General features: G+C 72.4%; 38 protein-coding genes (2 of these 38 cut by a window edge). 10 read left to right on the top strand and 28 right to left on the bottom strand.

What is annotated here, in order from left to right; translation table 11 throughout:
• The 3 genes in view from ACFYTT_RS01435 to ACFYTT_RS01425 are tightly spaced (each overlapping or abutting the next) and all read right to left on the bottom strand, a layout consistent with a single transcriptional unit that may run on beyond the window.
• A protein-coding gene (locus ACFYTT_RS01435) for a 2-amino-5-chlorophenol 1,6-dioxygenase subunit alpha (RefSeq protein ID WP_357214820.1) crosses the window boundary here: on the bottom strand, nt 1–618 show its 5' portion. The gene continues 222 nt to the left of window position 1, outside the view; only the first 618 of its 840 coding nucleotides appear in the window; the start codon lies at nt 616–618; its stop codon lies beyond the left edge, outside the window.
• A complete protein-coding gene (locus tag ACFYTT_RS01430; RefSeq protein ID WP_131054367.1) occupies nt 611–1,591 on the bottom strand; it encodes a tRNA U-34 5-methylaminomethyl-2-thiouridine biosynthesis protein in 981 nt (326 codons plus the stop codon). Before ACFYTT_RS01430 ends, ACFYTT_RS01435 begins: the two co-directional genes overlap by 8 nt.
• Nucleotides 1,588–3,606, bottom strand: coding sequence for a hydantoinase B/oxoprolinase family protein (locus ACFYTT_RS01425; protein WP_387257008.1), 2,019 nt, complete (start codon nt 3,604–3,606; stop codon nt 1,588–1,590). Before ACFYTT_RS01425 ends, ACFYTT_RS01430 begins: the two co-directional genes overlap by 4 nt.
• 168 nt (nt 3,607–3,774) lie before the next feature.
• Between ACFYTT_RS01425 and ACFYTT_RS01420 the strand changes: the two genes are divergently transcribed.
• On the top strand, nt 3,775–4,599 hold the full coding sequence (locus ACFYTT_RS01420; protein ID WP_254876815.1) for an IclR family transcriptional regulator: 825 nt from the start codon (nt 3,775–3,777) through the stop codon (nt 4,597–4,599).
• 5 nt (nt 4,600–4,604) lie between these two features.
• Here the strand turns inward: ACFYTT_RS01420 and ACFYTT_RS01415 are convergent, their stop codons facing one another.
• The 8 genes from ACFYTT_RS01415 to ACFYTT_RS01380 form a co-directional block, all read right to left on the bottom strand.
• Nucleotides 4,605–6,224 carry a thiamine pyrophosphate-binding protein gene (locus ACFYTT_RS01415; protein ID WP_387257007.1) on the bottom strand — a complete coding sequence of 540 codons (1,620 nt, stop codon included), beginning with the start codon at nt 6,222–6,224 and terminating at the stop codon, nt 4,605–4,607.
• Entirely contained in the window at nt 6,221–6,970 is a 750-nt protein-coding gene (locus tag ACFYTT_RS01410; protein ID WP_131054371.1) for an enoyl-CoA hydratase/isomerase family protein, read from the bottom strand. The genes ACFYTT_RS01415 and ACFYTT_RS01410 overlap by 4 nt, the downstream gene beginning before the upstream one ends.
• Nucleotides 6,967–8,325 (bottom strand): adenylosuccinate lyase, encoded by a 1,359-nt coding sequence (purB, locus tag ACFYTT_RS01405; RefSeq protein WP_176093613.1) that lies wholly within the window; start codon nt 8,323–8,325, stop codon nt 6,967–6,969. The genes ACFYTT_RS01410 and purB overlap by 4 nt, the downstream gene beginning before the upstream one ends.
• Nucleotides 8,325–9,875 (bottom strand): class I adenylate-forming enzyme family protein, encoded by a 1,551-nt coding sequence (locus ACFYTT_RS01400; RefSeq protein WP_387257004.1) that lies wholly within the window; start codon nt 9,873–9,875, stop codon nt 8,325–8,327. The genes purB and ACFYTT_RS01400 overlap by 1 nt, the downstream gene beginning before the upstream one ends.
• A gap of 4 nt (nt 9,876–9,879) precedes the next feature.
• The gene (locus ACFYTT_RS01395) at nt 9,880–11,889 is read right to left on the bottom strand and encodes a hydantoinase/oxoprolinase family protein (RefSeq protein WP_131054826.1); all 2,010 of its coding nucleotides are present in this window, start codon (nt 11,887–11,889) and stop codon (nt 9,880–9,882) included.
• A gap of 73 nt (nt 11,890–11,962) precedes the next feature.
• Nucleotides 11,963–12,793 (bottom strand): ABC transporter permease, encoded by an 831-nt coding sequence (locus ACFYTT_RS01390; RefSeq protein WP_176093616.1) that lies wholly within the window; start codon nt 12,791–12,793, stop codon nt 11,963–11,965.
• Nucleotides 12,790–13,614 (bottom strand): ABC transporter ATP-binding protein, encoded by an 825-nt coding sequence (locus ACFYTT_RS01385; RefSeq protein ID WP_236145888.1) that lies wholly within the window; start codon nt 13,612–13,614, stop codon nt 12,790–12,792. The genes ACFYTT_RS01390 and ACFYTT_RS01385 overlap by 4 nt, the downstream gene beginning before the upstream one ends.
• Before the next feature lie 17 nt (nt 13,615–13,631).
• Nucleotides 13,632–14,588, bottom strand: coding sequence for an ABC transporter substrate-binding protein (locus ACFYTT_RS01380; protein WP_176093617.1), 957 nt, complete (start codon nt 14,586–14,588; stop codon nt 13,632–13,634).
• Between the two features lie 274 nt (nt 14,589–14,862).
• Here ACFYTT_RS01380 and ACFYTT_RS01375 point away from each other — a divergent pair, with 274 nt between their 5' ends.
• The 3 genes from ACFYTT_RS01375 (at nt 14,863) to crcB (ending at nt 16,798) form a co-directional block, all read left to right on the top strand.
• Nucleotides 14,863–15,684 (top strand): MaoC/PaaZ C-terminal domain-containing protein, encoded by an 822-nt coding sequence (locus ACFYTT_RS01375; RefSeq protein ID WP_387257000.1) that lies wholly within the window; start codon nt 14,863–14,865, stop codon nt 15,682–15,684.
• Between the two features lie 227 nt (nt 15,685–15,911).
• Nucleotides 15,912–16,427 carry a CrcB family protein gene (locus tag ACFYTT_RS01370; protein WP_176093619.1) on the top strand — a complete coding sequence of 172 codons (516 nt, stop codon included), beginning with the start codon at nt 15,912–15,914 and terminating at the stop codon, nt 16,425–16,427.
• Complete coding sequence (gene crcB / locus ACFYTT_RS01365; protein ID WP_387256997.1) at nt 16,424–16,798, top strand: fluoride efflux transporter CrcB; 375 nt, start codon at nt 16,424–16,426, stop codon at nt 16,796–16,798. Before ACFYTT_RS01370 ends, crcB begins: the two co-directional genes overlap by 4 nt.
• 57 nt (nt 16,799–16,855) lie before the next feature.
• Here crcB and ACFYTT_RS01360 read toward each other — a convergent pair whose 3' ends face one another.
• Nucleotides 16,856–18,430, bottom strand: coding sequence for a DUF4139 domain-containing protein (locus tag ACFYTT_RS01360; protein WP_387256994.1), 1,575 nt, complete (start codon nt 18,428–18,430; stop codon nt 16,856–16,858).
• 453 nt (nt 18,431–18,883) lie between these two features.
• Here ACFYTT_RS01360 and ACFYTT_RS01355 point away from each other — a divergent pair, with 453 nt between their 5' ends.
• The 3 genes from ACFYTT_RS01355 (at nt 18,884) to ACFYTT_RS01345 (ending at nt 24,163) form a co-directional block, all read left to right on the top strand.
• Nucleotides 18,884–21,307 carry a non-reducing end alpha-L-arabinofuranosidase family hydrolase gene (locus ACFYTT_RS01355; RefSeq protein ID WP_387256992.1) on the top strand — a complete coding sequence of 808 codons (2,424 nt, stop codon included), beginning with the start codon at nt 18,884–18,886 and terminating at the stop codon, nt 21,305–21,307.
• A 236-nt stretch (nt 21,308–21,543) separates the two neighbouring features.
• Nucleotides 21,544–22,809, top strand: coding sequence for a ricin-type beta-trefoil lectin domain protein (locus tag ACFYTT_RS01350; RefSeq protein WP_254876803.1), 1,266 nt, complete (start codon nt 21,544–21,546; stop codon nt 22,807–22,809).
• 148 nt (nt 22,810–22,957) lie between these two features.
• On the top strand, nt 22,958–24,163 hold the full coding sequence (locus ACFYTT_RS01345) for a DUF2786 domain-containing protein (protein WP_387256988.1): 1,206 nt from the start codon (nt 22,958–22,960) through the stop codon (nt 24,161–24,163).
• Nucleotides 24,164–24,310: 147 nt separating this feature from the next.
• Here ACFYTT_RS01345 and ACFYTT_RS01340 read toward each other — a convergent pair whose 3' ends face one another.
• Together ACFYTT_RS01340 and ACFYTT_RS01335 are read right to left on the bottom strand one after the other, a co-directional pair.
• Nucleotides 24,311–25,525: a S8 family peptidase gene (locus ACFYTT_RS01340; RefSeq protein WP_357216147.1), complete on the bottom strand. Its 1,215-nt coding sequence runs from the start codon at nt 25,523–25,525 to the stop codon at nt 24,311–24,313.
• 207 nt (nt 25,526–25,732) lie between these two features.
• Nucleotides 25,733–26,221, bottom strand: a complete 489-nt coding sequence (locus tag ACFYTT_RS01335) for a MerR family transcriptional regulator (protein WP_357216144.1) — start codon at nt 26,219–26,221, stop codon at nt 25,733–25,735.
• A 128-nt stretch (nt 26,222–26,349) separates the two neighbouring features.
• Between ACFYTT_RS01335 and ACFYTT_RS01330 the strand changes: the two genes are divergently transcribed.
• Nucleotides 26,350–27,075 carry an SDR family oxidoreductase gene (locus tag ACFYTT_RS01330; RefSeq protein ID WP_131053558.1) on the top strand — a complete coding sequence of 242 codons (726 nt, stop codon included), beginning with the start codon at nt 26,350–26,352 and terminating at the stop codon, nt 27,073–27,075.
• A 15-nt stretch (nt 27,076–27,090) separates the two neighbouring features.
• On the opposite strand, the gene ACFYTT_RS01325 is transcribed toward ACFYTT_RS01330, so the two are convergent.
• Nucleotides 27,091–28,005, bottom strand: a complete 915-nt coding sequence (locus ACFYTT_RS01325) for an NADP-dependent oxidoreductase (protein WP_201272389.1) — start codon at nt 28,003–28,005, stop codon at nt 27,091–27,093.
• Nucleotides 28,006–28,105: 100 nt separating this feature from the next.
• On the opposite strand from ACFYTT_RS01325, the gene ACFYTT_RS01320 reads away from it, so the two are divergent.
• Nucleotides 28,106–29,029 (top strand): AraC family transcriptional regulator, encoded by a 924-nt coding sequence (locus ACFYTT_RS01320; RefSeq protein WP_131053556.1) that lies wholly within the window; start codon nt 28,106–28,108, stop codon nt 29,027–29,029.
• Nucleotides 29,030–29,183: 154 nt separating this feature from the next.
• Here ACFYTT_RS01320 and ACFYTT_RS01315 read toward each other — a convergent pair whose 3' ends face one another.
• The 4 genes from ACFYTT_RS01315 to ACFYTT_RS01300 form a co-directional block, all read right to left on the bottom strand.
• Nucleotides 29,184–30,425: a VWA-like domain-containing protein gene (locus ACFYTT_RS01315; protein WP_131053555.1), complete on the bottom strand. Its 1,242-nt coding sequence runs from the start codon at nt 30,423–30,425 to the stop codon at nt 29,184–29,186.
• On the bottom strand, nt 30,422–31,666 hold the full coding sequence (locus ACFYTT_RS01310; protein ID WP_131053554.1) for a MoxR family ATPase: 1,245 nt from the start codon (nt 31,664–31,666) through the stop codon (nt 30,422–30,424). Before ACFYTT_RS01310 ends, ACFYTT_RS01315 begins: the two co-directional genes overlap by 4 nt.
• A 61-nt stretch (nt 31,667–31,727) precedes the next feature.
• Nucleotides 31,728–33,128, bottom strand: coding sequence for a hypothetical protein (locus tag ACFYTT_RS01305; protein WP_131053553.1), 1,401 nt, complete (start codon nt 33,126–33,128; stop codon nt 31,728–31,730).
• A gap of 367 nt (nt 33,129–33,495) precedes the next feature.
• A complete protein-coding gene (locus tag ACFYTT_RS01300; protein WP_131053552.1) occupies nt 33,496–34,197 on the bottom strand; it encodes a CPBP family intramembrane glutamic endopeptidase in 702 nt (233 codons plus the stop codon).
• A 233-nt stretch (nt 34,198–34,430) separates the two neighbouring features.
• Between ACFYTT_RS01300 and ACFYTT_RS01295 the strand changes: the two genes are divergently transcribed.
• On the top strand, nt 34,431–36,107 hold the full coding sequence (locus ACFYTT_RS01295; protein WP_131053551.1) for a ricin-type beta-trefoil lectin domain protein: 1,677 nt from the start codon (nt 34,431–34,433) through the stop codon (nt 36,105–36,107).
• 3 nt (nt 36,108–36,110) lie between these two features.
• Here the strand turns inward: ACFYTT_RS01295 and ACFYTT_RS01290 are convergent, their stop codons facing one another.
• The 9 genes from ACFYTT_RS01290 to ACFYTT_RS01250 form a co-directional block, all read right to left on the bottom strand.
• Entirely contained in the window at nt 36,111–36,938 is an 828-nt protein-coding gene (locus ACFYTT_RS01290; protein ID WP_387256980.1) for a zf-HC2 domain-containing protein, read from the bottom strand.
• A gap of 44 nt (nt 36,939–36,982) precedes the next feature.
• A complete protein-coding gene (locus ACFYTT_RS01285; RefSeq protein ID WP_236145703.1) occupies nt 36,983–37,546 on the bottom strand; it encodes a sigma-70 family RNA polymerase sigma factor in 564 nt (187 codons plus the stop codon).
• Between the two features lie 146 nt (nt 37,547–37,692).
• A complete protein-coding gene (locus ACFYTT_RS01280; RefSeq protein WP_387256977.1) occupies nt 37,693–41,007 on the bottom strand; it encodes a right-handed parallel beta-helix repeat-containing protein in 3,315 nt (1,104 codons plus the stop codon).
• Nucleotides 41,004–43,142: a hypothetical protein gene (locus ACFYTT_RS01275; protein WP_387256974.1), complete on the bottom strand. Its 2,139-nt coding sequence runs from the start codon at nt 43,140–43,142 to the stop codon at nt 41,004–41,006. Before ACFYTT_RS01275 ends, ACFYTT_RS01280 begins: the two co-directional genes overlap by 4 nt.
• A 75-nt stretch (nt 43,143–43,217) precedes the next feature.
• Nucleotides 43,218–44,252, bottom strand: coding sequence for a hypothetical protein (locus tag ACFYTT_RS01270; protein ID WP_387256972.1), 1,035 nt, complete (start codon nt 44,250–44,252; stop codon nt 43,218–43,220).
• Nucleotides 44,249–56,041, bottom strand: coding sequence for a toxin glutamine deamidase domain-containing protein (locus tag ACFYTT_RS01265; RefSeq protein WP_387256969.1), 11,793 nt, complete (start codon nt 56,039–56,041; stop codon nt 44,249–44,251). Before ACFYTT_RS01265 ends, ACFYTT_RS01270 begins: the two co-directional genes overlap by 4 nt.
• A 29-nt stretch (nt 56,042–56,070) precedes the next feature.
• Nucleotides 56,071–56,406 (bottom strand): hypothetical protein, encoded by a 336-nt coding sequence (locus ACFYTT_RS01260; RefSeq protein WP_131053789.1) that lies wholly within the window; start codon nt 56,404–56,406, stop codon nt 56,071–56,073.
• Nucleotides 56,403–56,873, bottom strand: a complete 471-nt coding sequence (locus ACFYTT_RS01255; protein WP_131053790.1) for a YbaB/EbfC family nucleoid-associated protein — start codon at nt 56,871–56,873, stop codon at nt 56,403–56,405. Before ACFYTT_RS01255 ends, ACFYTT_RS01260 begins: the two co-directional genes overlap by 4 nt.
• A gap of 14 nt (nt 56,874–56,887) precedes the next feature.
• Nucleotides 56,888–57,671 carry the 3' portion of a hypothetical protein gene (locus ACFYTT_RS01250; protein ID WP_387256965.1) on the bottom strand. 1,577 nt of this gene lie beyond the right edge of the window, so only the last 784 of its 2,361 coding nucleotides appear in the window; the start codon falls outside the window, past its right edge; it ends in the stop codon at nt 56,888–56,890.

Genomic DNA, 57,671 nt, shown 5'->3' with positions numbered 1-57,671 from the left:
CCACTGCTCGTGGGCGGGTGCGCCGATGCGGTCCTGGTCGGGTTCGATCCACTCCTGGATGAGCCCGGAGGACATCCCGGTCACCACGACGACGGCGGCGCGCAGTCCGGCGTCACGGGCGGCGGTGGCGCCGGCGCGTCCGACGGCGGCGAGGGTGTCGGCGTCGGCGTAGAGGTTGCAGGAGACCTGCGCCCACCGCAGCTTCCGCTCGGGGTCGAGCAGTGCGGAGGTGACGATGGTGCCGGTGTCGATCGGGAATCCGTCGTAGCGGGTCCGTCGGGCCTGGAGTCCGTCGGACTGGACCCGGGCGGCCCAGCGTTCCGTGAAGTCGACGTCGAAGCGGAGGTCGTAGTCGAGCAGGCCGTAGTCGTAGGCGTACCAGTTCTCGTCGACGTGCTGGCCGCGCGGGTTGGGGTCGCACTGGAACTGGTGGCCCAGGACGGTGAACCACTGGGTGGAGAGCAGCAGCACCACGTCGGGTTCGAGTCGGCGTAGCCGGGCGCCCACGTCGCGGGCGGCGTCGGCCAGTGCCGACCAGCTCGGTGCGGCGTGTCCGGCGAGCAGGTGCGGCATGCCGGGCAGCAGTGCGCCGGCGACGATTCCGGTCCGGTCAGCCATGGTGGTTCCCCTCGGGCACCCACTCGACGACCGCGTTGCCGGTGCCGATGATCGTGCCGTAGCCGAGTACGTCGCCGGCGACCTTGGGCCAGCCCATCGCGGCGAGCATCCAGGTGAGGCTGCCGGCCTTCGTCTCGCTGGCGGTGGCCTCGATGTGTTCGGGGATGAGTTCGCGCAGCGGTGCGGTCGGTCCGCGCCGGATCGCTTCGAGCAGTTTCATGTCCCACCGGTACTGGTGGTTGTTGTAGGGGTGTTCCCGTTCCATGTCCTCGGGCAGTTCCGGTTCCTCGTGCCAGTGCAGGTGCGACAGCGAGTTGGAGGCGAGCAGGACGGCGCGGCGGCCGGTGGCTTCGACGGCCCGTCGGGTGGCTTCGCCGAGGACCTCCATCTCCTCCAGGGAGGCGTCGGAGTAGAAGTACGGGTTGTTGTTGGCCGAGAGGGAGACCACGGGGATGTCCCAGGCCGGGTTCGCGAGGTGCAGGGCGCCGATGGTGGCGTAGTCGACGCGGACGCGGGGGTCGTGCAGGGTGCGGGTGACCAGGCCGAGTCCGTTGGCCTCCTCGGCGATGGCCTCGCCGAGTTCGACGTCGGTGCGGAAGTCGTAGTGGTAGCGGAACAGGTGCGGGAAGATCGGCTCGACGGAGGTGCCGCGCGGGTTGGGCACGCAGTTGACGTGGTGACCGACCATGGTGATCCAGTGCGGGGCGTGCACGATGAGCACGTCGGGTTTGTGGACCTCGCGGATGCGTGTGCGCAGGCGCTCGTACGCCCAGCGCAGCGTCTCCCAGCCGCCGGTGGAGCGTGGTTCGTTCTGTGGCGGGTTCTCGGCGTAGATCAGGTGGGGCGGGTGCGGGCTGAGGCAGCCGGCGACGATGCCGCACCGTCGTGCCGTGGTGGTCGGTGACGGGGTGCGTGGGGCGGTGGTGGCACCGCCACGGGCCGGTGTGACCGGCACCCGGAAGACCTTGCTCATGAGCGTCCTTCCCCGCGTAGTACCCGCACGTGGGAGCGGTCGTGTGGGGCGGTGCCGAGGATCTGCAGCCCGTCGTCGTCGAGGGCGAGTTCGTCGGCGGCCAGTGCGGTGTCGTGTCGGATCCAGGCCCGCAGCGGCGCGGGATGTCCGCCGTGGACCTCGACGAGGGTGTCCTCGGCCAGGCCGCTGTCGGGGGCGACGTAGGCCAGGCGTCGCTGGCCGCGCTGGCCGGTGTAGGCCGGCTGGGTGGTGACGGTGGTCCGCAGCCAGCGTCGCTGGTCGCGGAGCCGTTCCCGGGTGGCGGCGGTCGCGGTGGGGTCGACCCGGCCGTCGGCGTCGAGTTCGACGCCGTAGCGCTGTCGTGCTTCGGCTGCGGTCAGGTACTCCTGGGTGACGTCGTCGGCGACGTGCTCGGGCAGCCGGTCCAGCGGGTCGCCCCAGCCTCCGCCGCCGGCGGACTCCATGACCAGCAGGTCTCCGGTGCGCATCGGGAAGCCGGCGACCTTGCCGGGGGTGGCGAAGTCGACGCGTTCGCCGTCGCCCCGCCGGATGTGGGTCACGGTGGGCGCGCCGGGGCCGCCGTGCCGCAGGCCGTAGGGCGGGACGGTGGTGCGGTCGGTCTGCACCGAGTACGCGCCGCCGCTGGCCAGCAGGCGGGTCTCGCGGCGGCTGCCGAGTCCGCCTCGGCGTGCGCCGTCGCCGCTGGAGCCGGTGCGCAGTTCGCAGGCCTCGACGAGGATCGGGATCTCGGTCTCCAGTCGTTCGACGGACTGGATGGTGGAGATGTCGCCGAGGTCGACGGGGTTCATGGCGCTGGGCCCGTCGGATTCGAGGAATCCGCCGTTGCCGCCGGCCGGGTAGTCGTAGTAGAGGTAGGGCCGGCCGGTGTGTTCGTCGACGCCACCGATGAGGTTCTGGAAGGTGGTGCCGAACTGGTCGGCGGCGATGAGGTCGGGTGCCACCTGGCTCAGTGCGGCCATCACGGCCGAGATGACGCGTTTGCGGACCTCGCTGTGGGCGTTTGCCGGGGCCGGGTAGCTGACGTGCACGACGGTGCCGGGTTCGGTGTGCACCCGCAGGGGCCGGAAGGCGCCGTGGTTGACCAGGCCGCCGGGGTCCAGGGCGGACTTGACGGCGATGAAAACACCGGCGACGGTCATCGCCCGCGAGGAGTTGACCACGGCGGCGACCTGGGTCGACGAGCCGCGGAAGTCGGCCTCGATCTCGTCGCCGTCGATGGTGAGCGCGCAGCGCACGATGGCGGCGTCGTAGTGTCCGTCGGTGTAGAGGTCGAGGTAGTCCTCGTAGCGGTAGGTGCCGTCGGGCAGCGCCTGGATCATGGTGCGCAGGCGGTGCTCGGTGCGGTCCATGTTGGCGGCGACGGATTCGAGGATCAGGTCGGTGCCGTGCCGGGCGACGAGTTCGCGCAGGCGCCGTTCGGCGGTGTGGCAGGCGGCGATGCTGGATTCCAGGTCGCCCCGGCGTTCCTCGGCCATCCGGACGTTGGCGAAGACGATGTCGAACGCGGCCCGGTTGGGTCGCCCCTGCTCGATGAGCTTGATCGGGGGGATCCGCAGCCCCTCCTGGAGGATCTCGGTGGCCTGGCCGGAGACGCTGCCCGGGGTCATGCCGCCGATGTCGGCCCAGTGCATGCGGACGCACGGGAAGAGGAAGAGCTGGTCGTCGACGAAGACCGGGCTGATCAGGGTGACGTCGTTGAGGTGGCTGCCACCGCGATAGGGGTCGTTGACGATGTAGAGGTCGCCGGGGCGCATCTCGTTGGCGAAGTCGGCGAAGATCTCGGCGACCGAGGCCGGCATGGCGATGACGTGGCCGGGCATGTCCCGGCCCTGGGCGACCATCTGTCCCTCGGGGTCGAACAGGGCGCAGGAGAAGTCCTGCGCGTCGGCGATCACCGGCGAGTGCGCGGTACGGAAGATCGTTTGTCGCATCTCCCGGACGATCGAGATGAGACCTTCGGTGACGACTTCCAGGTCGATCGGGTTCACAGTCATGCGGATGCCTCACTGGTTCCGGCTCGATCCCGGTGGTGGGAGAACGGACCATCTGGGATGGGCCACCGTGGGTGGGCCATCTCGTCGGGTGGACCATAACGCGCTGGACCATATTGTGGTCCTAGGGTTATATTATGAAACCTAGCAACCGAGAAGGTGGGAAGCAAGATGTCGTACGCCACTGAGACCAGCCCGGACGACGCGCCGACGCCCCGCGAGTCCGGCACACAGGCACTCGACCGCGCCCTCAGCGTGCTGCTCGCCTTCCGTGGCAACGACGCCGAACGCAAGGTCAGCGACGTCAGCCGCGAGCTCGGCCTACACAAGTCGACCGCCAGCCGGCTGTTCCGGGCGCTGGCCGACGCCGGTTTCCTGCACCGCAACGAGGACAACGGCAACTACCGGCTCGGGGTCACCGTCTTCGAACTCGGCGCGCGCTACCTCGCCGGCCTGGACCTGCACACCCTCGCCCGTCCCCTGGTGCACCGGCTGGCCGAGGAGGAGGGCGAGAGCGTCAACCTGTCGGTCCTGGAGGACCTCGACGCGATCTCCATCCACGTCGTGCAGGGCACCCGCAACCTGCAGCTCGTCTCCCGGCTGGGCCGGCGTATCCCGCTGTGGTGCAGCGCCGCCGGCAAGGCGCTGCTGATCGACCAGGACGACGCCGCGCTGCGCGCGACGCTGGCCGACGCACCCTTCACCGCGCTGACCGCGAACACGATCACCGACCTGGACACGTTCGTGTCCCGGATGGCGACCGTCCGCGAGCAGGGCTGGGCGCTCAACGACCAGGAGAGCGAGGAGGGACTGCGGGTCGTGGCCGCGCCGGTGCGCGACCGCCACGGCCGGGTCACCGGCGCGATCAGCGTCTCCGGCCCGATCTTCCGCCTCGACGAGGCCCGGGTGACGCAGCTGGCCGCAGCGGCCCGCCGCACCGCCGACGAGCTGTCCCGGCAACTCGGGTACGGCTTCGGCGACGTGTGGGGCGACTGACCCGGTCAAAACATCTCCTGCACGACGTCGGGGCGGACCCGCACGTGGAGCAGGGCCGGTCCGGCCAACGGCAGCACCTCGTCGAAGGCCGCCCGGGCACCCGCCTCGTCGGTGACCGTCCACGCCGGCACCCCGAGCGCGCGGGCCACGGCGGCGAGGTCCCGCTCGGGGAAGCGGGCCAACTGCGGGTCCACCCCGCGCGGGGCGAGTTTGCGGACCTCCGCGCCGTACGCGGCGTCGTCGAGGAGCACCAGCAGCACCGGTGCGCCGACCCGGGCCAGGGTGTCCAGCTCACCGAGACCGGTGAGCAGGCTGCCGTCGCCCTCGAAGGCGACCACCGGCCGCTCGGGACGGCCCACGGCGGCGCCCACCGCGAACGGCAGTCCGACGCCGATGCTGCCGAACTCCCACGGCGCGAGGAAGGACCGGTCGGTGGCGGCCGAGTCCAGCAGCAGGTTGGGCCAACCGCCGAAGTGACCGACGCCCACCACCGTGGTCCGCTCGCGCGGCAGGCGTTCGGCGCAGATCCGGATGAACGCCCGGGGATCGATCCGGCCCGGCCGGGACTCGATGTCCAGGCCCGCGAACGGATCGGCGGCCGCCAGGTCGGCGGCCAGGTCCGTGCTGCGCCAACGCGGTCGGTGCACCGGCGTCAGCACCGCCGACACCGCCTCCGCCGTCTCCCCCGCGTCGCCCAGCACCCCGGCCGACACGGGCCAGCGGGCGCCGATCGCGGCCGGGTCGACGTCCACCGCGACCAGCACCGCGTCCGGGAAGAGCGCACCGTGGTCGGCGGTCCACCGGTTGAGCCCGGCACCGAACGTGACCACCAGGTCCGCCCCGGCCAGGGTCCGCCTGGTCAGCGGCCGGGACAGCCCGCCGGCCACCCCGAGGTCGTACGGGTGCCCACGGAACAGACCGGCGGCCATCAGCGTGGTGGCGAGCAGGGCTCCGCTGCGGTCGGCGAGGTCCCGGATCGCGGCCGCCGCCGGTTCGGCACCCCGGCCGGCGAGCAGCACCGGGCGGTGCGCCGTGCGGAGCCGGCGGGCGAGCGCGTCGACGTCGGCGGGGTCCGGTGCGAGTGGTCGTGGCGCGCGGGGCACCATCGGCGCCGGGACCGGCGGGTGCTGCGGGACCTGCGCGTCGGCCAGGTCGATCGGCACGTTCAGCACCACCGGGCCGGTCAGCTCGCGGGCGGCCCGGAACGCCAGCCCGACGTCCCGCATCGCGGTGCCGGCGGTGTGCACCGGGACGAACGTGCCCGCCGTGGCCAGCGCGTACGGCTGCTGGTCGAAGTGCTGCACGTGCAGCGGGTCGCCGGGCGGAGTGTCGCCGGCGATCAGGACCAGCGGGGTGCGGGCCTGCCGCGCGATGGTCAGCGCCGCCCCGGCGACCGCCAGTCCCGGCCCCTGGGTGACGGTGGCGACGCCGCAGCGGCCGGTGGTGCGGGCGTACCCGTCGGCCATCATCACCGCGGCGTTCTCGTTGCGGGCCGCGACGAACCGGACGCCGTGCCGCTCGACCAGGTCGGCGACCAGATACATGTTGGCGTCGCCGAGCAGACCGAAGACGGTGTCGACGCCGTGCGCCACGACGGCGTCGGCGATCGCCTCGAACACCCTCACCGCGCGTCCCCGTCGAGGTAGCCGCCGGGCGGGCGCAACGCCACGCTCAGCGCGCCGAGGAAGGAGTCGTTGGCCGCCGCGTCGAAGCGGGGACCGGCCAGCCGGGCGGCACGTTTGGTCATCGTGCGGCCGACCACCGAGGTGGCCAGCAGCCGGTCGGTGATCGCGTCCACGGCGGCGGGCAGGTCGTCGGCGGCGACCACCCGGGTGACCAGGCGCAGGTCGAGCAGTTCCGCGGGTTCGACCCGCTCGCCGAGCAGCAGCCACCGCTTGGCCAGGTCGGCGCCGACGAGGTCGGCGAGGATCGCCATGCCGCTCCAGGTCAGCGGGATGCCGTAGGTCACCTCGGGGAAGGTGAAGAACGCGCTGTCCGCAGCCACCCGCAGGTCGCTGGCGAGCCCGATGACGGCGCCCGAGCCGATGGCCGGCCCGTTGAAGGCGGCGACCGTGGTCTGGTCCAGCCGGTACCAGCGTTCGACCAGGTCGGCGGTGCGCCGCTGGACGTGCATGGTGGTCTCGGGATCGAGGTCGGCCAGCTCACGCAGGTCGGTCCCGGCGCAGAACGCCGTGCCCTCGCCGGTGAGCACCACCACCTCGACGGTGCGGTCGCGTCCGAGTTCGTGCAGCACGTCCTCGAAGCGGCCGAGCATGTCGAGGTCGAAGCTGTTGCGCCGCCTCGGTCGGTGCAGGGTCACCCGGGCCAACCGGCCGGAGCGGTGCAGCAGGACGGACTGATCAGTGGTCATGGTGACTCCGAGGTCAGGAGGGCGCGGTCGACGAGCGCGGCGGCGTGGCCGACGTACGACAGCGGGTCGAGCAGCCCGGCCAGTTCCGGGCCGGGCAGGGCGGCGGCCACCTGCGGGTCGGCGCGCAGCACCTCGACGAACGGCCGGTTCTGCTCCAGGCTGTCGCGGACGATCCGCATCACCAGGTGGTGGGCCTGCTCCCGGCCGAGCGGTTCGGCGAGGCGGAGCATGATCGCCTCGGAGAGCACCAGCCCACCGGTGAGATCGAGGTTGGTGCGCATCCGGTCCGGATCGACGCCGAGGTCACCGAAGACCTCGACCAGCCGTTCCAGGGCACCGCCGATGAGGATGAAGCACTCCGGCAGCAGTTTCCACAGCGTCATGCCGACGCCCATGTCGCGGTCGTCCTGCGCCACCATGGTCTGCATCGCCAGCGGCACCTGGGCGCGCAGCGTGCCGGCCGCGGCGATCACCGCCTCGCAGCGGATCGGGTTGCGTTTGTGCGGCATGGTGCTGCTGCCGACCTGGGTGGCGCGCTGCGGTTCGTGGGCCTCGCCGACCTCGGTGCGGCCGAGGAAATAGATCTCGCGGGCCAGTTTCTCGGCGCTGGAGGCGACCAGTCCGAGGACCATCAGGCACTCGGCGAAGCGGTCCGAGGTGGCGTGCCACGGGGTGTCGGCGACGCCGAGGCCGAGTTCGTCGGCCACGGCCCGTTCCAGGGCGAACGCCTGCGGACCGTAGCCGGCCATCGTGCCGGCGGCGCCACCCATGCTGGTCACCAGCAGGCGTTCGCGCATCTGGACCAGGCGGGTACGGTGCCGTTGCAGTTCGCTCTGCCACACCGCGCAGCGCAGGCCGAACGTGGTCGGCAGCGCCTGCTGGCCGTGGGTGCGGGCGGCCATCGGGGTGGCCCGGTGTCGCAGGGCCAGCCGGCGCAGGATGCGGACCAGTTCGTCGACCTGGCGGGAGACGATGTCCAGGCCGGCCCGGGCGCGCAGCACGAACCCGGTGTCCATCACGTCCTGGGTGGTGGCGCCGAGGTGGACGTAGCGTCCGGCGTCGCCCTGGCAGGCGGCGGTCAGCGCCCGGACCAGCGGCACGAGCGGGTGCACGGTGTCGGCGGCGTCGGCGGCGAGCACCGCGGTGTCCAGCCGGTCGAGCCGGGCCGCGGCGGTGATCGCCTGGGCGGCGGCCGACGGGATGACGCCGAGGCCGGCCTGCGCACGGGCCAGGGCCGCTTCGACGTCGAGCCAGGACTGCATGAGCTGGCGGTCGTTGAAGACGCCACGCATCTCGGCGTTGCCGAAGAAGCTGGTGACGGTCAACGAGTCCAGGAAACACGAGCCGAGCTGCATCAGCGTTGCTCCTCACCGGTGAGCAGGCCGAGCGCGGCGCGCCGGTCGACCTTGCCGGACGGCAGTAACGGCAGGTCCGGCACGGTACGGATCAGCGTCGGCACCTTGTGTCGGGCCAGTCGGGCGGCGGCCGCCCCGGCGAGCCGGTCGGGGTCGGGCGTGGTGCCCGGGGCGGCGACGACGAGGGCGGCGACCTCTTCGCCCCAGCGCGGTGACGGCAGGCCGAGTACGCACACCTGCGCCACGGCCGCGTCGTCGAGCAGGGCCGCCTCCACCTCGGCCGGGCTGATGTTCTCGCCGCCTCGGATGATCAGTTCCTTGACCCGGCCGGTGAGGGTGAGGATCCGGTCGGTGTCGAGCGCGCCCAGGTCGCCGGTGCGCAGCCAGCCGTCCGAGGTGATCGCGGCCTGGGTGGCGGTCGGGTCGTCGACGTACCCGGCGGTCACCGACTCGCCACGGACCAGCAGCTCACCGGCGTGGCCGGGGGGCAGTTCGGTGCGGGTGCCGGGAGTGACGACGACGGCGTCCAGGTCCGCGACGATCCGTCCGACGGTGTCGCCGGGGCTGCCGCAGCTCGCGTCGCCGGGGTCGACGCTGATCGTCGGGCCGGCCTCGGTCTGCCCGTAGATCACGGCGATGCGGTCCAGGCCGAGTACCCGGCGGGTGCGGGCGAGCAGCGCCGGTGCGCAGGGCGCGCCGCCGAGGAAGCCGACCCGCAGCGACGACAGGTCGAAGCGGTCCGGTGCGGCCTCCACGGTGTCGGCGAGCATCGTGGCCATCGTCGGGACGGCCTGGAGCACGGTGCACCGGTGCCGGGCGATCTGGGTGAGCACCGGTTCGGTGCGGAAGCGGCTCACCGACACCCACAGTGCGCCGGTGACCAGGGCTAGCACGGCGCCGCTGCTGAGCCCGGCCGCGTGGGCCAGGGGCAGCGGTGAGGCGATCCGGTCGGTGGCGCCGAGTCCGGCGGCGTCGGCAGTCCACCGCGCGTTGGCGATCAGGTTGCGGGCGCTGAGCGCGACCATCTTCGGCGGGCCGGTCGAGCCGGAGGTGAACTGGATGTTCAGGGTGGCGTCCGGGTGTCCGGCGGGAGCGGGCACTGTGCCGTCGCCGATCCCGGCCAGGTTGTCGCCGAGGACGTGCCAGCCGTACGGGCGGGCGGACCCGGGCAGTGCGGCGAGCGCCTGCGCGGCGGTGGCGGCGCCGTCGCGGTCGCGGAGGCGACGGGCGACGAAGAGTCGGCGGGGACGGCTGCGGGCCAGCGCCGTGGTCAGCTCCGGGGTGCTCAGCCCCGGATGCAGGGTCACCAGGGCGGCACCCCGCCACGCCGCGGCGGCCAGCAGGACCAGCCAGTCGAGGCTGTTCTCGGCCCACACGGCGATCCGGTCGCCCCGGCCGACGTCGAGCGCGGCCAGGGTGGCCGCCCGCCGGCCGGCGAGGTCGGCGAACTCCCCCGCCGACACCGTCCGGTCCAGGTCGAAGGCGTACAGGGGGCGGTCCGGATGCTGGGCGGCGTGCTCCAGGACGGTGGCGTCGAGGGCGTGGATCACCGGATCACTCCTTGACGAGCAGCAGGTTTCCGTGGTCGTCGACGGTCGCGGTCCACCCGGCGCCGACCACGGTCGTGCTGCCGTTCTCCCGGATGACGGCCGGACCGGACACCGTGCGGCCGGGGGCCAGGTCGGTGCGGCGGTGGACGGTGGCGTCGACCCAGCCGTGTGCGCCGTAGACGCGGGTCGGCTCGGGCTGGGGGGTGGTGCCGGACGGGGGCGCGAACCGTACGTCGGGGCGAGGGCCGTAGGCGGTGAGTCGGCAGTTGACGATCTCGACCGGGTGGCCGGAGCGGGCGTAGGCGTACCGGTCGGCGTAGGCGGCGTGGAAGGCCGCGACCAGGTCCTCGACGGTGGCCGGGACGTCCTCGACGGGGACGGCGAGGTCGAAGGACTGGCCCCGGAACCGCATCCCCACCGACAGACCGAAGGTGACCTGGTCGGGTTCGACGCCGTCCTCGGCCTTGAGCTGGGCCCGTGCGGTGTCGCGCAGTTCGGCCACCACGGCACGTACGGCGTGCAGTCCGCTCTCGTCGGCCGCCACCAGCACGGTGCGGACGTAGTCGTGCCGGGCCTGGGCGGTGACGAAGCCGAGGGCGGAGAAGTTGCCCGGCACCGGTGGCACGAGGACCCGGCGGATGCCCAGGTCGTCGGCGAGCACGGTGGCGTGCATGGGGCCGGCGCCGCCGAAGGGCATCAGCACGAAGTCCCGGGGGTCGTGGCCGCAGGCGACCGAGATCTCCTTGATCGCGCTGGTCATCTTGGCGGTGGCGATGGTGAGGATCCCGTGTGCCAGTTCCAGGTCGTCGAGGCCGAACTCGGTGGCCAGGCGGTGCATGGCCGTGCGGGCGGCGGCGACGTCGAGGCGTACCTCGCCGCCGAGGCTCTCTTCGGCGTCGAGGTGGCCGACGAGCAGGTGGGCGTCGGTGGTCGTCGGCTCGGTGCCGCCCCGGCCGTAGGCGGCGGGGCCGGGGGTGGAGCCGGCGCTGCGGGGGCCGATGCGGAGTTCGCCGCCGAGGTCGCGCCAGGCGATCGAGCCGCCACCGGCACCGATGGTGTTGATCTCGACCTGGAAGGTGCGGTTCGGGTAGCCGGCGATCGTCCCGTCGTTGGTCATCAACGGGGTGCCGTTCTTGATCAGGCAGACGTCGGTGCTGGTGCCGCCGATGTCGCAGGTGATCACGTTCGGGTAGCCGGCCAGGCCGGCGACGTGGACGCTGGCGGCGACGCCGCCGGCCGGGCCGGACAGGGCCAGGTTGATCGGCAGCCGGCCGGCCTCCTCGGTGGACACCACACCGCCGCTGCTGGTCATGATCGACAGTGGGTGGGCGTAGCCGCCCTCGGCGAGGGTGTCGCCGAGTCCGCGCAGGTAGTCGGAGACGGTGGAGCGGACGCTGGCGTTGAGCACGGTGGTGGCGAAGCGCTCGTACTCGCCCTGTTCCGGCACCACGTCGGAGGAGATGGTGCAGACCAGGTCGGGATAGCGTTCGGCGAGACGGGCGGCGGCGGCCCGCTCGTGCGCCGGGTTGCGGTAGGAGTGCAGCAGGCAGACGGCCACGGCCTTCGGCCCGGCGGCGGCCACCCGGTCCAGCACGCTGTCGAGGGCGGCGGTGTCCAGCGGCCGCACGACGCTGCCGTCGGCGCCGATGCGCTCGGGCAGGACGTGCCGCAGTCGACGGGGGGTCAGCGGGGGGCGTCCCGCCTCCTTGACGCTGTAGAGCTGCGGTCGGTGCCCGAGCCCCATCTCCAGGACGTCGCGGAAGCCCTCGGTGGCGACCACGCTGACCGGCTCGCCGGAGCCTTCCAGCAGTGCGTTGGTGACCCGGGTGGTGCCGTGGACGAAGCGGTCGACCTCGTCGAGGCGTACGCCGAGCTTGGCCAGGCCCTCGAAGATGGCCGCGGCCGGGTCGTCGGGCGTGGACAGGGTCTTGGCCTCGGCGAGCCGGGCGGTGGCCGGCTCGTACACGATGACGTCGGTGAAGGTGCCACCGATGTCGACGCCGATGCACAGCATGGCGAGCCTTTCGATAGTGGTGGGCGCGCGGGGGCCGGCGGCCGGCAGCGGCGCGCCGTCGGAGGCGGGCGGGTCAGAAGGTGACGCCGTAGCGGCGCAGGGTCTTGCTGGTGACGGTCCGCAGGATCCAGTCGAAGAGGTAGCCGAGCAGGCCCAGGGTGATGATGCCGACGAAGACCCATTCGGTCTTGGCGTAGTTGCGGGCGGTCCAGATGAGCGATCCGAGGCCGCTCTGTGCCGCGACGATCTCGGCGGAGACGATCGTCAGGAAGGAGTTGCCCATGGCCAGCCGGGCGCCGGTCACGACGTGCGGCACGGTCGACGGCAGCACCACCGAGGCCAGGGTGCGTGCCGCGTTGGCGCCGAGCGCGCGGGCGGCGCGCAGGCGTAGTTCGTCGACGGACAGGACGCCGGCCAGCGTGTTGAGCGCGACGATGAAGACGGTGGTGTAGAAGATCAGCGCGATCTTCGACGCCTCTCCCGGCCCGAGCCAGATGATCGCCAGGGTGACGAAGGCGATCGGCGGGACGAACCGGAAGAACTGGATGTACGGGTCCAGCATCAGCCGCAGCCACGGTACGCAGCCCATCAGGAGCCCGACCGGTACGCCGATGACGACACCGAGCGCCCAGCCGGTGAGGATCCGGGTCGACGAGGCGCTGATCGAGCTGGCCAGCGTGCCGTCCTGGATGAGTTCGACCGCACCGCGCCAGGTGAGCAGCGGCGAGGGCAGGAAGAAGGCGGTGTAGTTGCGGCTGACCAGGTCCCAGATGACGACGCCGAGCAGCACCGACAGGGCCGACAGGCCGATCCGGGTCAGCCTGGGTCGGCTGGTGCGGCGGCGGGCCGGGCCGGTCGTGTCCCGGCTGGTCTTCTCCGGCACCGCGCGGAGGTCCACGCTCATCGTCGTGCCTTCCTGTCGGCGCCGTCGGTTGTCGGGCGCTGTCGACCGTCGTGTCCGTCGTCGAGGCCCTGGGCCTGCAGGGTGCGGGCCACCTCGGCGCCGATGTCCTCGCGGAGTTCGCGGAAGAGTGCGGCGCTGGCCGGGTCGGTCAGGTCGCGGGGCCGGGGCAGGTCGCACGGGTAGACGGTCTTGATGGCCGCCGAGGGTCCGGCGGTCATGGTGACGATCCGGTCGCCGAGCAGGATCGCCTCGCCGATGTCGTGCGTGACGAACACGATGGTGGCGCCGGTCTCACGCCAGATCCGGTCGAGTTCGACCTGCATGACCAGGCGGGTCTGGGCGTCCAGGGCGCCGAAGGGCTCGTCCATCAGCACGACCGACGGTTCGTTGGCCAGCACCCGGGCCAGTTGTGCGCGTTGGCGCATGCCGCCGGAGAGTTGGCCGGGGAACCGGTCGGCGCTGTGGCTGAGCCCGACCATCGCCAGGTAGCGGTCGACGTCGGCGGCCCGCTGGGCCTTGCCGACGCCGCGCATGCGCGGGCCGAACTCGACGTTCTGTCGGACCGTCAGCCACGGGAAGAGCGCTTCGGCGCTCTGGAACACCACGCCCCGGGAGACGTCGGGGCCGGTGACCCGCGCGCCCGCGCAGGTCACCTCCCCACCGACGGGTGTGACGAAGCCCGCGATCGCGTTGAGCAGTGTCGACTTGCCGCAGCCGCTGGGGCCGAGCAGGCAGACGAACTCCCCTGCGGCGATGTCCAGGTTCGCCTGGCGGACCGCAACGAAGTCGCCGAACCGGATGTCGACGTCGCTCACGGACACCGGGGAGCCCGTACGGTTCACGCCACCCCCCTGATCATGACGGTCGCCGGGTCGGCCTTCTGGCTGACGATGTTGCTGTCCTGCTGGAACTGGGCGATCTCGTTGTAGCGCTGGATGTCCTCGTCGGTGAAGTCACGGACCTGGCACTGCACGCCTTCGAGAAGGGACTGGGCCTCGGCGGCGGGCACCTTGATCGCGGTCTCGGTGACGGTGCCGGCCTTGGCCGGGTCGGCGGTGAGCTGCTCGCATGCCTGGGCGATGGTGTCGACGACCTTCTTGGCCGTCTCCTTGTTGCCCTCGTACCAGGCGCCGTCGACGCCGATCACGAGGTTGTAGACGTATCCGATCTCGCCGCTGGTCAGCAGCACGGTGCCGCCGTTGGCGACGCCCCGCGAGGGCCACGGCTCCCACATGATGTAGCCGTCGACGTCGCCGCGTTGCAGAAGCGCCGGCATCTCGGCGGGTGAGGCGTTGACGAACTCGACGGTGTCACGGGCGATGTTGCGGCTGTCGAGGACCTTGTTGGTGGCGTACTCGTTCACGGTGCCCGGCACGACGCCGTACTTCTTGATGCCGGCGACGTCGGTGATGCCGGAGCGGGCGACGAGCTTGATGAAGCTGGGCGACTGCGAGAAGACCGCGAGTCCCTTGATGTCGCCCCGGGTCGCGCGGTTGAGCAGGCTGGATTCGGTGCTGGCGGTGACCTGGCCCTGCTTGGCCAGGATCGCGTCGAGCCCGCCGGTCCCCTCCTGGTACTGGGTGACGGTCACGTCGAGCCCGGCCTGGTCGAAGAGGTTCTCCTGGTCGGCGAGGTAGATCGGCGAGTACGCCGGGTCGACGCCGACGCCGAAGTTGACGGCGGGGTTGGGGCCGCTGTCGCCGTCGGACTCGCCGGAGGACTGGTTCTCGGAACACGCCGCCATGGCGACGGTCATCAGCAGGGCGGCGGCCGCAGCCGTTACGCGCATTCTCATGGCTACCCCAGACTTCAGCGGCTCATATTGTGGTCTTAGTTTCTTAATATGGGACGCTACTGTGAGGCGCTCGACAACGTCAAGAGGCGCAAGTGAAAGCCTCTCACCACAGACAGTAGCCAGAGACCGCCGAACGCCCCGTCGCGCTCATCAGCACACGGAGGAGATAGCGACCATGAAGTACCTGAACAACCCACTTGATGCGACGAGTCCGAAATCTCGGACGGGCGAGCCGGACAAGACGACCGTCACGCAAAGTGTCGATAGCTCGGCCGTGGATCGGCTCATCTCCCGCAGCGGGCACACGCCGACGACGATCGAGCGGACCTGGACCGTGACCGACACGCTCCTCTACGCCCTCGGTGTCGGCGCCGGAGCCGACGAACTCCGTTACACCACGGAGAACACCGCCGGGCACCCGCACGCCGTACTCCCGAGCTTCGCCACCCTGCTCGCCGCCGACCCGCCGTACCTCGGCGAACCGGCCGTCGTCCGGCACGCCGGGGAGACCCTGACCCTGCACCGACCGTTGCCACCCGCCGGCCGGGCCCGCATCACCGCCGCCGTCACCGGCGTCCACGACCAGACCAGCGGTGCTCTGCTCCACCACCGATCCGAGATCCACGGCACCGACGGCGTCCACCTGGCCACCGTCGAGCGCAGCATGTTCGTCATCGGGGCGGGCGGCTTCGACGGCCCACGCGCACCACGCACCCACTGGCAGCGACCGGCGGAGCACCCCGACCACACCACTGCCCACCACACCCGCCCTGACCAGGCGCTGCTCTACCGCCTCAACGGCGACCGCAACCCACTGCACTCCGATCCGGCGGTAGCCGTCGCCGCCGGCCTACCCGGCCCCGTCCTGCACGGCCTGTGCACGTTCGGCTTCGCCACCCGGACCCTGCTGCGCACGATCGCCGACGACGCCCACGACCGGGTACGACGGCTCAGCGCCCGGTTCACCGCACCACTGTTCCCCGGCGACACCCTCACCGTGCTGGTGTGGCGCCGCCCGGGTGGCGCACTCTTCCAGGCCGTCGACGGCCGAGGCCGTCCGGTCCTCAATCAGGGCACGCTGGACCTGCACGGATGACCACGAGGCGACGTCCGCGCGCCTGAGTCCGCGCCACGGACGGGGAGCCCCTCCCGGCCGTGCCGAGCGGTAGCCTGGACGGGCAGCCACCTTTCGAGGTGGCGGCACGGCGGTGGGGCCCGCCGTACCCGAACCGTGCCGCACCCGGTCACCGACGGTCCCTACCTGATGATCCTCGCGCACGCCCGCACCGGGTGTGGAGACCGCCCAGGTAGGAGCCCGTGCACGTGCCGCGTGACGAACACCGCGACCCAGCCGCCCGCAGCCCGCTGCGCGAACCGGTCGATCCCGACATCGTCGTCCCACCGGGGCCACCCGGTCGGGTGCCGCGACAGATCGAGATCCTCGCCGCGATCGCGGCCGGCGGCGTCCTCGGCGCCTGTGCCCGCTACGGTGCCGTCGTGCTGTTCCCGACCGCGCCCGCGGCGTTCCCGTGGACGACGTTCTGGATCAACATCACCGGCTGCGCCCTGATGGGTGCGCTCCTGGTCCTGATCACCGAACGGCGCACCGCGCACCCACTGGTCCGGCCCTTCCTCGGCACGGGCGTCCTCGGCGGCTACACCACGTTCTCCACCTACGCCCTCGACGGCCAGCACCTGATCGGTGGCGGTCGGGCGGGCACGGCACTGTTCTACCTCGGCGGCACCCTCGTGGCGGCGCTGGCCGCCGGGTGGGGCGCGGCGACGCTCACCCGACTGTTCCTCGCCACCCGCCCCACCCGGGACGGAGCCGCCGGATGAACTGGCTCATGGTCATCCTCGGCGCCCTCGTCGGCGCGCCCCTGCGCTACCTGATCGACCGCACCGTCCAGGCCCGGCTGGGCACCGCCTTCCCGTGGGGCACCTTCACCGTCAACCTGCTCGCCTGCGTCGCCCTCGGTCTCCTCGCCGGGTTCAGCACCGCGACCACCGTGCCGGCTGCCCTGCAGCACCTGATCGGGACCGGCCTGTGCGCGACGCTGAGCACCTACTCGACGTTCTCCGTCGAGACGATCCGCCTGACGGAGAACGGCGCGACGCTGCTGGCGGTCGCCAACGCCCTCGGTAGCGTCCTGGCCGGGCTGGCTGCTCTCTCCCTCAGCAGCCACCTCGCCATCGTGCTCCTCAGCTGAGTGCGACGGCCCGTGCACCGCTCGGAGGATGTCGCCACGATCGGGTCCGGTCGGCTGCTACTCCCGCCAGCCGGTCAGCTCGACCCCCTTGGCCAGGTCCACCCGGAAGCCCAACGCGATCTCGCCGCTCTCGCCCGGCGCGAGCGACAGCCGCCAGGTCACCTCACCCAACTCCGTCCGCTCGACCGGCGGCGGCACCACGGTCGTCTCGCGTACCACCACCGCCTCGTCACGCGAGACCGGGAGCTGGTCACGCACCTCGACGGTCGCCGGACGGGACGTGTGGTTGTCGACGGTGATGCGGTACTCCACCTCGCGCCGCCGGGTCGACCCGAGCGTGGCCTTGGTCTCGGCGCGTCGGTGCAGCTTCCGCTCCACCCGCATCCGGTCGTCCACCCCGAGCGCCACCTCGGTCTCCTCACCCGGCGCCCACATCGGCAGCCGGGTGGAGGCGACGAAGTCGGCATCGTGGAACACCGAGGCCGGGCCCGCGAGCAGCGCGTGCTCCGAGGTGTTACGGACCGTGGCCCGCAGGTGGGCCTCGGCGGCCCGGACCGGTGCGGTGACGTGGTCCAGCCGGGCCGGTAGCTCCAGCACGGCGATGACGGCCCGGTGGGCGCTGCCGTCGGCGGGCACCGCCACCGGCCGGGCCGGCCGGTAGGTGGCCGCGCTGACCCCCTGCTCGACCTCGGCGACGCTCTCCCGCAGCTCCTGCGGGACCGGTGGCGCGGCCCGCGCCAGGCTGGCGGCCGGTGCCGCGCCGAACGCCGGCATCCCGGCCGCCATGACCGGCGGCGCCACGCGCGGCGGCGGCCGGAACCGGTCGAGATACCAGGGCGACAACTCGGGTACGCCGGTCGTCGCCGCCGGCCGGGCGGTGGAGAGGCGGAGGTCGCACTCCGGCCAGTCCTCTCCGGTGCTCTGGCTGACCATCCCGAACCAGGTGACGGTCATGGTCTCGTCGACCAGCCGCAGGTCGTAGGAGGGTTGCCACCGGGCGCCCTCCACCAGGTAGGTCAACTCCAGCTCGACGTCGGTGTCGTCGGCCTCGACCGCCACGATCACCTCGGCGGCCAGCCGATCCGGCTGCCGCTTCCCCTGCGCGGCGTCGAGATCCCGCCCGACCGCGGCCAGTTCCTCCCTCAACTCGGTCCGTCGACGGGTCAGCCCACGCCGACGGGCACGCGAGTCGGCGAGCTGAGCGACCACCGAATCGGTGAAGGCGGCGACGTCGCCGGGCGCGGCGTCGCCGGCGGCCAGCGCGCGGGCGTACGTGCCACCGGCCCGCTCGGCCAACCGGGTGAGGAACTCCCCGCGCTGCTCCTCGACGGCGTCCGCGTCGTCGAGCTCGGCCAGCTCGTCGGTCACCTCGCGACGACGCTGCTCCAGGGCGACGACCTGCGCGTCGGTGCTGCGGGCCTGCCGCCACGTGCTCACGTCCACGCCGAGCACGGTGGCGGCACCCCGACCGCCGACCCGGACCGAGTCCCGCCGCAGGCCGAGCGGCAGCGGCGCGACGCGTACGCGGTGCTGACCGGCCGCCAACCGGAGACCGCCGCGTCGGGTGACCCGGGCCCGGTCGGGATAGACGGTGACGCCGACGACGGGGGCATCGATCTCCGCAGTGTCCACGGCGGCGAGGGTAGTCGACAGCTACGACCGTTCCCTCCGGCACTGGTGACCCGTGTCGGGGCGACGACGAGCGGCCACCGAAACACTTCCGCCACTTTTCCGAAACTACCGGTTGAAAACCCTGGAACATTCTGCCAGCCTGATAGGCATCGATCGATGAGATCGCTAACATTGATCTTCCTGCCCCTGGAGGTGTCCCACACCGTCACCAGGCCCGAGCAACCGGGTGACACGTCCACATCCGAGTCCACCGCCCGCGACCACGTCCCGGCGGGCGACGGGCTCGACCACCGCCACCCTTCACCTGCCGGCCAGCCGGCCAGAGACGACTCACCTCCGCGCGGATGCCGGGCGTGAGCCCTGGTCCGGTCGGCGGACACCGCATTGCGGGTCGCCACCTGAGCGCACCCGATCAGTGACAGATACGTCCCATCCCATCAGTGGAGGATCAGCATGATCTCCCGGACCCGTCCCTCCAGGCGTCGACTCAGAGCGCTCTACGTTCCCGGAGCCGCCGCGCTGGTCGCCGTCTTCGTCGCATCACTGCTGCCCACACTCGCCCACGCCGCCGAGACCACCCTCGCGGCGGCGGCGAACCAGTCCGGCCGGTACTTCGGTGCGGCGGTGGCGGCGAACAAGCTCAACGACGGCGCGTACACGACGATCCTGAACCGCGAGTTCAACAGCGTCACGCCCGAGAACGAGATGAAGATCGACGCGACCGAGCCGCAGCAGGGCAACTTCACGTTCACCAACGCGGACCGGATCGTCAACCACGCTCTCAATCGGGGCTGGAAGGTGCGTGGCCACACGCTGGCCTGGCACTCGCAGCAGCCCGGCTGGATGCAGAACATGTCCGGCACCCAGTTGCGTAACGCCATGCTCAACCACGTCACGCGCGTCGCGACCTACTACCGGGGCAAGATCCATTCCTGGGATGTGGTGAACGAGGCGTTCGCCGACGGTGACAGTGGCGCCCGGCGCGACTCCAACCTGCAGCGCACCGGTAACGACTGGATCGAGGCGGCGTTCCGGGCCGCCCGGGCGGCGGACCCGGGCGCGAAGCTCTGCTACAACGACTACAACACCGACAACTGGAACTGGGCCAAGACCCAGGCCGTCTACCGGATGGTCCAGGACTTCAAGAACCGGGGCGTACCGATCGACTGCGTCGGGTTCCAGTCGCACTTCAACGCCCAGTCGGCGTACAACAGCAACTACCGCACCACGCTGTCCAGCTTCGCCGCCCTCGGCGTCGAGGTGCAGATCACCGAGCTGGACATCGAGGGCTCCGGCACCTCGCAGGCCAACACCTACCGCAGTGTGGTCAACGACTGCCTCGCGGTCGCCCGCTGCACCGGCATCACGGTGTGGGGCATCCGGGACACCGACTCGTGGCGCTCCGGCGGCACCCCGCTGCTCTTCGACGGCAGCGGCAACAAGAAGGCCGCGTACACGGCCACCCTGGACGCGCTGAACAGCGCCGGTCCCGGAACCACCCCCACGCCCACCACGCCGGGGCCCACCAACCCTCCGTCCGGCTCCGCCAGCGAGATCGTGGGTTCGCAGTCCGGCCGGTGCGTCGACGTGCCCAACTCCTCGCGAGACAACGGCACCCGGGTCCAGCTCTACGACTGCAACAAGCAGACGAACCAGGCATGGACGTACGACAGCTCCACCAAGCAACTCCGCGTCTACGGCGACATGTGCCTCGACGCCGCCGGCACCGGCAACAGCGCCGCCGTCCAGATCTACGCCTGCCACAGCCAGACCAACCAGCAATGGAACATCAACACCAACGGCACCATCAGCGGCGTCCAATCCGGCCGCTGCCTCGACGCCTGGAACACCACCAACGGCGCCCAGATCCAGCTCTACGACTGCCACGGACAGACCAACCAGCAGTTCCGGCTGGTCTCCCTCGGCGGTCCCACCTCACCGCCGCCGACCACGCCGCCGCCGTCGGGTAACTGCTCGCTGCCCTCGTCGTACCGGTGGTCCTCGACGGGCGCGTTGGCGCAGCCGCGGTCGGGGTGGGTGTCGTTGAAGGACTTCACCCACGCCCCCTACAACGGCCAGCAGCTCGTCTACGCCACCACCCACGACACCGGCACCAGCTGGGGGTCGATGAACTTCGGCCTCTTCTCCAACTGGAACCAGATGGGCTCGGCCAGCCAGAACGCCATGCCGTTCTCCGCCGTCGCCCCCTCACTGTTCTACTTCGCACCGCGCAACGTCTGGGTTCTGGCCTACCAGTGGGGCGGCCCGGCGTTCTCCTACCGCACGTCGACCAACCCGGCGGACGTGAACAGTTGGGGGCCGGCGCAGACGCTGTTCACCGGATCCATCTCCAACTCCGGCACCGGTCCGATCGACCAGGCTCTCATCGGTGACAGCCAGAACATGTACCTCTTCTTCGCCGGTGACAACGGCCGCATCTACCGGGCCAGCATGCCGATCGGGAACTTCCCCGGCAGCTTCGGCTCCAACTACACCACGATCATGACCGACACCACCAACAACCTCTTCGAGGGCGTGCAGGTCTACAAACTCGAAGGCGAGAACCGGTACCTCATGCTCGTCGAGGCCATCGGCTCCCAGGGACGCTACTTCCGCTCCTTCACCGCCACCAGCCTGGGTGGCACCTGGACCCCCCAGGCCGCCACCGAGAGCAACCCGTTCGCCGGTAAGGCCAACAGCGGCGCCACCTGGACCAACGACATCAGCCACGGCGAACTACTGCGCACCAACGCCGACCAGACCATGACCGTGAACGCCTGCAACCTGCAACTGCTCTACCAGGGCCGTTCACCCAACTCCGGCGGCGACTACGGCCTCCTGCCGTACCGCCCCGGACTACTCACCCTGCAACGCTGACCGCGCGCAGGTCCGGCTAGGGCACAGCCGGCGCGGGCGGGTCCGGTGCATACCGGACCCGCCCATCCCACACCCACCCCCACCACCAGGAGGTATCGACAGTGCGAGGACATGCGCCCCCTCCCCCGCCCTCGGGGATCACTGACGCTCACCGAGCGTCCCCCGGCGTTCGGGGACGGCTGTTCACGCTCGCCACCGCCGGACTCGCCGCCGCCGTCGGCTTGCTCACCATCACCATGGCGACCGGGTCGGCGTCGGCCGCCGACAACCCGTACCAGCGGGGTCCGGACCCCACCCGGAACAGCGTCGCGGCCGAGAACGGCCCCTTCGCCAACACGTCGGTCAGCGTCCCGTCCGGGAACGGCTTCAACGGCGGTCGGATCTACTACCCGACCGACACCAGTCAGGGCACCTTCGGTGCCATCGCGATCTCGCCGGGATACACCGCGCTGTTCTCCGCCGAACTGGCGTGGATGGGACCGTGGCTGGCCTCGCACGGTTTCGTGGTGATCGGCATCGAGACCAACAGCCGCAACGACTTCGACACGGCGCGCGGCACCCAGTTGCTCGCCGCTCTGGACTACCTGACGCAGCAGAGCACGGTCCGCAACCGGGTCGACCCGAACCGGCTGGCCGTCGCGGGTCACTCGATGGGCGGCGGCGGGGCGCTGAGCGCCGCGATGCGACGCCCGTCGCTGAAGGCGGTGGCCGGCATCACGCCGTACTCGCCGTCGTCGAACCTGGCCAACGACCGGGTGCCCACGATGATCATCTCCGGACAGGCGGACACGGTGGTCACCCCGTCGTACGCGCTCGGTCTGTACAACAGCATTCCGGCCACGACGGAGAGCGTCTACCTGGAGGTCGCCGGTGGCGACCACGGATTCATGGTCGGCCGGTCGAACCCGGTGCTGATCCGGACCATGCTGCCGTTCCTGAAGACGTTCGTCGACAACGACGCCCGGTACACCCAGTTCCTCTGCCCGCTGGTGGACAACAGCGGGGTGGTCACCTACCGCAATACGTGCCCGTTGTTGCCGCCGCCGACCGGTACGCCGACGCCGACCCCCACCACGCCCGGGCCGACGACGCCGCCGCCCACCACGCCGCCGCCCGGCTCCGCCAGCGAGATCGTCGGTACGCAGTCCGGCCGGTGCGTCGACGTCCCCAACTCGTCACGCACCAACGGCACCCGCGTCCAGCTCTACGACTGCAACCGGCAGACCAACCAGACCTGGACCTACAACACCAGCACCAAGCAACTCCGCGTCTACGGCGACATGTGCCTCGACGCCGCCGGCACCGGCAACAGCGCCGCCGTCCAGATCTACGCCTGCCACAGCCAGACCAACCAGCAATGGAACATCAACACCAACGGCACCATCAGCGGCGTCCAATCCGGCCGCTGCCTCGACGCCTGGAACACCACCAACGGCGCCCAGATCCAGCTCTACGACTGCCACGGACAGACCAACCAGCAGTTCCGCCTCGCGGCCAGATGATCATGACCGGCCCGGTCGGTACGCAGGTCTCCAAGCTGCGCAGCCGGGTCCTACAGGTCTGAGCGCCAGATGAAACGGGCGGGCTCGATCATGTCGAGCCCGCCCGTTGCCGCGTACGTCCGACTGCGGGCTCCGTAGGCTTGGGCTGGTGACATCTGTGCGGGAACGGATCAGGGCGGTTCTCGCCGGGGCGGTCGACTACGAGGCGGGGCTGGACGCGCTCACCGTCACACCGTCGGTCGACGTCGACCCGGCGCTGGTGGCGGCGAGGGACGAGGCGTTCGCGCGGCTGTGGCGGGGCGGATGGCAGCCGGCCGAGCTGCACCGGGTGGTCGCGCGGCGGGGCCTGCCGCGCCAGGCCGACCTGGTGACCGACGCGGTCGCCGCGTACCTGCGACGGTTTCCCCGGACCACGGTCGACCGGCGGTGGCTGGCGCAGGCGGACGCCCTCGGGGCGCAGGTCTGGTGGGCGGACGACGCCAGGTATGTCGACGCGCTCGTGGCCCGCTGGCGGCTCGACCGGGTGGCCGTACTCGATCTGGTGTTGGGCCTGCTCGCCATCCTGGCCGCGCTCCCGCCGATCGAGGTACTCGTCCCGCCGCCCGGGTCCGCCGCCGCACCCGTCGCCGGGCCGGGATCGTCCCGGATCGACACCCGGCTGCTGGACCGGGTACGCGCCCTGCTGGCCAAGGCGGAATCGACGACCTTTCCGGCCGAGGCGCAGGCGTACACCGCCAAAGCGCAGGAACTGGTCACCCGGCACAGCCTGGACGAGGCGCTGCTGGCAGCGCGGAGCGGTGACGCGTCACCGGTGGTGCCGTACGCGCGCCGGATCGGCGTGGACCACCCGCACGACGGGGAGAAGGCGTCCCTGCTGGCCGCCGTCGCCAAGGCGAACCGCTGCCACACGGTCTGGTCGCCGGAACTGGCGTTCAGCACCGTCTTCGGGTTCGACACCGACATCGACGCGGTGGACCTGCTCTACACCTCGCTGCTGGTGCAGGCGCACCAGGCGATGGCACGGACCGAGCCGCCGGGCGGTAAGGCCGGTCGGAGCCGGCTGAAGGCGTACCGTCAGTCGTTCCTGGTGGCTTTCGCCGACCGGATCGACGAACGGCTGACCGCCGCGGCGCAGGTCGCGTTGGCGCAGGTCAGCGATCGGCGAGACGGAAACGACGCGAGCGACCTGCTTCCGGTGCTCGCCGCGCGGGACGAGCAGATCCGCGAGACCATGCGGCGGGTCTTCCCGGACACGGTCCGGTCCCGGGCCATCCGGGTGGACAGCCGCGACGGTTGGGAGTCCGGTCGGCAGGCCGCTGACCGCGCCTCCCTGCCGTCCGACACCAGGCGGTGACGGGATGTCCCGCCCGTCCGAGCCCACCGCACCCCGTTGGCACAGCAGGTGCAGGTTCCTGGCCCACACGCGTCGGTCGACCGCGGGCGGTTCTGGCGACAGGACGACCGTCCGCACCGGGTCACGGCGCGGACGGTCGCCTCGCGATCAGCTCCCGAAGGTGCCGATGTAGAGCAGGCGGTTGGGTGAGCCGGCTCCGGGGTTGACGACGACGTTCGGGGTAGCGGCGGCGACGATCGCCGCGTTCACGGTCGCCGGCGACGCCGACGGGTTGTTCCGCAGGTAGATCGCGGCGGCGCCGGCCACGTGCGGGGCGGCGAACGAGGTGCCGCTACCGGTGTACGTGGCGGTGTTGCTGGTCCGCCACGCGGCGGTGATCGACACACCCGGGGCGAACAGGTCCAGCGCGGTGCCGTAGTTGGACCAGGTCGGCCGGGTGTCGGTGCGGTCGGTGGCCCCGACGGTCAGCGCCTCGGTGACCCGGGCCGGTGAGGTGCCGGTGGCCGGTACACCGGAGTTGCCCGCGGCGATGGCGTAGGTGATGCCCGCGTTGATGGATCGCCGGACCGCAGCGTCGAGGGTGGTGCTGGCGCCACCGCCGAGGCTCAGGTTGGCCACCGCCGGCCGGGTCGCATTCGCGGTAACCCAGTCGACACCGGCGATGACACCGGCCGTGGTGCCGGAACCGCTGTTGTTGAGCACCCGGACCCCGACGACGGTGGCGTTCTTGGCCACCCCGTAGGCGCTCCCGGCGGCGACCGAGGCGACGAAGGTGCCGTGCCCGTTACCGTCGTCGGTGTTGTAGTCGTTGTCGACTGCGTCGTAGCCGTGCACCGCCCGGCCGCCGAAGTCCTGGTGGCTGATCCGGACTCCGGTGTCGACCACGAAGATCCGCACCCCGTTGCTCGGACCGTAGGTGAACGACTGGTTCAGCGGCAGGTTCCGCTGGTCGATGCGGTCGAGACCCCAGGACGGCGGATTCGGCTGGGTCGCCAGCGCCTGTACCCGCTGGTTCTGCTCGACGTAGGCGACGGTCGGGTCGGCCGCCAGCCGACGGGCGGCCCGCTCGGTGAGGGTGGCGGAGTAGCCGTTGACCGTCCGCCCGTAGAGCCGGTCGACCTGGCCACCGCCGTACCGGGTGGTGACACGCTCCGCGCCGGCACGGGTGAGCTGCTGCCCGTCCTTGAGTACGACGATGTAGCTGCCCGCGACGGCGGTCGGCAGGTCGGCGCCGAGAATGGTGCCGGTGACCGGCGTGGCCGCCGCCGGGTTGACCCCGGCCGTGGCGAGTAGTGCACCCGCGAGCGTGGCGGCGCCCAGAATACCGAGCCGGCGGCGGGTGGCGAGGTGGGTGAGCCTCACGTGGCTGCTCCTTCCTGGGCCGGCCGTGGCAGCGGCCGGCGCATGCCGCACACAGTCCAATCTGGACGACGGTGCGCGGTATCCCTTGTGATGCACCGGGTTCGGTGCGACACCCAGGCTAGGGAAGGATGAGCCATCGATGGTTGCGGTTGCTTTAGGCTTCTGTTGCCGGCTTGCTCCAGCCGTAACGAAACGACCTGTGACAGGTCAGGTCGCCCGGCCGGCGGAGACGGTCGTCTGGTTGCCGGCCATGAGACGTCCCGGCGCATCGCGGTCAGGGGCGGCCGGGGTGGCCGCATCGCCGGGGTGGTGCGGCGTCCAGGGCGGCTCACGCAGCGCAGGACAGTGTTCGGCGGTCGGGTGGTTCGCGATGTCGATCATGCGGTCGAGGGCGTCGCGGGCGGCGGCGAGGTCGGCCATGGCGGCAGTGATCCGGTCACGTTCGACGGCCAGCAGCGCGAACGCCTCGCGCGATCCGTGTCCGGCGTCGACGTAGGGCATCAGCTGCAGGATGGTCCGGCTGGGCACACCGGCGGCGAAGAACTGTTGGATCAACCGGACCCGTTCGACGGCTGATTCGGGATAGGTGCGCTGGCCCCTGGGGCTCCGCTCCGACGTGAGCAGACCCTGCTCCTCGTAGTACCGCAGCGCTCGCGTACTCACGCCGGAGCGCCGCGCGACGTCACCGATCCGCATCCACGTCCTCCTTCGGCTTCGCAATCCGACTTGCCCTTGACGTCAACGTCAGCTTTTACCGTAGTCGACGTCGGGCCGGACACGGTCCCACCCCATCCCGAGATGACCAGGCAGGGAGCACGGAACCCATGAACATCGCCGACCAGATCGCCCTCGTCACCGGATCCAACCGTGGAATCGGCCGCCAGTTCGTGCTCGAGTTGCTCGAACGCGGAGCGCGCAGGGTGTACGCGACGGCCCGTCGCCCCGAGAGCCTCGGCTTCGCCGACAGCCGCGTGGTGCCGCTGCGACTCGACCTGCTCGACCACGAGTCCGTCGTCGCCGCCGCAGCGGCCGCGCGTGACGTCACGCTTCTCGTCAACAACGCCGGCATCGCGACCGGCGCCCCGCTCGTCACCGGTGAGATCGCCGAGGTCCGCCGCGAGATGGACACGCACTTCTGGGGCACCCTCGACGTGATCCGCGAGTTCACCCCCGTACTCGCCGCGAACGGCGGTGGCGCGATCGTGAACGTGCTCTCGGCACTGTCGTGGTTCGCCGGCCCGGGTACCGGCGCGTACTCCGCCGCCAAGGCCGCCGAGTGGAACATGACGAACGGTGTACGCCTCGAACTGGCCGCCCAGGGCACTCTGGTCCAGGGCGTACTCCTCGGTGCCGCCGACACGGACATCACGGCCGACTACGACGGACCCAAGATCGACCCTCGTGACGTCCCGCGTCGATCGCTCGACGGGCTGGCCGCCGGGTCGATCGAGGTGATCGTCGACGACTGGACCGCGATGGTGAAGGCGTCCCTCGCCGACGACCCGGCCCCGTTCTACACGCGGGTCACCGAGATGCTGGGCGCCAGCTGAGCTACCCGGCCCACCTCACGGAACAAGGATCGTCTTGCCCCGGATGCGTCCGGCCTCGGCGTCGCGGTGCACCGAGGCCAGGTCGGCGAGAGGACGCGACGCAGCGATGTCGAGACGGACGGCCCCGGCGTCGACCAGGGCGACGAGGGCGCCGAGGTGACGGGTGTCGTTGCGGGCCACGAAGCGTACTGCCCTCACCGCCGACCCGGCGGGTGCCGTCAGCGCGCCGGCGGCGGACACGACGACGCCTCCTGGGCGCACCAGCGACATCAGTGCCGCGGCGTGCCCGGCACCGACCACGACGACGTTGACGATCACGTCGACCGGGGCATCGAGCGCGTCGCCGAGGGGCGTGTTCGTGTAGTCGACGATCTCGTCGGCTCCGAGGTGACGGACCACTGCGGTACTGCGCGGGCTGGCCGTGGCGATGACGTGGGCACCGACGTGCTTGGCGAGCTGGACCACGAACCCGCCGACGCCACCGCCCGCTCCGTTGACCAGTACCCGTTGCCCTGGAGTGATGCCCGCGTGCGCGAACACCGCCTGCCAGGCCGTGACACCGGCGATGGGGATGGCGGCGGCGTGCGGGAGGGGAACGGTGGTGGGCGCCGCCACGACGGTGTCGGCAGCGGCGGTGACGAACTCGGCCGCGGCACCGCCCGTGTCGAGCCGTCCGACGACCCGGTCGCCCACGGCGAGGGTGTCCACACCGTCGCCGAGCTCGACGATCGTGCCGGCGACATCCCCGCCGAGGGTGTACGGCAGATCCAGCGGGAAGACGGCACGCAGCAGTCCCCGGCGCAGCCCGATGTCGGACGGATTGAACGAGGTCGCGGCGACCGTGATCAGCACCTCGTTCCGGCCCGGCGTCGGGCGCGGCACGTCCTCCTCCCGGATGACCGAGGCATCGCCGTACTGGTGGATTCGCATGGCTCTCACCACTCGAACCTATGGCGGCACCCGAAGACGATCCATGCTCTGTAGTCCCCCATTCATACTCGATCGTCCTCGCGGCGATATCCTGGCCCCGATGGACGTACTCAGCGACGTGATCACGGTCATGCGAGCCGGCCGGCCGCGCTCCGCGCGGATCGCGTGGTACGCCCCGTGGGCGCAGCGGTTCGCACCCGTACCCGGCTCCGCCGGTTTCCAGATCGTCCTCCAGGGGCCGTGCTGGCTCATCGCACCGGACACCGACCCGGTGCCGCTTGCCGCCGGGGACATCGTGTTCCGGCCGCACGGTCCGGGCCACACGCTGGCCGACAGCCCGACGACCTCACCCACCGCGCCCGCCTGCGACCCGAACGACCCTGGCCTGTCGCGCTACGTCTCGGACGTCGGCGACGCCGCTGCCACAGTTACCCTGTGCGGCGCGTACGAACTCGATCCGGTCCATACGCATCCGCTGCTCGACGACCTGCCCGCGCTCATTCACCTGCCCGCGCACCTCGGGCGACACCCGGAGCTACGCGCCACCGTGGACCTGCTCGCCAGCGAACTGGAACGGCCCCGCCTCGGCACCGACGCCATCATCCCGGCACTGCTCGACACCCTGCTGCTGCACATCCTGCGTGCCTGGCTCGACCGCAACCCGTCCTCGCCGACCGTGGCAACGGGCTGGGCGGCGGCACTCACCGATCCGGTCACTGCGGCGGCGTTGCAGGCCATCCACGGTGACCCCGCGCGACCATGGACCGTCGCGGCACTCGCCGCCGAGGTGGGGCTGTCCCGAGCACCGTTCGCGCGCCGTTTCACCGCGATGCTCGGCCAGCCGCCGATGGCCTACCTGACCTGGTGGCGGATGACCACCGCCGCCCGGCTTCTCCACCAGTCCGACACGCCGCTGCGCGGCATCTCGGAGCGAGTCGGCTACACGTCGGAGTTCGCGTTCGCCGCCGCTTTCAAACGCCGGTACGGCACCTCCCCCGGCAGATACCGCCGCGCCGGGCGGTAACGACAGCGGTCCGCGGACGTGCGTGCGGACGTCAACGCGTCCACCAGGATGCCCCCGTTCCGATCCACGACGCCCAGAGTGTGGAACCACGGCTGTTCTCGTTCAGCTCCAGCGCCTGCTGCACGACGCGCAAGGCGTCACGCCCCGACGCCGGTCACCGCGCGGTGGGAGCGGATCCGATCGTGACCACGCGCGCCCACTCCGGCGGGGAGTCCGGCCGGTAGTCCGGGTCGTCCTCGTTCCACCTGACGGCGCGGTCGAATCGCCCGACGACGGTACGGCAGGGCGGCCGCGAGTCCGGCCAGGGCGTCTGCCCGTCGGTCAGCACCACGATGGCGTCCGGGCGTGGACTCTGTCGAAGCGCGCGGACGAAGCCGGTGCGCAGGTCCGTACCACCTCCACCCACCAGCGGGATGTCCTCGGCTCGGCACATCGCACGGACCACTTGCGCCGACGCGTCACAGGGCAGCACGGTGACCAGGTCACGGCGACCGCCGACGGACCGGACGATCGCGGCGACCTCGAGCAGGGCCGCGCCCAGTTCGAGATCGCTGACCGAACCGGAGGTGTCGATGATGACGCAGACCCGTGGAGGCCGACGCCGCAGCGCCGGCATGACCACACCAGGCATGCTCGCGGAGCGCCGCGACGGCCGGCCGTAGGTGTAGTCCTCGCCCACGCCCGCTGCGGAGACCGCCGAGCGGACCGCCGCTCCCAACAGGTCCCGCCACGGTTGTGGTGGATGGAATGCCTGTTCCGCCCACCGCCGCCAGCCCCGGGGGGCGTTTCCCGGTCGGCCGGTGATGCCCTCGGCCACCCGGAATCGCACGGCGTCGCACTCATGCGGACTCAGCGCGGGTGCGCCGTCCGGTCCGAGATCCCAGTCCCGGTGCCGTCCGTCGGCACCGCTGCCGCAGTCCAGCCACGCCCAGTCCTGGGTACGCGGCCCGAGTCGGAACTGTCGCAGGTAGTCCTCCATCAGCTGCCCCTCGGGCAACAGCAGATGACTCGGTTCGACCGCACCTGCGGGACGGGCCAGCCCGTCGCCGAAGACGTCGTCGTTGATCTCGCAGTCTGCGGCGATGTTGATCCGCAGTCGCTCCCCCGGCCCTGTCAACTCGCGCGTCCGGGCCACCCGGTCGCCGCGTCCATGGTGGTCCCGCAACAGATGTGACACCTCGTGCACCCAGACACCGGCGAGTTCCTCCACGGAGGTCCGGTCCACGAACGCCGGTGAGACGTAGCACCGCCATCGCGGGTCCACCGCCATCGTCGGGACCCGTCGCGATTCGACCACGTGCAGAGCGAACAGCGCCGTCGCCAGATAGGGCCGGACCCGGACGGCGTGCAGCCGGGCGGTGAACAACTTGTCCCGGTCCAGCGTTCCGGCGCTCACCGAGCGGTCCCTGCGGCGGCCGCGACTCGGGCCGCCGCCTGGTCGGCCCGCCGGGACAGGGACACCACCCCGGTGAGCCGATCCATCGCGGCGGGTACGTCCCAGTCTTCCTGGCGGAGTCGGGCGAGGGTGGAGGCGGGTACGACCACCAGGTCCGGGGCGCCGGTCTCCAGCGCTCCGGCCAGCAACTCCCAGGCAGCATCCCAGCGGGCTCGCTCGGGACGCCGCCGCACCGCCTCCACCACGGCGTCGAGGACGCTCTGGCGCAGGTCGCCTCGCTGCGGCAGGACAGCGGCGGCCGGGTCGGCCAGCAGGGACTCGGGATCCGGCAGGTCCATCCGATCCATGCTGGCCAGGAGTTCCAGTCCCGGGCCGTCGCCCACGGCGCCTCGGACCAGCATCGACAGGACGTCCCGGGAGACGTCGGCCGCCGTCGCGAAGGCGAGCAGGCGCAGGGCCATCTCCCAGCTGCGGGGCGACGGCCACGGACCACCACGACCGGTCTCGTTCGTGGGCAGCCGGTGGACGAGGGCCGGGCGGGTCGACAGGAGTCCGCACACCGCACGACGGGCGAACGCGACGGCCTCCGACAGCCGCTGCGGATCGAGTCGGGGCATCGTCGCCCGAGGCCACGTGCCTCCGAGGCCACGGACGACGACCTGCTGGTCATGGGTCCACTGCAGGTGGACGAAACGGTTGGCCAGCGGTGCGCTCAGTTCCCAGCCGTCGGCGGCCGAGGACCGTGGATTGGCGGCGGCCACGATCCGCACCTCGGCCGGCAGGTGCAGGCTGCCGATCCGCCGTTCGAGCACGAGACGCAGCAACGCGGACTGCACGGCCGGCGGGGCGGTGGACAGTTCGTCCAGGAACAGCAGGCCGCGACCACTGCGGACCAGACGCACGGCCCAGTCCGGCGGTGCCATCGGGACACCCTGGGTCGCCGGGTCGTCACCGACGACCGGGAGTCCCGAGAAGTCGGACGGCTCGTGGACGCTGGCGATCACCGTGGTGAGCGGAAGGTCCAGGGTGGCAGCGAGTTGCGTCAGCGCGGCGGTCTTGCCGATTCCCGGTTCACCCCAGAGCAGCACCGGCAGGTCGGCGGCCACGGCCAGGGTCAGTGCCTCCAACTGGGGGTCGTCGCGGGTCTCGGTGGTGGTGTCGCGCAACAGTGCGATGAGGTCGGCGGCCACGCCGAGTTGTGCCGCAGGTGCGGACTCCGCAGGGTGACGAGCAGGCAGCATGTGAGATCACCTTGAGATCGTGACGGGCCGGCCGGGAGCCGGATGGGGGCAGTCCCGCTGGTCAGCGGGGGATAGCGTGACGTGGGTGGGAGCGCCGGGCGCGTTTGGGCTGCCAGTCTCGGACGCTGGTGCCGGGCCCGCGTCCGGTCAGCCCGGCGCGGAACAGGCCGTACGTGATCCGGCGCAGGGCGGCGTTGTCCAGTTCCTGCCGTAGCTTCCCGTCGGGCAGGAGCGCGTCCGGCCCGAGTAGCGCCTCGACGGCAGCCAGCGCTCCGGCGGTGTCGCCGTGGTCCAGGCGAGCGCGGATGTCGGGAAGGGACTCCGGTCGGCGACACGCTTCGTCGATCGCCTGTAGGCAGGGCAGCGGGGTGCCGGTCAGCGCGACCAACAGTCCCTCCCGGTGAACTTCAGCCGGGTCGTGGTCGAGTGGTGTGAGAACGCCGTTCACCAGACCGATGCGGTGCCAGGCGCCCCGGCATCTCACGAGATGTGGTGACGCCTTCTGGTGCGGCGATGCCGGGGTACCGACCGTGGGATGATCGGGCGCGAGCGCGGAGGCCACCAGCGGGTGGAGGCGGTCAGCCTCGATCAGTCCCCGTTGCAGCAACTCCACGTCAGGCGTCATCCAGGTCGCCGCATGGGGCAGCACCGGCAACCCGGCGACACGACCGGCCCGTGGCGCTCCGACGATGTGTGCCGTGGGTGGTCGCGGGTCCGTTCCTGCCGGTGCGAGGTCCAGCAGCAGGCGACGTCGAGGACTGAGGCGTACCGTCACGGCACCGCTGGCGCCGCCCTCGACTTGGAGCAGCAGGGCCGCTTCGCCCGCCCACTGGCGCACCGCGTAGCCGCCCTGCCCCAGCGCGTCCCATGTCGGGTCAGCGCGCATCGGGTGGTCGGTGTCGGAGACGTCGCGTCGGGCGCCCGACCGGATCCTCAGTTCGTCGGCACGGCGTACGTCCCACAGGTGACGGTGCAGGTCGAGGCGGAACCGACGGTCGGGGCGCGGATGCGGGTGAGCGCAGTCGCGCCCGGCGCGGGAACCGGTCCACAGCGCCAGACCGATGCGCTGGCCCGCGTCCGCCCAGGCCGGTGGCGTCCGTGCGACGAGGTGCACCGGCTCGGCGTCGGCGTGGTCGGCCGGACCGTATCGCGCCAGCGAGATGGTCAGGCCCGGACGCAGCAACCCGTCGGGGGCGATCCTCGGCATGTGCCAGCGCAACAGGTCAGGTGCGAGGTGCCGGAGGTCAGCCCGTATCCGGGCGGCCAGGTCACGGCCATGACGGTGCACGACGGCCCGTAGGTCCAGGTCGACGTCGACTCGGGCGGCAGCGCATGCGCCAGCCCAGTCGCCGACGAGACGACGCGCGGTCGCAGCTTCGATCATGGAGGGCGGTACGGCGTACTCGCGTACCCGACGCCAGAGGGAGAGGCGGGAATCCGCATTCGCGGCCTGGGAGCGCATCAGCACTCACCTTGCACGAACGGGACCCCCAATCTGCGAGGAGGATTCATCGCGGCGGAGCATAGCGCCATGCCGTGACCCACGCCAAGGCCCTGAGGGCGCTGCGTCGGCAGTAAGACCGTGGAACAGGAGGTCAGAGGCCGGGGACTGTGCTCCGAGTTTTCGTGGTGGACGACATACCGCCTGCGGCATCCTAGGAAGTCATCCTGGTTCGCGCATCCATGAAGGGCCCGCCATGGGACCGGCGAACGATATGCGGAATCGTTGGACGTCCCGCCTCTTCACCGGGTGTGATGTGGCGGACCAGTGCCGCCCTCTCAGGAACCCGTGCCTCAGGTCTGGGCGTCTCGGAGGGCTGACGGGTCGCTCATGACGCGCCTGCCACGAGCAGGGCAAGCACCTGCCCGAGCAGGTTGTTGGTGACGTGCACCGCGACGGCGGGCCAGATGGAGCCGCTGCGGCGGAACACTTCGGCGGCGACCAGGCCGACGACCAGGGCGGTCACGAAGACGAGGTTCAGGCCGTGCATCAGCGCGAAGATCAATGAGCTGCCGACGACACCGACGACCGCGCCGTAGCGCAGCAGAGCCGTGGTGACGATCCCACGGAACAGGAACTCCTCGCCGATGGGCGTCAGGACCGCCAGGAACAGGAACGACAGGATCAGCGTGAGGATCCCGCCACCGGCCGCGTCGAGATACGGCTGCTGGATGTTCTCGGCAGGTCCGGTGAGGTAGTAGACCGCGGCGGCGACGATCCGGGAGACGACCAGGGCGACCAGGCCACCCGCCACCCCGATCAGCAGCCAGCGGCCGGTCGTCGGACGGACACCGAGGTCGCTCCAGTTCGTGGAGCGGATGCGCGCGGCGGCGGCGAACGCGATGAGACCGGCGACACCCGAGAGGGCGGCCAGAATGAGGCCGGACGTGACCGGGCTCAGCCCGTCCGCGGCTCCGGTCCGGTCGAGGGCGATGGGGAGTCCGTAGCCGACCAACGCCATGACGGCCAGCCCGACGAGGATCTCCGGCCAACCCGGCCGCTTCGTCTGCACCACCGTGTCCACCGCCATCGCGAGCCTCCACTGTGTATCTGGACTGAGCCGAGGCAGATAGTTGCCTTTCTTGTCCTATCCCAAACCGAACGATTCGGACCTTGCCGAGTGTGCCGTCGAGCAACGTGCTGCGGGCGGGACCGTACGGCGGCCATGGTGGACAGTAGGCTTCGATTCAGGGCGATCGGCCGTGAACTTCGATCGACTCGCGGGCGTAGTAGGCAGCGGATTCCATGACGAGGAGGGTCGCTGTGCAGGTGACGTCTGGCGCCGACGCCATCCGTCGGATCGGCAACCTGGCCGCGTCCCTGTCCAGGCGCCTCGTTGCCCGCTACCGCCGGCTGGACGTGCGACTGCGTCGGGCGGTCGCGATCACGGCAGTGCTCGCCATGCTCGGGGTCTCCGCCGTGGCGGCCAGCATCGGCACCGCCACCGCCGAGCCGGCCGTCCTGGTCGGCAAGGACGTGCCGGCCGACCAGGCGACGGCGATCGTCGCCGCGGCACTGTCGTGCCCCGCGCTCACCCCGGCGCGCCTCGCCGGTCAGGTGATGGCGGCGTCGGGTTTCGAGGCCAACCAGCGCTCCGCCGCCGGAGGGGCCGGCGTGGCCGCCCTCACCGAGGCGACGTGGCAGCGGTGGGCCCCGTGGCCGCAGGCGCCCCGGCTGGACGCCGCCGCCAACATCCTGGCCCTCGCCCGGCACATGTGTGACCTCGTCGGCCAGGTGCGGCACGCCGGTGTCAGCGGCGATCCGTGGCGGTTGGCGCTGGCCGCGTACCACTCCGGTGCCGACGCGGTCCGCGCGGCCGGTGGGGTGCCGGCGTCCGCCGAGGACTATGTCGCGACGGTCGCCGCCTATGCCGAGGGCTACGCCGGGCGGCCGGACCTGGCGGTGACCGTCGAGCCGACTCCGCCGCCGCGTCCGGTCGAGGCCGCGCCGACGCCGGGTACCGCGCCCCGACCGGTACCCGCCGCTTACCTCGACCTGGTGCTGGCCGCCGGGAAGGTCTGCGCGACGGTGACCCCGGCCCGGGTGGCGGCGCAGCTGATGGCGTCGTCGGGCTTCAACCCCAATCTGCTCGGCCCCAACGGCGGGCAGGGCATCGCGCAGTTCCTGCCGGCGATCTGGGCCCGGTACGCCGCACCGTCGGCCTCGCCGTGGGACCCGACCGTGGCGATCCCGACCCTGGGACGGGCGATGTGCAGCCTCTCCGGCGAACTGGCCGGCCTCGGGACGGACCCGTATCCGATCGCGTTGGCCGCCTACCACTGGGGCACGACGGTGGTGCAGCAGGCCGGTGGTGTGCCGGACGCGGCCGGACTCCGCGATTTCACCGGCATGGTGCTGGCGTACGTCGAGCACTACACGCGGGATGCGCGGCTCGGTGCGCCCCCGGCCACGCCGACCGCTGGCCCGAGGTCGGGTGGCCCGTCGGCACCGCCGCTCGCCGACGCTCCCCCGCCCACCCCGCCGGCCGCACCGACGCCGGATCTGCCGACCCCGGCCCGGGCGACCCCGACGCGTACGACGCCGCCGCCGGCGACGACCGCGGCCAGCTACCCCGGACGTCCGATGATCGGTTGGGAGAACCGGTGCGTGGAGGTGCCGGGGGCCAGGTCGGTGGATGGTGCCCAGTTGCAGATGGCGCGGTGTGTCTCCGGCAACGTCGGCCAGAAGTGGTCGTTCAGCAAGGGCACGATGATGGCACTCGGCAAGTGCATGGACCTGGCCTGGGCGGGCACCACCGACGGCACGGCGATCCAGCTCGCCGACTGCAACGGTGGCTGGGCCCAGCAGTTCCGGCTGACCAGTGCGGGCGACATCGTCAATCCGCACACCGACAAGTGCGTCGACATCCGGGACTGGGGCACCCGGCTGCAGTTGTGGACCTGCTCGGGTACGGCCAATCAGAAGTGGCGTCGGGGCTGAGTCTCAGTCGGTCGGCGTGGGGGTGACGGTGTCCAGGCGGGCCGAGACGACCGGGCCGCCGTCCATGCGGGCGACGGTGAAGAAGGTCAGCTCGGCGAGGGTCGCGTCGAGTTCGCCGCTGACCTCCTGCGCGCCGGGCCGGCCGTCCCACTCGACCACCTCGTGGGTCTGTCCGTCACGGGTCACTCCGAAGAGTCGGTAACGGATGCCGGTCTCCAACCCGACGACACTGGCGACGATCGTCGACCGGCCCTCGGTCTCGGCGATCGAGACCGACAGGCGAGCCGAACCACCTCCCACGCCTTCGGCGGTCGCCACGCCGACCGGGGTGACCACCGTCGGCTCGCCGGTCAACCGGGGCAGCCCGACGGCCAGGCCGCCGGCGAGGATGACGGTCGCGGCCAGTGCGCCGGCAGCGAGCCGTAGTCGGCGGGAGAACCGGCGTCGGGTGGTGGCCGGGCGGGCGCCGCGGGGACCGGTCGGGGCCGTCCGCCCCTGCGGGCCGGTGGAGGTCGGTCGGGCGCCGGGCTGGTCGTCGACCTCGCCGGACCGAGGGGCCGGTGCCACGGTGGGCGCGTCGGTGGGGGCGGTGTCCGTGGGCACGACGGCCACGGATCCGGGCGTGGGGTGCGGGTCCAGGCCGGACGGCTCGTCGTCGAGTTGCGCCAGGGCCAGCGCGAGGGGTCCCACCCGGTCGCACTCGTCGAGGCACTCCGTGCAGCCGGCGAGGTGCACCTCGAATGCCGCCTCGGAGTCGGTGTCCAGCGCACCGGCCAGATAGAGGGCGCAGGTCTGCCGCGCTGCTGCGTGGTCGTTGTCGAGGTCAGTCATCGGGCAGGTCCGGATCGGCGCGGTGCTGCGGCGGATGGCACATGTCATACCCCGTCCGTCGGCCCGACGATGGCGCGCAGTGCCCGCAGCCCGTAGTGGGCGCGGGACTTGACCGTACCCTCGGGGATGTCGAGCCGGGCGGCGATCTCGGCGGTGGACCGGCCGTGGAAGTACAGGTCGATCAACACCGTACGCTGCTCCGGCTTGAGCCTCGGCAGGGCGTCGTGGACGGTGTGCACGGCGACTATCTCCTCGACGTGGTCGGTCGTGGTCGGCATCCGGGAGACGTCGACGGCGCCGACCTCGGTGGGGCGGGCCTGTCGGGCCCGCGCCGCGTCGATCGCGATCCGTCGGGCCACGATGAACAGCCAGCGGCGCTGGGTCTCCGGGTCCGACGACAGGTGGTCGATGTTGCGCCAGGCCCGGACCATCGTCTCCTGCAACAGGTCCTCGGCGATGTGTCGGGCCCCGAGCGAGAGCTTGAGCAGGAAGCGGAACAGCGGTTCGGAGTGGGTCTCGTAGATCAGGCTCATCCGGGTGTCGGGTGTCGGTGTCTCGTCCGGTGTGGCTGAGGCGTCCGCACCGGCCCCGCTCGACACCGTCGCCACCGACCCGCCTTTCCTGTCCGGCCACCGTCGATGCCGGGGCGGGGCGGATTCCGTGGCCCTGCCCGGCTTCGTGTACCGACGGCGCGGGCGACAGCATACGGGCGTCACCTGACGATCCTGTTTCGACTCGCGCATGGTCGCCGATGTCACATGTGGACAGTCGCTCGGGCCCGGACGTCGTCGACTCGCAGGGTTCGCAGGTCGTCGACGCTGGGGGCGGTGACCGAGCGGAGCCGGCGCGCCTGCCGGGTGACCACCTCGTCGAGCAGTTGTCGGGCGTACCGGCCGTTGCCGAACGTACGCCCGGTCTCCACCTTCTCGAAGTGGCCGCGCAGGGCCGTCAACGTGTCACCCGGGCATTCGTAGCCGCTGGCCCGGGCCAGCCCCTCGAAGATCGCGACGAGTTCGTCCGGCGAGTAGTCGTCGAAGTGGATCCGGCGGGTGAACCGGGACTGCAGGCCGGCGTTGGCGGCCAGGAAGGCGGCCATCTCCGCCTCGTATCCGGCGGCGATCACCACCACCTCGTCGCGGTGGTCCTCCATGAGTTTGACCAGGGTGTCGATCGCCTCCCGCCCGAAGTCGTTGCGGGCGTCCGGCGGCGCGAGGGTGTACGCCTCGTCGATGAAGAGGACACCGCCACGGGCCCGTTCGAACGCCTCCTTGGTCCGGTGCGCGGTGTGGCCCACGTACTCTCCGACGAGGTCGGCGCGGGCGACCTCGACCAGTTGCCCGGCCGGCAGCACCCCGAGCGCGTGGAGCAGCCGGCCGTAGAGGCGGGCGACGGTGGTCTTGCCGGTGCCGGGTGGGCCGGAGAAGACCAGGTGTCGCGAGACCGACGGGGCGGGCAGTCCGGCCCGGACCCGTTGGCGGATGTTGGCGAGCAGGTCGATCAGTTCGGCCACCTCGCGTTTCACACCGGCAAGTCCGATCATGTTGCCGAGTTCACCGAGCAGGATGTCCAGTTCGGAGAGTCGGGGCGTACCCGGGCTGCCCTCGGCTTCGGGCGCGACACCGAGGTCCTGCGGCAGAAGTTGGGCCAGTTCCACGCCGGAGGAGGCGCCGGCCTCGGAGAGCCGGAACGCCTGCCGGCCGATCATGTCCTCGAACACCTTGCGGGCGACCCGGGCGTTGCCGAACGACTCGCCGCGTGGCATCGCCCGGAACCATCCGGTCAGCGCCAGGCGGGTGTCGTACTCCAGGGAGTAGTGGTGGGTGCTGCACAGCCGCTCGACGATGGTGACCAGCTCGTCGTCGGTGTAGCTGTCGAACTCCACGGTGCGGGAGAAGCGGGATGCCAGCCCCGGATTCGATTCGAGGAAGGCCCGCATCTGCGGGGAGTATCCGGCGACGATCACCACCACCTCGTCGCGGTGGTCCTCCATCAGCTTGACCAGGGTGTCGATCGCCTCCCGCCCGAAGTCGTGACCGCCGCCGCCGTCGACCGGGGCCAACGTGTACGCCTCGTCGAGGAACAGCACGCCACCGATCGCCTCGGTGAACCGTTGCGTGGTCTTCACCGCGGTGCCGCCGACGTGTTCGGCGACCAGGTCGGCGCGGGACACCTCGACCAGTTGTCCGCCGGGCAGCACCTGGAGGGCGGCCAGGATCTGGCCGTAGAGGCGAGCCACCGTGGTCTTGCCGGTGCCGGGCGCGCCGGCGAAGACCATGTGCCGGGACATCGGCGGCATCGGCAGGCCGGCGGCACTCCGTCGCTGCGCCACCCGGTGCAGTCCGACCAGGGTCGCCACCTCGCGTTTGACCCCGGCGAGTCCGACCAGCGCGTCGAGTTCCGCCAACAACGGGGTGGCCGGGTCGCCGCCCGGTCGGTCCGGCCCGTCCACGGCGGCGGTTGGTTCCGGTGCCGGGATGCCGGTCGTCGTCGGGGCGGGCCGGCCGGCTGGTGCCGGGCCGTCCTGACGTGGGTCGCCCTCCGCCGGTACGGGTCCGGTCCGGCGCACCTGTCGGCCGGCGTTGCCACGGACGGTCGTGCCATCCATCGGGACCGGCTCCAGCGTCTCCACCACCACGCCGTCGCCGGCGTTGTCGAAGATCTCGCACCGGTCGAGCCGCCCCACGGACCGGCCGGCGAACCGGATGCCGGAGCCGGCGCAGCCGTGCACCCGAGTGTGGGCCAGCCGAAGCCGTGCCCCGGAGCCGACCTCGGCACCCGACCCGCCGGTCTCACCGACGTCGCAGGAGGTCGCGGTGACCGATCCGCCCTCGTCGACGAGCAACCCGACGCCGCCGCCACGGATCCGGCAGTCGGTCAGGGTCAGCGCGCCGTCGGCGGCCACCCGGACCGTGGCCGTGCCGCCGGTGAACGTGCCGCCCTGGACGGTGCCCCGGCCGCCGTCGACGGATTCGACGGCGTGGCCGGTGCAGTCGCGGACCGTCGCGTCGGTCAGCACCGGGTCCGCACCGGCGCGCACCAGGAATCCGGTCCGGCCGCCGTCCACGCTCACCCCGGTGAACGCGCCACCGACCGGACCGTCGAGCAGCACCGCGATCCCGGTACCGCCCTCGATCCGACCGCCCTCGACCCGGGGTGCGGCCGATCCGGTGACGGCGAACGCAGCCGCCCGGGTCGCGCTGATCCGGCAGTCGAGCAGCGCGCCGGTGGCGTTCTCCAGCACGATCACGCCGTGGCCGGCGGTGCCGGTGACGGTGCACCGACGGGCGGTCGGATCGGCGTCCCCGGAGACGACGACGCCGTGCCCGCCGAGGTCGCGGAACTCGCAGTCGTCGAGGACCGGCCGACCGCCGGTGACGATCAGCCCGGAGCCTGGGCTGTCGTGCACGACGCAGCGTTCGACGCGTACCGCGCCGTCCTGCTCGACCGCGACGGCCGGGCCGTCGACCGCGCTGATGTCGCAGCCGACCACCAGGCCCCGACCGGCACGGGTGGACAGCACCCCCGCGCCCCGCACGTCGGTGACCGTGCAGTCACGCAGGACCGGGTCGGCGCCGCCGGCGATGACGACGGCAGCCGCTCCCACGTCGCGCACGGTGGTGCCGGTGACCGTACCGGCCGCACCGCCGTCGATCAGGAGACCGGCGCCGCCCGGATTGCTGAGAAGGCAGTCGCCCAGTTCGAGGCGACCGGCGGCGACGTGCACGCCGACCACCGCGTCGGCGCGTACCTCGCACTGGGTCATGCGCAGCGTGCCGGTGGCGATCTGGACCGTCGGGAAGGCCTCGTCGCCGCCGGTGAGGACCAGCCCGCGCAGCACCACGGCGCCACCGGCTTGGAACACCGCCGGACCCTCGACGCCGTGTACGGTGACCGACCCCCGACCGTCCTCGGCGACGAGGGTCACGTCGCCGGTGAGTCGTAGCCGTTCCCGGTAGACGCCCGGCTGCACGGCGACGGTGGCGCCAGGCCGGGCCAGCGCGAGCGCGTCGGAGATGGTCGGCAGGCAGTCCGGATCGGTCTGGGAGACCGACAGCACACCCTGGCTCACGGTCGGGTACCTCCACGTTCGGGCTCGGATGCCGGACCGGTGGCATCGCAGACGAGACGCCGGCCGTCGTCGTGCAGGCCGGGCGCGAACCGCAGCAGCCGGTGGGTCGCGTGCGGGGCGGCGGTGTCGGGCGGTGGCGGGGCGTCCTGTTCCAGTGCCTGACGCAGCCGCTCGCGCATCCGGCCGACCGCGTGGGCTGGTTGCGACCCGACACCGGTCAGGTCGCCGAGCAGCACCCGGGCCGGTCGGTCGTCGGTCTCGGCCGGGTCGACCGCGAGCACGACGAAGCGGCTGCCGGGCGGGAAGAGTGCCCCTGATCCGAACCGGTCGACGCGGCGGGCGGTGGCCGACCAGACGGCGAACTCCACGGTGGTCGCCGGGGCCGGCCGCCGGACCAGATCCACGTCGACGAAGGCGGGCTCGACCAGTTCGTCGCCGGGCCGGTAGCCGGCGAGGACCGGGGCGGCGACCTCGCCGTGGGCGTGCACCGCCCCGAGGACGGTGGGCAGCCGACGCAGTCCGTGCAGGGCACCCCGGGCGAGCAGTAGCCGGTCCGGGGTGTCGTCGGTGCCGCCGCGCAGGGCGGCGTTGATCCGGTCGCGCTCGGTTCCGCAGAACGCGCACAGGGCGACCAGTGCGGCGACCACGTCGGCGGCGGTGCCGGCGGCCCGGAGTCCGGGCTCCTCGGCCAGCACCCGGGTCACCATCCGGGCGTATCCGTCGTAGCGGCCGTCGAGCACCTGTCGGAGCCGGGTCCGGTCGTCCGGGTCCCACCTGTCGTCGAGCCTGCGGACGACGGCGCGGGGCGGGACCGGTCCGGACGCCCGCTCCGGGTGCGGGCCACCCGGGCTGGTGGGCCGGTGCGGCGGCCGGGCTGCCCCGGTATCCGCCGGTACGTCGGGCGATGTCTCGCCGGAGGCCAGGACCGACGGAACACCGGCCTGCGTGGTCCGGACCGGGTGCACGGGGATCGGGACGAAAGCGTCGGTGACGGGCCGAACGGGGGCGGCTTGCGCCGAGTCGGTACGGCGCGGCTCGGGGTTGGTCGGGTCCGGCGGGTCTGCCGGCGCGGGTGCCGGGACCCGCGCCGGATCGGCCCTCGGTCCGTCCGGGGGCCGGGGGCCCTCGGCGGGTTCGACGGCCTTCGGCGCGCGCCACCGGTCGCCGTCGCGCAACTCGATGAGCATGGCAGGGGCCAGCGGCGTCGGTCCGTCGCTCGCCGCAGGGCCGCGCGGCGCCGGGGCGACGGGCAGCGTTGCACCGACCTCCTGCGCACGTGGTGCGGTGGGACCGACGCGGGGCGGCCAGCGATGGAACGTCGCCGGGGTCGTCAGGGTGCCGTCGGCGGCGGCGGTGACGATGTCGGTGCAGACGAGGATCGGTTCGCCGAGGGCGGTGGCCAGTCCACCGAAGATCAGTCCGGCGGCGGCCGGACCGGTCGGTGCCGTGCCGGTGACGACCAGCACCATCGGCTGGTGATCGTCGGCCCGCACCGTCGTGAGCAGTGTGGCCAGGGTCGCCGGTGGTACCGGCCGACCGACGATCCGGAATCCGGTCGGGCCGACCTCGATCTCCACCACGAATCCCGCTGCGGCGGTCCCGGTGGCGGGCGCACCGGTGACCGGTGAACCGGTGTCCAGCAACGACCAGCCGGTGGCGGTGCGTCGACCCGGCGGGGTGAGACGGGTCGACGGTGCCAGGGTGGGCCAGACATGGCCGGTTCCGGCCGGGCGGCCGGGTGGGTAGACCAGCCACTCGTACGGGCCGGTCAACCCGGTCTGGTCCCCCGGCAGCGGGTCTCGTGGAATCGTCACCGCCTGACCGATCCGCTCCGCCAGTCCTCGTGCGGCCCGGTCGACGACGGAACGGTCGGCGTAGTCACCGAGCGGCAGCAACCGGATCCCGTCGGCGCTGCCGCCCAGCTCCGCCCCGAGCACCCGGGACAGCACCACGAAGAACTGCGGCAGGGCGGTTACCTGCGGCGTACTGACCACCGTGATCCGGTCGGTCTCGGCGGGCAGCGACCCGACGAGGCGTACCACCGGGTCCCGGTCCTCTGCCGCGGTGCGCAGCAGCAGCGCGTCGCCGACCGGTTCGGTCAGCACCCCTGTCACCGCCACCGTCGTCGCGGCCATCCGCGGTTCTCCCTTCCGCCGGTGGTGGGTGTCCCGGCCCGAGTGCCCCCACTACGACCGCCGGACCGGCGCGGTTCACGGTCGGTGCGCAGTTTCCCGTCGACCTGTGGTCGTCGCCCACAGCGCGGCCCGGGCACGGTGCAGTGCGGCGGGCCCGACCTGGGGCGGGTGCGGGCCGCAGGCGCGCAGGTGGGCCAGGAAGGTGGGCCCGGGTGCGAGCCGGTGCCGGTCGAGGTAGTAGGTGACCATGTCGCTCCAGATCCACTCGCCGTCGGTGCGCAGGTCCGTGGGTACGGTCCCGGTCCGGGTGCGGTCCAGGGCGTCGTCCAGGAACGTCGCGGTGGTCAGCAGCGGCACGCCGGACGCGAGACGGGTCAGCACCCGATCGCGGTCCGGCCCGTCGAGGCGGGGTTGGTCGGGGGCGAAGCCGGGCGACTCGGCGAACCGGACCGGGGCGGGTGGCCGGGGTGTCCACAGCAGCGCCGCACAGTCCAGGGCGATCCGGTGCTGTGCGGGGAGGGTCGGCTCGTCGTCGAAGACCTGCACCAGTGGTGTGCTCTCCCCCGCCTCGCGGAGCACGGCCTGCAACCGGGCGGCGGCGCTCGGCAGCGCGCCGTCGGGTCGGTGCACGAGGTAGACGCGTCGGGGTGGGGTGCCGTCGGTCGGGTAGCGCCACGACCGCCACAGCGCCTCGACGCCGGTCAGCGCCGGCATCGTGGCGACGATCGCGGTGTCCACCGGGTCCGGTGCACCCGGGCCGGCGTACCCGCTGGTGAGGTCGAGGATGGCCGGCAGCCGCTGTTCGGCCAGCGCCGTGGGGTCGGCGGGCGCCAGCGCGTACATGGGTAGCGGCGGCCCGTCGGTGCGGCGGACCTCGGCGAGGGCGGCGGTGTCGGCCCCTGACGACGACAGCGTCTCGGAGAGTACGACGACGTCCGCGGCCGTCAGCGCGACGTCACCGGTCAGCGCGGTGAACACGACCGCTTCGGCCACATCGCGCACCAGGCCCTCGGCCAGCCAGGTGCGGGCCTCGCTGACCAGGTCGTCGGGGAAGTGCCCGTCGAGGCGGAGCAGGAGGTGGTGCAGCGCGAGAGAGGGATGCTCGGTCATGGTCCCGCCTGGAAGGTCGTGGGGAGGTGGCCGTGGACGGCGGCGAACCGGTCGGCGGCGGCCACCGGGTCGGTGCCCTGGACCAGTGCCTCCTGGACCCGGGTGCGCAGTCCGTCGAGAAACGTCGGGTCGACCGGTGGGGACAGGTCGTACCGCATGACGACGGCGTCGACGGCCTGGTGCAGTGCGGTCGGATCGAGATCGGAGCGGTGCCACCGGAGGCTGCTCCCCGACGCGGTGGTGCCGGACGGTGGCGGGTGCACGCCACCGGCCCACGTGGTGCCGTCGGCCGGTTCGAGGGACTGGAAGTGGTTGAATGCGCGGGCGACGTAGAGACGGTGGGGCGCCGACGGCTGCAACGGCTGGGGTGCCCCCGTCACGACCGGCACGCGGCCGGGGCCCGCGTCGATGGGGACGACGACGAGGTCGAGGTCCAGTGCCAGCGCCAGGGCGGTCGGCACGTCGTCGCCGATCGCCGAGTTCCACAGGTCGCGCTGCCGCATCGCGGCCTCCAGCAGTTCCACACCGCTGGGTGCCCGGCCGTGCCGTTCCACGGTGTCGAGGATCCGTCTGACCACCTCGGCGTTGCCGGCCTCGCCACGATCGACGAAGTGGACGGCCAGCATCCCGAGGATGTTGCGGTCGCCGCGGTCGATCCGGTCGGCGACCTCCTGGAGCCACTGCACCCTCGGCTGCCGACGCTCCCGCTCGGCGACGGCGGACCGGACGTGGTCCGCGAGGGTCCCAGCAGTGGCCGGGTCCTGAGCGGTCAGCAGCGCGCGCAGGTCCTCCCGGGTGAGGTCGTCGACGCCGACGACGCCGTGTGTCCTGGCGCGACGGCGTAGCTCGTCGAGCTCCGCCTCGGCGCGCCAGGCCTTCCGGGTCTCGGCGGTGGCCGGCACGTACTCCCAGCCGGGGGTGAGTCGGGTGTCGGCGTGCTGATGGTGGAGCTGGTCGGCGATGATCTGGCCGGCGGTACGACCGAGATGTGGCTCGAACCTCGCCGGCTGCTGCGCTATCAGGTCGGCGGCATGGGCGCGGAGGTCCGCCGGGCCGGCTGGGTCGCCGGGTAGCGGGACGCGTTGCCGGCGGCTCGCTTCGAGCACCGCCCAGAACAGACAGTCGCGGTCGTCGGGAACGTCACGCAGCCGCAGTCGCCCGGCACCGGGGACGTCGATCGGGATTCCGACCGGACGCCAGGCCCGGGTGCGTTCGCGCAACCGGCGCAGCTCGGCGTGGTCCGGGCTGTCGTGCGGCACGCGGGACAGCATGCGGTCGATGCGGTCGCGGAGGCCGTCGACCATCTGTCGGGTCTGTGCGACGGACAGCAGCCGCCGCACGTCGGCGATGGTCGGTCCGACCTCGGAGCGGCTGCCGTCGGATCGGTCCACCGGGGTGTTGGGGTGTCGCTGGTGACCGCCGGTGTCCTGCCGGGACCGCTGGTGCGGCGACCCACTGGCGTGGGAGGCGTCCTTCGCTGCGGCCGGGTCGCGGTCCGGATCGAGGCCCGTACCCGCTGGCCGGCCGCCGGTAGGACCGTCCCCGTCGGTCGGACCGTCCCCGGGTGGCGGTGGTCCAGGTGGGCGGGGGAATCCGCCGTCCCGGTCGACGCTGCGCAGGCCGTCGGTCTCGACGATGAGGAGACCCCGTTCCTGCCGCGCCTGCCAGCCGAGCGGCACCCCGTGCGTGTCCTCGTCGTCCTGGTCGGTGCGGTCGGTCCGCGTGGTCTCGTCGCGGCCGGATCGGTCGGGAGTGCCCTCGTGGCCGGCTCGCCGCGTCCCCTCCGGCGGTGCGAAGATCCGGTCCAGTTCTCCCGGCGTCAGTCGCAGATACCGGGTCGGGTCCAGCTCGACGATCAGGGCGTGGGCGGTCGCGATCTGGTGGTTCAGGACCGAGCCGACCAGCGGGTCGGGCAGATGCGCGGGGACGGTGTCCGGGTCGAGAGCGAGGTAGGCGGCCAGCAGCGATTCGGCCAGGACCTCGCCTCGGCCGATCCAGTCGGGCGCGTCGTCGGCCGAGGCGGTGAGCCGGACCTCCTGCTCCGTCACCGTCTGCCGCCAGTCGTCGATCGCCTCCCAGAGTTCGCGCAGGTGTGTCCGTCGTTGCGCGACGGTGGCGTCGGCAGGGAGCCGGTCGACGATGTCAGCGAGTCGGGCGTGGTGGACGAGCCACTCGGTCGGGGCCTCGAACCGCTGTCGACGCCATGTCGACACCGCCGCGTCCCGCTGCGGGTCCGGGCCGTCCGGCGCCTCGCCGGAGCGGGCGACCCGATCGGTGGGGTCGCCCCGCGACGCGCCTCGTTCGAGGTGCACGGTGTCGATACCGAGCAGCGCGGTCAGGTCGGCGGTGTCGCCCGACATGTCGACCGAGAGCAGTGGCCGGTGGCCGTCCTGTCGGAGCAGGTCCAGGAGGTACGCCTGGTCGGCACGGTCGTCGGCGTTCGGGTCGGCCGTCGGCGGCGCACCGGTCAGGTGGGGGTCGGTGAACAGGTCGGGACGGCGGTTCCGCAGGGCAGGGCCGGGGTTGTCGCCGATCAGCAGCACCCGTCCGGTCGGGTGGCGGTCCTGGTACTCCCGCGCGAGTTGTTCCAGGAAGGCGTCCGGCAGGTCAGGTTCGGGGGACGTGCCCGGTTCCGGTGCCCGGCGGCGGACCCAGAGCAGCATCACCGGCTGCCCGTCGTCGAGCCCGAGCAGGCGGATCCTGTCGTCGAGGTCGTTGCGGCGTTCCTGGGACAGCCCGCCGAGCAGGTCGGCGCGGAGCCGGTCCCGGGTGGCCGGGTCGTCGGTGCGGTGCGACTCGCTCGTGGTCGAACCTCTGCGACGGCCGCCGACGGGACGGGCGGTCCGTCGGCGGCGGTGCTCGGCCGGGGGCGTCGGGGGGTCGGTGTCGGTCGACGGAGCCCGGGTGTGGGCCAGCCGGCGGGCGACGACGTGCGGATCGGTGCCGTCGAGCAGCGCGGCGGTGACCCGGTAACCGTGGTCGAGCAGCGCGGCGGCCGATTGTGGCGTACCGGCGCTGCGGCCGGCGACGATGGCGTCCACCCGGTGTCGGAGTGGGACCAGTGTGTCGGGGTCGAGTGCCGCGAGGCGCCGGTCGACGGTGGCCCGGTCGACCGGCGGCAGACCGGGCGGGGGTGCAGGCGACAGGGGCCGGTCGGTGAACTCGGAGGCGTACCGGGCGGCGGCTTCGCTCGTGCCGGTGCGCCAGGCGGCCTCGATCTCCTCGGCCAGGGCGAGGAGCGCGGCGGCTCGGGCCAGCAGGTGGTCGCCGCCGGCTCGACCGCCGGGTCCGACCAGACGGCGGAACTCCTTGTGCAGGTCGCGCCCGGCGGCTCTGCGGTGGAGCCGACCCGCGGTGTGCGTAAGCCTGGCTGCGGTGCGCTGGAGACCGGCCACGGTGTGCTGGATCCGGACGGACCTGGTCTGGAACCAGGCGCGGTGCCCTGCGCCGGGTGGTGGGAGCTGGTGACGAAGCACCCGGCGCTGGGCCCGCAACACCGGGGTCAGGTCGGGCTCGGTGGGCGCGTTCGCCGTGACCTGGTCGAGCAGTGCGCGGGCGGCAGCGGCCAGGTCCACCAGCTGCTGGTCGACACCGGGTTGCCCGGATGGCTCCCGGCCCGCGTCGTCGCCCGTTTCCGGAGTCAGCTCACCGCGACGCACCAGGTCGGCGAGTGGGACGAGTTGGTCCCGGTGCGCCCGGGCGGTCGCCAGGTGGCGCAGTTGGTCGACGGTGGCGGTACGCGGTCGGCGCAGCGCCGTCCGGAAGTCAGCGGTGTGGCGGTCCAGGGCGGTCGCCAGGTCCTCGGCGGTGGTCAGGGCGAGGGTGTCCAGGGCCTGGCCGCGGTCCTGCTCGAACCGTCGTCGGGCTGCGTCGTTCTCCGGTAACGCCGGGATCCCGTGGGCTGTGGCGTCGGCCGGTTGTCGGTCGCGGCCCGCGGCCAGCCGGTCGGCGAGTCCCTCGGCGTCCGCTCTGGCCTGTAGGTATCGCTCCTGGGCCGCCCGGCTCTCGATCCGGGCCGCCGTGGCCTGCGCTTCGGCCTGGTCGCGCCGGCTGTCTGCCGCGTCCGGGGGAAGGTCGCGTAGCTCGGTCTCGGCGGCACGCCACTCGGCTGCCCGCTGCAACCAGTCGGCCCGGCTCGTCAACGCGTTCTCCCAGGCCGCCACCGTCGAGTCGATGGCGTGGCGGCGGGCCGGGTCGGTGTCGTCGAGCCAGCCGTTGGCCCGGGCGACCTCCTCGGGTACCTGCACCTCGATCGTGCCGGGCAGCGTCACCTCGGTGCCGGCCCGGTCCCCGAGCGGGTCCGTCGGCTCGCGGACCACGTGCCGTTCCTGCACCGTGAAGGTGAAGACCATCGTGCGACCCCGGTACTTCACGTTCGAGCCGGTGTTGGCGGTCGTACCGGACCGGGCGGCGCTGCCCGAGCCGACTCCGAGCTGGCCCGGCATCGGCGCGTCGTGTCGGGTGACCGGGTTGACGCCGGAGGTCCCGGTGCGGAGGTCGACCTCGAAGCCGGCGAGGTTGCGGGACTGCGTCTGGGTGCTGGTCGCCACCGATACCTGTTTGGGTCGTTCCATCCGGTCGTCGGTGACGATCCGGGCCAGCGACGGCGGGCCGAGGCGCGCGTACCGTTCGAGGACCGCGCGGTAGCGCGGCGCGATACCGGGGCCGGTCAGTCCGGTCGTGACGCCCTCGTTCGCGATCCGGGGGTACTGGGCCTTGGACCATTCCGGGGTGGCCTGGTCGTGGACGGCTGCCGGGACGATGGACCGTGGGTTGCGCAGCGGGTCGGTGCCGATGGCCCGCTGGAGACGCGAGGTGCGCGCGTGGGCGGCGACCGCCATCCGGGCGGCGTCCTCGGACGCCCGCGCGGCGGGGAAGGACGTGACCATCGCCTCGGTCGGCAGGCGGGTGCCGCCGCGCTGCCACCGCCGTATGGCGTTCGGTTCGGTCTGTGCGGAGGTCAGGGCAGTTGGTCCGCCGGTGGGCCGGTCTGCGGACGGCGGTTCGGGTGCGGGTTCGCGGACCCGCGTGGCGGACTCGGGGATCCGCAGTCGGATCGGTACCCGGATCGGGGTTGTGCGGTGCGTGTCCGAGGTGGTGACGGTCAGTTCGAGGATGCTCTCGAACTCGATCAGTGGTCCGGTTCCGGTGACGACGCGCTCGTCGACCGCAGCCGTGGCGGTGGACCGGTCCGCGTCGCTCTGGTGTCCGAGGCGGGCACCGGGGCCGGCGCCGAACACTCCGCCGTGGTGTTTGGGAGGGTTCTCCGGGTCGCTGCCGCTGGTGTCCCGCCCGGGGACGTAGCTCCCGCTGACGTCCACGGTGATGCCTTTCGACCTGTCCACGGCGGCGGTGTGGTTGGCCTTCGTGTAGTACTCGATCTCGGTCGGGTCGGAGATGACCTCTGTCAGGCGCGGCGGGGTGAGTCGGGCCCGGATCCGGACGTCGACTCCGGTGGTCGTCCGCGCCACGAAGGCGAACCGGCGCATGCGTCGCCGGTCGTAGAGGCGTACCAGGAGGTCGTTGGAGAGCAGGCTGTCGACGAACGCGGCCAGGCCGAACCGGCCGAAGATCGCCTTGGCCCGGCCGACGTTGCCGAGCGGATCCCGCAGCGGCTCGTCCGGGAGCAGGTCGACGCCCTGCTCCCGGAGCCGGTCCCGAATCTGCTGGTAGAGGTCGGGGCCGCCCAGGTTGTCCACCCAGGCTCGGCCCAGGTCGCCGGAGTCCAGCGTCAGGTTGTCCGGGATCCGCCAGGTCGGGGCACCGGTCGCCGGTGGCAGGTGGATGGTCTGCGGTGGGGTGGGTGGATCCGGCGGCAGCGGCAGAGTCGGGATCTGCCGGTCGGCGTTGGCCGGGTCGGCGTTGTGCTGTTCGATCCAGGCGTTGGTGGTGTGGATGTCGCGGAGGGCGACGGCGATGAGCATGCCGCTCTCGACCGACACCCGCTGGTGCCGGAGACCGATCGCGCCGGTGAGGAAGTCGGACGCACCGGCCCACCGGGTCCGTGCGGTCAGGTGCCAGTCGCCGTCGACCCGGTAGAACACGAACGGGCCGCTCTGGACGACGTTGCGTTCGGCACCACCGGTGTCGGTGACCGTCGTGGTACGCAGGTCGTCGTGCCACTGCACCCCGGGTTGCAGGCTGGCGTTGCCGGCGTAGTCGCCGTCGCCCCGGTGCCCGAACAGCCCGAACAGGCGCAGGGTGTGCATTCCCCCGGTGACCTGCGCCGAGGTGATCGGGTAGCTGCCTGCCATCGACGACTCGAGTTCCCAGGAGCCGGGGTCGACCGGGCGGAAGGCGGTCGGGGCGAACGCGACCTGCAACGAGCCGAGGTCGTCGCGGAACACTCCCCCGGCGAACAGCGTGCCCGAGGTCTCGCCGGGGGTGATCAGGTTACGGGTCCGCCCGTTGGCGAACTCGGGGGTGAAGAACGCGTCGATCTGGCTACGGGACGCGGTGCCCGGGGCGGTCAGCACGTCGCCGTGCGGCAGCCCTTCGAGCAGGTCCAGCGCCGCGTCCCGGATCGGGGCGAGCGGACCGACGCCCTCGGTGTGGAACCGCAGCGGCAGGCCGGCGAAGGGCTGCGGCGGCGGTGCGGTCGTGGTGATCGGGTGCAAGAAGGGGTCCGCCCGGTCGTCGGTGGCACCGTCCGGCCGGGGGGCCGGCTCCTCGACCCCCATCCGGTCGGCCCACAACTCGGACAGCCATATCCGCATCCGGCCGGGCCGAAGCCGGATGGTCCGCGGGGTGCCGGAGAACTCCAGATGGCCGGCCTCCAGGTTCTGCCCGTCCGGCAACCCGACCCACCGCCGGTCGCTGCGGTGCGACAGCAGGCCGGCCGTGACGGTGCGGTACAGCGACCGGGGGCGGCTGTACGAGGAGACCTCCACCTGGAAGTCGAGGTCGAGTTCGTACTCCCGGGCCGTGGTCCGGCCGTCCTTCGGTGTCGGGCTGACCGACATCTCGACCTGGGCGAGCTGCTGCCCGGTCGCCAGCTTGCGTCCGTTGGTGCGGGTGTACTGGTAGCCGACGCCGGCGGCGGCCAGCGCCCGAGACGACGGCTTGCGCCAGCGGTCGAAGAAGCCGAAGCGGATGCCGGCCTGGTAGTCGTGACTGACGGAGGTGTGTGCCTGCGCGCGGTCGCCACCGATGTCGGTCTCCCGCATCGAGATCGACTGGGACTGGCCGGTGCGGCGTCCCGCGGTCCGGGTCGCGGTCAGCACGATCCGGACGTACTCGTTGCGGTACCAGCCGTACCGTTTCAGCTCCACCACGATCCCGGTGTCGAAGAGGCTGTCCACCATGGCGCGGACCGCCGGCTGGCTCAGGGTGGTCCGCAGTGACTCCTCGTTGCGGCGGTGTTCCATCAGGTCCCGCAGGGTGCGGATGGTGTCCACCGGTGCCGGTCCGTCGACGACGAAGCCCGGGTGCGCCCGCAGGACGGTCTCGATGTCGGCGAGGACCTCGGCGAGTCCCGTCACGTCCCGTACCGCGCCGTCACCGAGCGGTCCGGTCACCACCTGGGCGTCGTCCGGCAGGCGGGTGCCCTGGCCGGTGGGCAGGTCCGGCGGCAGGTCGGTCGCCGCCCGGACGAAGAGGTGGTCGGGTTCGGTGGAGGCCTCGTCGATCCCGGCGCCCTGGATTCTCCAGGTGACCGGGTAGTCGCGTAGCTCGGTCTCGCCGGTGTAGATGACCGCCCGTTTGCGTCCGCCGCTGCCGCCGCCCAGCGCCGCCTGTTCCCGGCGGCCGGAGACCCCGACGCCGACCGACCCGGTCAGCGGAACGGCCGTCTCGTCGCGTGGCCCGTTCCACCCGGCCTGGAGCGCCGCCCCGAAACTCGCCGAGGCCGCCGCGCTGTGCTCGTTGGCGACCACCACCTGCGCGCTGTCGCGGAGTACCACGTCGGTGGCGGTGGAACGGACGATGTGCTCGGCGCTGCCGGCCGTGATGGTGAACGGCCCGGCGACCTCGTTGGTCGTCTCGTTCCACAGGGCCGGGATGCGCAGCCCGCCGGTGAACTCCTCCAGTGCCGCCTCGACGTTGCGGGTGCTGAGCAGGCGCGACAGTTCGGCCCGGCTCGCCGAGCCGACCGCGAACAACCCGGGTGGCAGCGTGCGCTCGGCCAGCCGCCACAGCTCGGGTACGACTGCGGCCTCGACCTGGTGTACCCGGGGTGTCGTCGACGGTCCGAGTCCCTCGGCGCGCTGCTCGTTCCGGTCGGCGACCAGGGCGTGCCGGGGGATCTTCAGGATCGCCTCGGTGGGTACCTCCCGGGCCGGGCCGACCTGCTGGTTGGTCCCGTCGGCGGCGCGTTCCCACAGCTCCAACCGGTACGTCGCCCGCGCCGCGATCCGGTCCGCGCCGTTGCTCGGCCGGGCCTGCCGGTGGGTCACCAGGGAGCGGAGCGTGGACAACGCCTGCGTCAGCCGCCGGAGGGTGGCGTGCAGGTTGAGTCCACCACCGACGAAACCGGGCTCGACGGCGCCGGCCGGGCTCACCGTCAGCGAGGCGTCGACCCCGCCGCTCTTCGACTTGGTGATGCCGCTCGCGGTGGTGACCGCACCCGCCCGGTCGATCCGGGTCAGCACGGTGTCCGGGTCCTGGTCAGGGGTGCGGCGCAGTTCGTCGAGCGTCACCGAGACGCGGAGTTCGACCTGCCGACCGTCGACGGTGACCGGGACGTGCTCCCCCCGGCCGACGAGCCCGTGCAGGTCGCCGCTGCCGTCGGCGTCGTTGTGCAGCCGGCGGAGGAACTCGTCGAGGCCGCGTACCTTCCGGCTGCCGCGCTGCCGGACGAGGTCACGCGCGGCCTGCTCGACCTCGGCGAGGCCGGTCACCCGGACCACCTCCGCGGCACCCAGGGAACCGGCGGTCAGGTAGCCGACCGCTACCAGGCCGTCGTCGAGCGAGTCCGGCGCGGGATGCTCCCCGTCCCGGTGGTCGACGGTGAGCAGTGCCGTCTCCTCGGCACTGGCGGTCCCGTTCCCCTCGATGCCCTCGGTCCTCGGCGGCGGGACGACCGTCTCGTCGTCGCCGTCGGAGTCCGTCCCGGTTTCGGCGGGCGCGTCCAGCCGTCCGCCGGTGGTGTCCGGCGAGCGACCGCCGATCGGCACGTCCAGGCCCCGGACCGGGCCGTCGACCGGTACGCCGTCCGTGGTCGGGACGAACAGCACCGTGTCGGGCTGAATCGAGAGGTCGGCGAGCGTACCGTTCTGGCCGTCGAGGAAGACCACCCCGTTGTGGTCGTGGATCACGTTGAACGCGTGGGCGAAGTCCCGGCCCGCCCGGTGTACCACGACGATGCCCCGCGACCCCTGCGGCGCGGAGCGCATGACCCGGGTGACGGCGGCGAAGTCCGCCACGGCCACCGGTGCGCGGTCGCGGTAGCGGGTCAGGTGCTCCAGTGGGGCCAGCGTGGACGGTGACGACTGTAGGCGTTCACCGGGTCGCAGTTTCTCGGTGAACGCCATGTCGGTGACGATCGCCGTGAGTACGCAGTTGGTGTCGAACTCGCCCTTGCGACGCCGGAGCGGGTTGATCCCGGGAAGCCACGGGTAGTCACGCTGGACGACCGTGGCGTCCGGTCGGGGGTCGGTTCGCGGCGTTGCCTCGGTTCCCGACTCGGCGTCCCGCGCGCGGAGGTCCCCACGCGGTCCACTGTTCGTTTGCGGGGTGGTGTCAGTCGGGGTGGCGTCCGTCGAGGCGGACGGCACCGGCGTCGGCGCGGCGGTGGAGGTGGTCAGGGACGACGCCGGTGACGGCACGGGGGTGGCGACCGTGCCCGCCACGGTTGCCGGCCGGACCGGCACCGGAGCGTTCGACGGCGTACCGGATGACCCGGTGGGTGCCGGGCCGGTGGACGAGACCGTGGTACCGGCCGGGGTGATCGTGGTGGTCGCCGCCGACGGCACCGGCGTGGGGGCGGCGGGACGTGTGGGCGACGGCCCACCGTTCGTGGTGGGGCCGGCGGTCGATCCGCCGCCGTTCGGGGGCGTGCTCGCCGGGGACGCGCCGGTGCTGGAGACGGGCGTGGTTGCGGCGTTGGGTGTGGTGACCGGGGTGGGGGTCGCGGCCCCCTGGCCGCCCATCGAGGGTGCGGCGGGCGCTGGGGGCACCGGCGCGGCAGACGGTGCCGGTGGCGCGACGAACGGCCCGCCCGACGTGGTGACGGCTGCCGCCGGGACCGCCGATGGCCGGGCGTCGTTCGACGGGGCTGCGCCGGTACTCGACGGGTCAACGGTGCCGTTTCCCCCGTTCCCGCCGGTGGTGGTCGGGGCGCTCGCGACACCGTTGCCGGTGACGGCACCCGCTGCTACCGGTCCGCCCGCCGCTACCAGTCCGCCGGGCGGGTACGGCCCCGTCGGGTCGACCTGGTGTCCGGTGCCGACCCCGGTGCCGTCCGACGGTGGTGATCCTGACCGGTCGGCATCCCCCCCTCCGGGCGTACCGGATGCGGCGGCTCGGTCCGGCCCGGTGGACGTGGTGGATCTGCCGTCGGAGGGGCCTCCGGACGCACCGACCACGGCGGGCGCGCCAGTGCCGCCGGTGCCGCCGGTGCCGTCGGGGGCGGCGGGGGCGGCGGGGGCGTCGGGGGTGTCGGGGGCGTCGGGGGCGTCGGGGGCGTCGGGGGCGTCGGGGGTGCCGGCCCCGTCCGGGCCGGGTGGTGGCGGAGTGTCCGCCGACGACGGGCCGTCAAGGGGCGGCGGGGGGCCATCAGGCGGTGGGGACGAGGACTTCGAGGTGGGATCCGGTGTCGGCGTCGTGCGAGGGGGCCCCGGGTCGTCGGGCTCGGCGTCGCGGGTACTGCCGTCGGGGTCCGGCCGGATCGCGTCGCCGATGTTCGTGCCGGCGGCGCTGGCCGCACCGGACACCGCACCGGACACCGCCGCCGCACCACCGACGTTCCATCCCTGGCCGGTCATCACCCCGTAGAGTCCCTCGGTCAGGTATTCGACGGCGGCCTCGGAGGCCATCTCACCGGCCGCGTCGGCAGTGGCCTGACGCCCGGTCGGCCTGGGTTCGGGTGTGGTCAGCGCCTGCCGGAACGTATTGCCGGGCGGAGGCACCGAGTCGGCACCGGCGTCGGTCAGCGCTCGCGCACCGGGGCCACCGAGCCGCCGGGCCAGGAGGTTGATCGCCGGACCGAGGAAGGTGGAGACCGCGCCACCGAGCGCACCGACCGCTGCGGCGTCGCGGGTCAGCTTGCCGTCCCAGCGGTCGCGGGTGCCCATCGACAGTTGCAGCCGCTGGACGATGGCGTCCATCAGCACCTGAAGGCCGATGCCGACCACCTGGTTGACGGCGACCATCTGGATCAGCCGGCCGAGCAGCGTACGGACCAGGAAGCGGAACACGGCGACCCGGGCGGCCAGCCAGTTCAGGGCCGCGCCCGGGTTGAAGAACGAGAAGGCGAGGGCGACGATGAAGTCGATCATCAGCTGGATCAACGCGCCGATGATCATCATCTTGACGTACTGGACCTGGGTGCCCGAGGCGCGGCTCTTGGCGCCGAGATCACGCAACTGCTCGGCGGCGGCGGCGAGGTAGCCGGGATTGCGGACGTACCCCTGCATCGACTCGACGAACGCCTCGTCGGCCCGGCCGGACACACCGCGTCGGATGGAGCGGACGGCGTCGACGAGGAGCGGCAGGGCGGAGTCGACCCCGTCGGCCGCGCCGTTGTAGGCCCGTGAGAGCCCGAACAGGCGGTCCTCGTCGGTCCCGGGGAAGTCCTCCCCCGAGATCCACTTGAGGAAGCCGGCGAGGTCGTCCGACGCCTCGATTCCCATCTCCGCTCACCTCCCCCGGTCCGGCACCGTCAGGTACGCACCGGACCGTTGCCGGACCAGCCGGTCGCCGTGTCCCCGTTCTCCGCCTCGTACCTGGCCAGCAACGCGGCCAGATCCGCCACGCGGCTGCCGTCGCCGACCGCCAGCTCCCGCAGGCCGGTCAGCACGTACCTCGCCAGCGGCAACTCGCGGTCCAGGTCGGCGGCGACCGCCTCGTCGACCTCGCCGCGGACGCTGAGCACGACCGGGGTGTTCGCACCCACCTCACCCTCGAACGTCTCGACGACCGCCTGCATGTGGGCGAAGTAGGCGGCGAACGCCTCCTGGCGCAGCCGGTCCGTGTCCGCCGACAGCGGGGCGCTCACGGTCGGCTCCCGGCGCCGTCACCGCTGTCTGCCGCCGCTGCCCCGGTCGGCCGGGACGGGGGCGGATCGGCGCCGGGCCACGGGTCGTTCACCAGCCGGATCGCGTCGCGCATCATCGACTCGAAGTCGGCCTCTCCGTTGATCATGTCGAGGACCGGCATCCCGGGCGGCAGGACTGCGGCGAACGCGGTGGCGACGGCTGCCTGGGCCTGCTGTCGGGCCGCTCCGATGGTGTCGACGAGCAGGGTCGCCAGCTCGGCCGACGGCATGCTGCGGTACGACCGGCTCAGGAACCGGATGTCGACGAGATCGCCACGGCTGTTGACGGTGACCGTGATGACCCGGTTCTTCGACGTCACGCTCGTCTCGGAGCCGTCCAGACGGGACTGCACGTCGGCGATCGCCGCCTGGCTGGCGGCCAGTTCGGCGTACGCCTGCTCGATCTGGTCCTGCATCGGACCGGGCATGTCGTTACCTCCTCCTAGTTCCGGCGCCGGGTGGTGTCCCGGTGCGTCGGGCCGTACGGCGATCCCGGGCCACGCGACGGCCCGTTCGACCGGCCGGGACGCACACCCTCACCGGAGTCCGCCTCGTCGAGGTCGTCGCGACCGATCACGGCCGGGGCGCAGTCGGGATCGGTGCCCCACACCTCTTCCTCCTCCGCGAGCCAGGTGCTCCGTTCGCGGTCCTTGTCGGTGTCGCGACCGCCGCCCTGTCCCATGCCACCCATGGGCGGCATCATCGGGAAGCCGCCCATGCCGCCCATCCCGGGTGTGCCGACGCCGGTGGCACCGGCCGCCCCAGGGGATCCGAACGGCGCACCGGCCAGGAACCCGCCACTGGTGACCGCGCCGGTGCCGTTGCCGGCCACACCGGCGAAGCCGGGTAGCGCCGAACCCGCCACGTAGCCGGGCGGTGGTTCGCCGATCGGACCGATGACGGCACCGCCGTTGAGGCCGGCCGAGGAGCCGCCGGAGTCGAAGCCACCGGAGCCCACACCGCCGACCGCCCCCGGGTCGACGACCGAGGGGTATGACGTGGGCGGCGGCGTCAGGCCACCCAGGCCGCCGCTACCGCCGGTCGACACGCCGCCCGACGCCGAGCCGTCACGGCCCGGCCCGCCGACGACACCCGAGTCACCGCCGGACGGATTCGGCGGGGTGAGGCCGCCCAGGCCGCCGCTACCACCGGAACCGGGCCGGGAACCGCCGCCGGACGTCCCGCCACCGGGCGCACCACCGACGACACCACCGCCCAGGCCCGGC

This window comes from Micromonospora sp. NPDC003816 (assembly GCF_042874705.1).
GTDB lineage: Bacteria > Actinomycetota > Actinomycetes > Mycobacteriales > Micromonosporaceae > Micromonospora.
Note: the sequence above shows the minus strand (reverse complement) of the source record. Positions and strands in the feature narration are given on the sequence as shown.

Coding starts and splice junctions, on each gene's coding strand:
- ACFYTT_RS01430 (WP_131054367.1), bottom strand. CDS start 1,591: ATGAGCAAGGTCTTCCGGGTGCCGGTCACACCGGCCCGTGGCGGTGCC.
- ACFYTT_RS01425 (WP_387257008.1), bottom strand. CDS start 3,606: ATGACTGTGAACCCGATCGACCTGGAAGTCGTCACCGAAGGTCTCATC.
- ACFYTT_RS01420 (WP_254876815.1), top strand. CDS start 3,775: ATGTCGTACGCCACTGAGACCAGCCCGGACGACGCGCCGACGCCCCGC.
- ACFYTT_RS01410 (WP_131054371.1), bottom strand. CDS start 6,970: ATGACCACTGATCAGTCCGTCCTGCTGCACCGCTCCGGCCGGTTGGCC.
- purB (WP_176093613.1), bottom strand. CDS start 8,325: ATGCAGCTCGGCTCGTGTTTCCTGGACTCGTTGACCGTCACCAGCTTC.
- ACFYTT_RS01395 (WP_131054826.1), bottom strand. CDS start 11,889: ATGCTGTGCATCGGCGTCGACATCGGTGGCACCTTCACCGACGTCATC.
- ACFYTT_RS01390 (WP_176093616.1), bottom strand. CDS start 12,793: ATGAGCGTGGACCTCCGCGCGGTGCCGGAGAAGACCAGCCGGGACACG.
- ACFYTT_RS01380 (WP_176093617.1), bottom strand. CDS start 14,588: ATGAGAATGCGCGTAACGGCTGCGGCCGCCGCCCTGCTGATGACCGTC.
- crcB (WP_387256997.1), top strand. CDS start 16,424: ATGAACTGGCTCATGGTCATCCTCGGCGCCCTCGTCGGCGCGCCCCTG.
- ACFYTT_RS01355 (WP_387256992.1), top strand. CDS start 18,884: ATGATCTCCCGGACCCGTCCCTCCAGGCGTCGACTCAGAGCGCTCTAC.
- ACFYTT_RS01350 (WP_254876803.1), top strand. CDS start 21,544: ATGGCGACCGGGTCGGCGTCGGCCGCCGACAACCCGTACCAGCGGGGT.
- ACFYTT_RS01335 (WP_357216144.1), bottom strand. CDS start 26,221: ATGCGGATCGGTGACGTCGCGCGGCGCTCCGGCGTGAGTACGCGAGCG.
- ACFYTT_RS01330 (WP_131053558.1), top strand. CDS start 26,350: ATGAACATCGCCGACCAGATCGCCCTCGTCACCGGATCCAACCGTGGA.
- ACFYTT_RS01325 (WP_201272389.1), bottom strand. CDS start 28,005: ATGCGAATCCACCAGTACGGCGATGCCTCGGTCATCCGGGAGGAGGAC.
- ACFYTT_RS01320 (WP_131053556.1), top strand. CDS start 28,106: ATGGACGTACTCAGCGACGTGATCACGGTCATGCGAGCCGGCCGGCCG.
- ACFYTT_RS01310 (WP_131053554.1), bottom strand. CDS start 31,666: ATGCTGCCTGCTCGTCACCCTGCGGAGTCCGCACCTGCGGCACAACTC.
- ACFYTT_RS01305 (WP_131053553.1), bottom strand. CDS start 33,128: ATGCGCTCCCAGGCCGCGAATGCGGATTCCCGCCTCTCCCTCTGGCGT.
- ACFYTT_RS01300 (WP_131053552.1), bottom strand. CDS start 34,197: ATGGCGGTGGACACGGTGGTGCAGACGAAGCGGCCGGGTTGGCCGGAG.
- ACFYTT_RS01290 (WP_387256980.1), bottom strand. CDS start 36,938: ATGACTGACCTCGACAACGACCACGCAGCAGCGCGGCAGACCTGCGCC.
- ACFYTT_RS01275 (WP_387256974.1), bottom strand. CDS start 43,142: ATGGCCGCGACGACGGTGGCGGTGACAGGGGTGCTGACCGAACCGGTC.
- ACFYTT_RS01270 (WP_387256972.1), bottom strand. CDS start 44,252: ATGACCGAGCATCCCTCTCTCGCGCTGCACCACCTCCTGCTCCGCCTC.
- ACFYTT_RS01265 (WP_387256969.1), bottom strand. CDS start 56,041: ATGGGAATCGAGGCGTCGGACGACCTCGCCGGCTTCCTCAAGTGGATC.
- ACFYTT_RS01255 (WP_131053790.1), bottom strand. CDS start 56,873: ATGCCCGGTCCGATGCAGGACCAGATCGAGCAGGCGTACGCCGAACTG.